Annotated in this window: 40 protein-coding genes; 24 read left to right on the forward strand and 16 right to left on the reverse strand. The window is 72.6% G+C overall.

Translation table 11 applies throughout. The features are described from left to right. Positions 1 to 1,355: LamG-like jellyroll fold domain-containing protein (locus tag ABLM29_RS15130; RefSeq protein WP_349714965.1), on the forward strand; the 1,355-nt coding region annotated here is incomplete at its 5' end. Between the two features lie 42 nt (positions 1,356 to 1,397). On the opposite strand, the gene ABLM29_RS15135 is transcribed toward ABLM29_RS15130, so the two are convergent. Next, positions 1,398 to 2,366, reverse strand: coding sequence for a DUF6492 family protein (locus ABLM29_RS15135; protein WP_349714966.1), 969 nt, complete (start codon positions 2,364 to 2,366; stop codon positions 1,398 to 1,400). 286 nt (positions 2,367 to 2,652) lie between these two features. Between ABLM29_RS15135 and ABLM29_RS15140 the strand changes: the two genes are divergently transcribed. The 3 genes from ABLM29_RS15140 to ABLM29_RS15150 all read left to right on the forward strand — a co-directional run bounded on the left by ABLM29_RS15140 (position 2,653) and on the right by ABLM29_RS15150 (position 5,745). Continuing rightward, positions 2,653 to 3,426, forward strand: a complete 774-nt coding sequence (locus tag ABLM29_RS15140; RefSeq protein WP_349714967.1) for a hypothetical protein — start codon at positions 2,653 to 2,655, stop codon at positions 3,424 to 3,426. 142 nt (positions 3,427 to 3,568) lie between these two features. After that, positions 3,569 to 4,369: a GumC domain-containing protein gene (locus tag ABLM29_RS15145; protein ID WP_349714968.1), complete on the forward strand. Its 801-nt coding sequence runs from the start codon at positions 3,569 to 3,571 to the stop codon at positions 4,367 to 4,369. Beyond that, entirely contained in the window at positions 4,366 to 5,745 is a 1,380-nt protein-coding gene (locus tag ABLM29_RS15150; RefSeq protein WP_349714969.1) for an O-antigen ligase family protein, read from the forward strand. The genes ABLM29_RS15145 and ABLM29_RS15150 overlap by 4 nt, the downstream gene beginning before the upstream one ends. Before the next feature lie 33 nt (positions 5,746 to 5,778). On the opposite strand, the gene ABLM29_RS15155 is transcribed toward ABLM29_RS15150, so the two are convergent. Together ABLM29_RS15155 and ABLM29_RS15160 are read right to left on the reverse strand one after the other, a co-directional pair. Next, the gene (locus tag ABLM29_RS15155) at positions 5,779 to 6,795 is read right to left on the reverse strand and encodes an NAD-dependent epimerase/dehydratase family protein (protein WP_349714971.1); all 1,017 of its coding nucleotides are present in this window, start codon (positions 6,793 to 6,795) and stop codon (positions 5,779 to 5,781) included. Between the two features lie 50 nt (positions 6,796 to 6,845). Continuing rightward, positions 6,846 to 7,763: a phytanoyl-CoA dioxygenase family protein gene (locus ABLM29_RS15160; RefSeq protein ID WP_349714972.1), complete on the reverse strand. Its 918-nt coding sequence runs from the start codon at positions 7,761 to 7,763 to the stop codon at positions 6,846 to 6,848. Between the two features lie 182 nt (positions 7,764 to 7,945). On the opposite strand from ABLM29_RS15160, the gene ABLM29_RS15165 reads away from it, so the two are divergent. The 6 genes from ABLM29_RS15165 (at position 7,946) to ABLM29_RS15190 (ending at position 11,981) form a co-directional block, all read left to right on the forward strand. Next, on the forward strand, positions 7,946 to 8,731 hold the full coding sequence (locus ABLM29_RS15165; RefSeq protein ID WP_349714973.1) for an SDR family NAD(P)-dependent oxidoreductase: 786 nt from the start codon (positions 7,946 to 7,948) through the stop codon (positions 8,729 to 8,731). 153 nt (positions 8,732 to 8,884) lie between these two features. Then, entirely contained in the window at positions 8,885 to 9,193 is a 309-nt protein-coding gene (locus tag ABLM29_RS15170; protein WP_349714974.1) for a PqqD family protein, read from the forward strand. Between the two features lie 17 nt (positions 9,194 to 9,210). Beyond that, positions 9,211 to 9,336: a lasso RiPP family leader peptide-containing protein gene (locus ABLM29_RS15175; protein ID WP_349714975.1), complete on the forward strand. Its 126-nt coding sequence runs from the start codon at positions 9,211 to 9,213 to the stop codon at positions 9,334 to 9,336. Between the two features lie 104 nt (positions 9,337 to 9,440). After that, complete coding sequence (locus ABLM29_RS15180) at positions 9,441 to 10,580, forward strand: asparagine synthase-related protein (protein WP_349714976.1); 1,140 nt, start codon at positions 9,441 to 9,443, stop codon at positions 10,578 to 10,580. Positions 10,581 to 10,627: 47 nt separating this feature from the next. Then, entirely contained in the window at positions 10,628 to 11,035 is a 408-nt protein-coding gene (locus ABLM29_RS15185; RefSeq protein ID WP_349714977.1) for a lasso peptide biosynthesis B2 protein, read from the forward strand. Then, complete coding sequence (locus ABLM29_RS15190) at positions 11,028 to 11,981, forward strand: hypothetical protein (RefSeq protein ID WP_349714979.1); 954 nt, start codon at positions 11,028 to 11,030, stop codon at positions 11,979 to 11,981. The genes ABLM29_RS15185 and ABLM29_RS15190 overlap by 8 nt, the downstream gene beginning before the upstream one ends. Positions 11,982 to 12,003: 22 nt before the next feature. Here the strand turns inward: ABLM29_RS15190 and ABLM29_RS15195 are convergent, their stop codons facing one another. After that, positions 12,004 to 13,128 (reverse strand): nucleotidyltransferase domain-containing protein, encoded by a 1,125-nt coding sequence (locus ABLM29_RS15195; RefSeq protein WP_349714980.1) that lies wholly within the window; start codon positions 13,126 to 13,128, stop codon positions 12,004 to 12,006. A 116-nt stretch (positions 13,129 to 13,244) separates the two neighbouring features. On the opposite strand from ABLM29_RS15195, the gene ABLM29_RS15200 reads away from it, so the two are divergent. The 5 genes from ABLM29_RS15200 to ABLM29_RS15220 all read left to right on the forward strand — a co-directional run bounded on the left by ABLM29_RS15200 (position 13,245) and on the right by ABLM29_RS15220 (position 19,309). After that, positions 13,245 to 15,110 carry an ABC transporter ATP-binding protein gene (locus ABLM29_RS15200; RefSeq protein ID WP_349714981.1) on the forward strand — a complete coding sequence of 622 codons (1,866 nt, stop codon included), beginning with the start codon at positions 13,245 to 13,247 and terminating at the stop codon, positions 15,108 to 15,110. 140 nt (positions 15,111 to 15,250) lie between these two features. Further along, positions 15,251 to 16,480 (forward strand): methyltransferase domain-containing protein, encoded by a 1,230-nt coding sequence (locus ABLM29_RS15205; RefSeq protein WP_349714983.1) that lies wholly within the window; start codon positions 15,251 to 15,253, stop codon positions 16,478 to 16,480. Positions 16,481 to 16,513: 33 nt separating this feature from the next. Next, positions 16,514 to 17,347 carry a sugar phosphate nucleotidyltransferase gene (locus ABLM29_RS15210; protein WP_349714984.1) on the forward strand — a complete coding sequence of 278 codons (834 nt, stop codon included), beginning with the start codon at positions 16,514 to 16,516 and terminating at the stop codon, positions 17,345 to 17,347. A gap of 28 nt (positions 17,348 to 17,375) precedes the next feature. Further along, entirely contained in the window at positions 17,376 to 18,023 is a 648-nt protein-coding gene (locus ABLM29_RS15215; protein ID WP_349714985.1) for a PIG-L deacetylase family protein, read from the forward strand. Then, positions 18,020 to 19,309, forward strand: a complete 1,290-nt coding sequence (locus ABLM29_RS15220; protein ID WP_349714987.1) for a DUF4910 domain-containing protein — start codon at positions 18,020 to 18,022, stop codon at positions 19,307 to 19,309. The genes ABLM29_RS15215 and ABLM29_RS15220 overlap by 4 nt, the downstream gene beginning before the upstream one ends. 46 nt (positions 19,310 to 19,355) lie before the next feature. Here the strand turns inward: ABLM29_RS15220 and ABLM29_RS15225 are convergent, their stop codons facing one another. Continuing rightward, on the reverse strand, positions 19,356 to 20,075 hold the full coding sequence (locus ABLM29_RS15225) for a LamG-like jellyroll fold domain-containing protein (RefSeq protein WP_349714988.1): 720 nt from the start codon (positions 20,073 to 20,075) through the stop codon (positions 19,356 to 19,358). Between the two features lie 363 nt (positions 20,076 to 20,438). Between ABLM29_RS15225 and ABLM29_RS15230 the strand changes: the two genes are divergently transcribed. The 3 genes from ABLM29_RS15230 (at position 20,439) to ABLM29_RS15240 (ending at position 30,978) form a co-directional block, all read left to right on the forward strand. After that, positions 20,439 to 24,845 (forward strand): PKD domain-containing protein, encoded by a 4,407-nt coding sequence (locus ABLM29_RS15230; protein ID WP_349714989.1) that lies wholly within the window; start codon positions 20,439 to 20,441, stop codon positions 24,843 to 24,845. A gap of 259 nt (positions 24,846 to 25,104) precedes the next feature. After that, a complete protein-coding gene (locus tag ABLM29_RS15235) occupies positions 25,105 to 29,508 on the forward strand; it encodes a PKD domain-containing protein (protein ID WP_349714990.1) in 4,404 nt (1,467 codons plus the stop codon). A gap of 555 nt (positions 29,509 to 30,063) precedes the next feature. Beyond that, the gene (locus ABLM29_RS15240; RefSeq protein WP_349714991.1) at positions 30,064 to 30,978 is read left to right on the forward strand and encodes a hypothetical protein; all 915 of its coding nucleotides are present in this window, start codon (positions 30,064 to 30,066) and stop codon (positions 30,976 to 30,978) included. Here the strand turns inward: ABLM29_RS15240 and ABLM29_RS15245 are convergent. Genes ABLM29_RS15245 through ABLM29_RS15275 form a run of 7 tightly spaced genes read right to left on the reverse strand, consistent with a single transcriptional unit; the run spans position 30,944 to position 39,585 of the window. Next, complete coding sequence (locus ABLM29_RS15245; RefSeq protein ID WP_349714993.1) at positions 30,944 to 32,572, reverse strand: lipopolysaccharide biosynthesis protein; 1,629 nt, start codon at positions 32,570 to 32,572, stop codon at positions 30,944 to 30,946. The two genes, ABLM29_RS15240 and ABLM29_RS15245, sit on opposite strands and share 35 nt — an antisense overlap. Then, positions 32,569 to 34,128, reverse strand: a complete 1,560-nt coding sequence (locus ABLM29_RS15250; protein WP_349714995.1) for a YveK family protein — start codon at positions 34,126 to 34,128, stop codon at positions 32,569 to 32,571. The genes ABLM29_RS15245 and ABLM29_RS15250 overlap by 4 nt, the downstream gene beginning before the upstream one ends. Then, a complete protein-coding gene (locus tag ABLM29_RS15255) occupies positions 34,118 to 34,984 on the reverse strand; it encodes a YveK family protein (RefSeq protein ID WP_349714996.1) in 867 nt (288 codons plus the stop codon). Before ABLM29_RS15255 ends, ABLM29_RS15250 begins: the two co-directional genes overlap by 11 nt. Next, the gene (locus tag ABLM29_RS15260) at positions 34,972 to 35,841 is read right to left on the reverse strand and encodes a sulfotransferase family protein (protein WP_349714997.1); all 870 of its coding nucleotides are present in this window, start codon (positions 35,839 to 35,841) and stop codon (positions 34,972 to 34,974) included. Before ABLM29_RS15260 ends, ABLM29_RS15255 begins: the two co-directional genes overlap by 13 nt. After that, the gene (locus ABLM29_RS15265; protein WP_349714998.1) at positions 35,838 to 37,082 is read right to left on the reverse strand and encodes a hypothetical protein; all 1,245 of its coding nucleotides are present in this window, start codon (positions 37,080 to 37,082) and stop codon (positions 35,838 to 35,840) included. Before ABLM29_RS15265 ends, ABLM29_RS15260 begins: the two co-directional genes overlap by 4 nt. Beyond that, positions 37,079 to 38,437: an O-antigen ligase family protein gene (locus ABLM29_RS15270; RefSeq protein WP_349714999.1), complete on the reverse strand. Its 1,359-nt coding sequence runs from the start codon at positions 38,435 to 38,437 to the stop codon at positions 37,079 to 37,081. Before ABLM29_RS15270 ends, ABLM29_RS15265 begins: the two co-directional genes overlap by 4 nt. After that, the gene (locus ABLM29_RS15275) at positions 38,434 to 39,585 is read right to left on the reverse strand and encodes a sulfotransferase (protein WP_349715000.1); all 1,152 of its coding nucleotides are present in this window, start codon (positions 39,583 to 39,585) and stop codon (positions 38,434 to 38,436) included. The genes ABLM29_RS15270 and ABLM29_RS15275 overlap by 4 nt, the downstream gene beginning before the upstream one ends. Between ABLM29_RS15275 and ABLM29_RS15280 the strand changes: the two genes are divergently transcribed. Then, a complete protein-coding gene (locus tag ABLM29_RS15280; protein ID WP_349715001.1) occupies positions 39,584 to 40,336 on the forward strand; it encodes a LamG-like jellyroll fold domain-containing protein in 753 nt (250 codons plus the stop codon). The two genes, ABLM29_RS15275 and ABLM29_RS15280, sit on opposite strands and share 2 nt — an antisense overlap. 3 nt (positions 40,337 to 40,339) lie before the next feature. Here the strand turns inward: ABLM29_RS15280 and ABLM29_RS15285 are convergent, their stop codons facing one another. Then, entirely contained in the window at positions 40,340 to 41,368 is a 1,029-nt protein-coding gene (locus ABLM29_RS15285) for a hypothetical protein (RefSeq protein ID WP_349715002.1), read from the reverse strand. A 134-nt stretch (positions 41,369 to 41,502) separates the two neighbouring features. On the opposite strand from ABLM29_RS15285, the gene ABLM29_RS15290 reads away from it, so the two are divergent. The 5 genes from ABLM29_RS15290 to ABLM29_RS15310 are packed head-to-tail and all read left to right on the forward strand — an operon-like array spanning position 41,503 to position 45,397. Beyond that, positions 41,503 to 42,024 (forward strand): UDP-N-acetylglucosamine--LPS N-acetylglucosamine transferase, encoded by a 522-nt coding sequence (locus ABLM29_RS15290; protein ID WP_349715004.1) that lies wholly within the window; start codon positions 41,503 to 41,505, stop codon positions 42,022 to 42,024. 5 nt (positions 42,025 to 42,029) lie between these two features. Further along, positions 42,030 to 42,590, forward strand: coding sequence for a glycosyltransferase (locus tag ABLM29_RS15295; protein ID WP_349715005.1), 561 nt, complete (start codon positions 42,030 to 42,032; stop codon positions 42,588 to 42,590). Position 42,591: 1 nt separating this feature from the next. Then, positions 42,592 to 43,599 carry a sulfotransferase gene (locus ABLM29_RS15300; protein ID WP_349715007.1) on the forward strand — a complete coding sequence of 336 codons (1,008 nt, stop codon included), beginning with the start codon at positions 42,592 to 42,594 and terminating at the stop codon, positions 43,597 to 43,599. Between the two features lie 2 nt (positions 43,600 to 43,601). Continuing rightward, positions 43,602 to 44,567 (forward strand): glycosyltransferase family 2 protein, encoded by a 966-nt coding sequence (locus ABLM29_RS15305; protein WP_349715009.1) that lies wholly within the window; start codon positions 43,602 to 43,604, stop codon positions 44,565 to 44,567. Further along, complete coding sequence (locus tag ABLM29_RS15310; protein ID WP_349715010.1) at positions 44,564 to 45,397, forward strand: sulfotransferase domain-containing protein; 834 nt, start codon at positions 44,564 to 44,566, stop codon at positions 45,395 to 45,397. The genes ABLM29_RS15305 and ABLM29_RS15310 overlap by 4 nt, the downstream gene beginning before the upstream one ends. 43 nt (positions 45,398 to 45,440) lie before the next feature. Here the strand turns inward: ABLM29_RS15310 and ABLM29_RS15315 are convergent, their stop codons facing one another. The 3 genes from ABLM29_RS15315 to ABLM29_RS15325 are packed head-to-tail and all read right to left on the reverse strand — an operon-like array spanning position 45,441 to position 47,538. Continuing rightward, positions 45,441 to 45,920: a DUF2231 domain-containing protein gene (locus tag ABLM29_RS15315; RefSeq protein ID WP_349715011.1), complete on the reverse strand. Its 480-nt coding sequence runs from the start codon at positions 45,918 to 45,920 to the stop codon at positions 45,441 to 45,443. Between the two features lie 44 nt (positions 45,921 to 45,964). After that, positions 45,965 to 46,282: a ferredoxin gene (locus tag ABLM29_RS15320; protein ID WP_349715013.1), complete on the reverse strand. Its 318-nt coding sequence runs from the start codon at positions 46,280 to 46,282 to the stop codon at positions 45,965 to 45,967. Beyond that, on the reverse strand, positions 46,279 to 47,538 hold the full coding sequence (locus ABLM29_RS15325; protein WP_349715015.1) for an NADH-ubiquinone oxidoreductase-F iron-sulfur binding region domain-containing protein: 1,260 nt from the start codon (positions 47,536 to 47,538) through the stop codon (positions 46,279 to 46,281). Before ABLM29_RS15325 ends, ABLM29_RS15320 begins: the two co-directional genes overlap by 4 nt. Positions 47,539 to 47,720: the final 182 nt, after the last annotated feature.

Below are 47,720 nucleotides of genomic sequence, written 5' to 3' on the forward strand. Positions count from 1 at the left end.
GCTTCGGCGATGCCGGGTTGAGTGCTGACACCGTGTACCGGTACCGGGTCCGGGCGGTCGACGCCGCGGGGAACGTGGGTGACTACTCGAACGTCGCGAGCGCGACCACGCCCGCCGCGCCGGACGTGGCGGCGCCGACCGCGCCGGCGGCGCTGAGCGCCGTGGCCACGCCGAGCGGCCCCATCGACCTGACGTGGGACCCGTCGACGGACGACGTGGGCGTCGCCGGGTACCGGGTCGAGCGGTGCACGGGCTCCGGGTGCACCGACTATGCCGAGATCGGGCAGCCGTCGACGACGGCGTACACCGACTCGGCCACCCAGCCGTCGACCGTGTACCGCTACCGGGTGCGGGCCGAGGACGCGGCGGGGAACCTCAGCCCCTACACGAACGTCGTGGCCGCGACGACCGCCGGCCTGCCCGACACGACCCCGCCGACGGCACCGAGCGGCCTCACCGTGACGGTCGGCTCCAGCACCTTGCTGAACGTGGCGTGGACGGCGTCCACCGACGACGTGGGCGTCGACTCCTACGTGGTCGAGCGCTGCCAGGGGACGGCCTGCGCGACGTTCGACCCGGTCGCCACGCCGACCGCGACCTCCTACGCCGACGGCGACGTCGTCCCGGATGCGAGCTACAGCTATCGGGTGATGGCGGTCGACGCGGCAGGCAACGCCAGCGACTACTCGGCGGTGGCGTCGGCGTCGACGCCGCCCGCGCCGACGGGGCCGCCAGGGCTCGTCGCGGGCTGGTCGTTTGACGAGGCTTCCGGATCGACGGTCGCGGACCTGTCGGGCAACGGGAACGACGGCGCGGTCCTGGGCGGGACCTCGTGGGTGTCTGGCAAGTACGGCGGTGCCCTGTCGTTCGATGGTGCGAGCGGTCGGGTGAGCGTGCCGGCGTCGGCATCGTTGGACCTGTCCTCGGCGATGACGTTGATGGCGTGGATCGAGCCGACGGCGTCGCAGAGCGGGTGGCGCACCATCATGCAGCGCGAGACGGATGCCTACTTCCTCAACGCCAGCAACTCGACGGGGGCGCTGCGGCCCTCCGGCGGCGGAACGATCGGCGGCGGCGCGGCCTTCGTCACCGGTACGACGGCGAGCCCGGTCGGGCAGTGGACCCACGTGGCGTTGACCTATGACGGGGCCGAGCTCCGGTTGTACGTGAACGGTCAGCTCGCCGCGTCGTCGCCGAAGGGCGGCGCCGTGCAGAGCACGTCGAATCCCCTCTCCATCGGCGGCAACAGCCCCTACGGCGAGTACTTCCAGGGCCTGATCGACGAGGCGCGGGTCTACGACCGGGCGCTGTCGGCCGCCGACGTCCAGGCGGCGATGGCCACACCTCTGAGCTGAGCCCCGACCCGGAGCCGAGGGACTGTGTCGTGCGGTCCGGCGTCAGCCGTCGGCTCCGGTCGACCCGGGAGTGCCGTCCGCGATCCGGTCTATCATCGCCCGGCGCTCGGCCAGGGTGAACCGCTCCGTCGACTGGATCGCCACCCCGACCTGGCCGGGTGTGAAGCCGTCGAGGAACCCCTCGACGCCGTCGCTGGTCGTCAGGTCGTAGAACCACCCGGCATGCACCAGGTCGTCGGCCGTGCGGCAATGGCCGGACTCGTCGTCGCCGAGCACCAGGTCGGCGAAGATGCCGTAGAGGATGTACTCGGAGAACCGCTGCTGACGCGCGATCACCCGGTCCCACCGGCGGCCAGCCACCTCCGCGAGACGGCGCTGCAGGCGGAGCACGTTGGAACGGCGCCACGTGATCAGGTTGCCGATGTAGTCGGCGCCCGTGTACCCGCTGACGCTCAGCCCCAGGAGCCTCGCGCTGACGTCGTGCCATCGGATGTGGCTCGGCAGGTCCGCGGTGGCGCCGGCGACGCGGTAGAGGCGGACCGAGCCCGCGCGTGCGAGGTGCTCGAGCGTCAGGGGAGCCACCAGGACGATGTCGCTGTCGGCGAAGACGACGATCTCGCGGTCGGTGATGGCATCCGCGGACAGCTTGACGATCTGCTGGATGATCCATCCGCGGGCGACGCCACGCGGTGTCACCCAGATCTCCCGCACCTGGCGGCTGAACCGCCCGATCGTGATCCGTCGCGGGGCGGGGATCTTCCGGTAGCCGCGGGGGAGCACGGACTCGACCGCGATGACGCGACGCGACGGCCCCGCAAGGGGCTCGAACAGGGCGAGGTCCGACCGCGGGACGACGAGCACGTGCTCGGCGCCGTCGGGCAGGTGTGCGTCCACGCTGCGGCAGAGCTCCTGCGCGATCGCCAGGTCGCCGCGATAGCTCACGGTGACGATCGAGACGTCCGCCGAGGTCAGTGGCTCCGTCGGAGCCCCAGGAGCTTGCTGGTCGTTCACACGGTTCTCCTCCCGTCGCGTGCGACCGCGCCTGGCTGCCGCCCTGGCCCCCGCCAGGACTCTAGCCAGGTGTCGTCGGCGCGGCGCCTGATCCGGCCCCAGCCCGTTCCCGATTCGACCCCGTGCTCGACAGTCCCCGCAGGCAGGTCGTCCACGCCATCCCCGAAATGGGTGATCGGGCAACGGGGGGTGGGCCGAATCGGCCGAAACCTCTTGGAGACTGGCGCGCAACGGGAATGGCGATCGGGGGCAGGGCGTGGACTTCTGGCACAGGATGATCGCTCTCGTGCGCCGGCCATCGGTCCTGATCCCGGCGCTGGTGGTGGCGTCGACCCTGGCGGCGCTCGCCTACGTCGCGACTCCGCCCCGCTACGTCTCGAGCGCCACCCTGGTGATGGCCACCACCGAGTACGGCAGCACCGAGTACGACGACCCCGGCATCCCGGCGAACCTCACCAACCCCATGCTGAACTTCGCGGACAGCCTGCGTACGGCGGCGGCGATCCTGATCAGGGCGATGAACACGCCGGAGGTCTTCGACGCCCTCGGCGTCGAGGGCGGCACCACGTTGGTGATCGGTGACGGGAGCGCGGATCCCCAGCTGCTCGGGGTGAACGGTCCCTTCGTCTCGCTGTCAGCGACCGGCTCCTCGCCGGAGGAGGTGGAAGCACTGCTGCGTCGGGCGGAGGAGATGATGATGTCGAACCTCCGTGAGTGGCAGTCCAAGCTCAAGGCACCCGAGCGCACGTTCGTCACCCTGGCCGAGGTAGTGCCGCCGAGCGAGCCCGAGGCGGACCGCTCGAGGACGATCCGCAGGGTCGTCTTCGCGTTCCTCGCCGGCCTGGTGATGGGCCTGGGCGGTGTCTACGTGACCCAGCGGCTGATCGCCCTGCGGCGGCGCATACGCCCGGGGACCGATGACGACGATGCCGATCGAACGGAGGCCGTCCCGGTCGGTGGGCTCGGCGACCGCGATGGCGATGGCGCGGTCCGGGATGAGCCGGGCGAGGGCGGCCGGGCCGAGGACCGGCCGACCGCGGTGCGAGCCCGCGGTGGGTGATCTCGTCCCGTCGCGGGACCGCGGGCGCACGCCCGCCGCCCGCCGCGTGGACCCGGTCACGCCGGCGGTTCCGGTGCCGGCCGTCCCAGGAAGCCGCCGCATCCGATCCCGCTGCGCGGCGATCAGCTGAACGGAGAAGGTGATGGATTTCTGGCAGACCGTGCTGGTGGTCTTCCGCCGGTGGTACATCGCCCTGCCGGTCTTCCTCGGGACGCTGCTCCTGTCGACGCTCGCCTATGGGGCTTCCCCGACCGTCTTCCAGTCGAACAGCGTGCTGGTGCTGACCACGCCCGTCGAGGGCGGCACCCAGTCCGGCTCGGTGGACGATCGGTCGCGGGTCAGCTACACCAACCCGCTGCTGAGCTTCTCCTCCAGCCTCAACCTCACGGCGACGCTGCTGATCCAGGAGATGCAGAACCCCCAGACGGCCGCGGCCCTCGGCGTACGGCCCGGCGGCTCCCTCGACTACGTGGTGAACAACGGGACGTCCAACCCCGAGCTCCTCCAGACGGGGCCCTTCGTCTTCATCTCGGCGACGGGGCCGACGCCGGGCCTCGCCCAAGAGATGGCGGAGCGGGTCGCCGATCGGGTCGCGGACGACCTCGCGCGCCGGCAGCGGGAGCTGAAGGCTCCGCGGTCGACACACATCGGGATCGAGCGAGTCGTCTCGGCGACGCCCGCGCAACCGCTGATCGGCAGCTCGCGGAGAGCCGCCGCGGCGTCGCTCGCGCTCGCTGCCTTCCTGACGCTGGCCGCGGTGTACGGGGCCGACAGCTTCTTCGAGTGGCGGAGCAGGCGCCGGAACCGACGCGGGCCCGCGCCGAGCGGAGCGGGCGTCGAGCCGCCGGCCGAGGCGGACGACCCGGTGCGGGCGGGCGCGGGCGTCTCGTCGGGGAGCCCGCTGCCACCCGACGATGCTCCTCGGCACCGGGGCTCCACATGAGGCTGCGGAACCCCGCGCGGCCACCGGCGACGCGCGCGGGCGTGATCGCCGGGGGACGCACGGCGGACATGGCGACCATCCTCGCCATCTTCGTGGCGCTGCAGTTCCTGCTGCCCTCGAAGCTGGTCCTCGGGATGCTCCCGGTCTCGCTGTCGCCGGCGTCGTTGCTCGCATTGTCCATCGGGCTGCTCTGGCTCTGCGCCCAGATGACCACGACGCTCGGTGCCGCCAAGGGGCGCAACCCCGTTCGGACGATGCTGTTCTGCTACGCCATCGCGCTCGTCGCGTCCTACGGCAGCGCCAGCTTCGGGTACCTCGCGGCCGACGAGCGTGACAACAGCGACCACGCGATCGTGATCGTGTTCTCGCTGATCTTCGTGGCGCTCGCCGCGTGCGACGGGATCCGGACGCGCGAGCGGGTGTACTTCCTGCTGCGCGTCATGGTCGTCTGCGCCGCACTCGTCGGGATCGTCGGCATCCTGCAGTTCCTCGTCGGGTTCGACCTCACGGCCCACATGCAGCTGCCGGGAACGTACTTCTCCAACGACTACTCGGCCGTGAGCAGCCGCGCCGGGCTGCGCCGCGTCGGGGCGACCACCACCCATCCGATCGAGTACGCGGTCTTCAGCGCGATGATGCTGCCCCTCGCGGTGCACCTGGCGTTCCGGAGTGCGTCCGCGGGACGCTCCCCCCGGTTCTGGTGGGCGTGCGTCGGTGTGATCGGGACGGGCGTGCTCTTCGCGGTGTCGAGGTCGGGCATCGTCGCCTTCGCGAGCGCGGCCATCGTCCTGGTCATCGGATGGCCGGCGCACCGTCGCAAGCTGATGATCGGCGTCGGTGTCGCGCTCCTCGTGGCGATGAAGCTCGTCGCACCCGGCCTGCTGGGCACCTTCGTCGGTCTCTTCCGGAACGCGGGCAACGACACCAGCATCTCCTGGCGCACCCACGACTACGCGACCGCTCGCGAGCTGATCGCCCAGCACCCGTGGCTCGGCCGAGGCATCGGGACGTGGTACGCGCCGAAGCACGAGGTCTTCGACAACCAGTACCTCGGTGCGCTCGTCGAGACCGGCATCCTCGGGTTGGTGACCTTCCTGGGGATCCTGGTGGCGGCGGTCTATGCCGCGTGGCGGGTCCGGTCGCTGGCGCGGACCCATGCCGCGTCGCTTCCGACGGCCGAGTGGGACCGGGACCTGGCGCTGGCGCTGGTGGCGGCGATCGTCCCGGTGTTCCCGGCCTACGCGACCTTCGACTTCGCCGCCTTCCTCACCGCGACCTCGCTGGCCTACCTCCTGGTCGGGATCAGCGGGGCGCACCTCCGGATCGTGCGCGACGAGGTCGAGGGCGTGCCGATCGATCCGTACGCCGTCCGCTGAGCGACGCGCCGAACGCCGTCCGGGCGCCCCGGCTCAGATGCGGTGCAGCATCTCGTCGAGGGCTCCGCCGTCCTTGAGGGCGTTGATGCGCTCGAGGCGCACGAAGGTCCGCTCGAACTGCTCGCTGGTGAGCCCGTACTGCTGCATCTGCTGCGCGAGCTGGTCGATGCCGTCCGGCACGGTCCACTGCGGGCGGAACGCCGGCAGCAGTCGGCCGATCTTGCCGAAGTCGACGCGGTAGTCGCGCTTGTCCGCGGAGGCGCCCGCCGCGAAGGTGACCGGTGCTCCGGTCTTCTCGGCGACGGCCTCGGCGATCGTTCGGATCTGCACGACGTCCTCGTCGCGTCCCACGTTGAACGCCTGGTCGTGGACCACCGACCGGTCGGCGGCCAGCATGGCGAGGAACGCGCGGCTGATGTCCTCGGCATGGACCAGCGGGCGCCAGGGCGAGCCGTCGCTCTGCAGGCGCACCTCGCCCCGGGTCAACGCGGTGCCGGTGAGGTTGTTGACCACGATGTCGGCCCGCAGCCGCGGGCTGGCGCCGTAGGCGGTCGCGTTGCGCAGGTACGTCGGGCTGAACGCGTCGTCGGCGAGCTTGCTGATCAGCTCCTCGGCCATCACCTTGCTGGCGCCGTAGGGCGTCACCGGGTTGAACGGGCTCTCCTCGGTCACGGCGTCGTCACCGGCGGCGCCGTACAGCGAGCAGGAGGAGGAGAAGAGGTAGCGCGGCACGCCGGCGTCGCGGGCAGCCTCGGCCAGGTGCGCCGCGCCGAAGGCGTTGACCGAGAACGTCGCATCGGCGTTCAGGTGGCCCACCGGGTCGTTGGAGATCGCCGCGAGGTTGATCACCGCGTCGAAGCCCGCGAGGTCCGCGCCGGTCTGGTCGCGGATGTCCCCGGTGCGCGACTCGTAGCCGGTCGGCTGGGGGCCGAAGTCGCATCCGTCGTACCAGCCGGCATCGAGTCCGACCACCTCGTGGCCGGCCTCCAGCAGCATCGGCACCAGGACGGCGCCGATGTAGCCGCGGTCGCCTGCAACCAGAACACGCATCCACTGCACCTTTCGTCCGGGGCGCGTGGCGCCCCACCGTGATCCGACTCTCAGCCGCCGTAGATCGCGTGCGCCAGCAGTTCGTCCGGCACACCCACGTCGTACGGTGCGATGACGTCGGCGGGCAGGCGCTCCAGGTCCGAGACCCGCAGGTAGTCGCGCATCGTGGTCCCCGTGCAGTGGGAGTCGACGTTGACCGCGCCGCGGCCCGTCTCCACGTCGGCCCGGTGCACGACGCGGAAGTCGACGCTGATCCGGGTCCGACCCGAGGTGTTCGGGACGGAGGAGTGCAACTGCGCGCCGGAGAAGACCATCACCCCGCCGACGGGCGGCACCGGTCGGATCTGCGGGTCCAGGTCGACCGGCTCCTCCGGCTTGGGCTGGTCACGCGTGTCCACGCCGATCTGCGATGCGGCGATCGCTCGGCTGTCGCGGTTCCAGGCGTAGTAGTTGTACCGCGCGCTGCCGTTCGCGATGCCCCGGTCGAAGTACTGCGGGTGGAAGGCGACGACGTTGTCGGGCGTCACGTCGTAGATCGGGAGCCACCAGTTCACCTGCATCATCGGCGCCGAGTACCACGTGTCGCGGTGCGGGTGGAAGGCGTACGCGATGCCGGTCGTCAGGTAGCTGTCGGATGTCGAAGTGCGCAGCCTCGGCACGTCGAAGTAGGTCAGCTCGGGGTCGCAGCCCTGCTCGACCAGGATCTCCCGCAGGTGCGTCTTCGACTCGGGGTGGTGGATGAACGCGGGCTTGAGGGCCCCCAGCACGGTGGCGTAGTCGGCCACATCCATCTCGTACTGGGCCGTCTCCGGGTCGAGGCCGCCGAAGGCGTCCTCGATCATGCCGCGGGTGAACGAGACGAACGCGTCGATCGCCGCGGAGTTCGTGTGGACATAGATGTCGCCGGTGTAGAGGCCGGCGCGCCGATCATCGTCGGAGCACTGCGGGTCGACGATCACACTGGTCACCTTGGCCTCCAGCCACTCGGACTCTGTTGCCGTTGTCGTCATCACAGTCGACGGCCGCCGAAACTCCACGGCGCGGTCTCCCGATTACCTGAGATTGGGGACCGTGTCCGCGGCTCGGGGGCGGTGCCCCGCAGCGGGCGCAAACGGGTGTGAAGCGGCCGCCCAGCGGCGATACTGCGGTCGTGGATCTCGAGCTGTCGGGCAAGCGGGCGTTCGTCACCGGCGGGAGCCGCGGCATCGGTCTGGCGATCGCGCGCGCTCTGGCGGCCGAGGGTGCTGTCGTCACGATCGGGGCCCGCTCGCGTGAGGGGCTGACCCACGCGGTGCAGACCCTCGCTGGCGAGGGTCTGGCCGTGAGCCCGGTGGTGGTGGACGTGACGGACTCCGCTGCGCTGGAGGACGCCGTCCAGGGCTCGGCGGAGGCTCAGGGCGGCCTGGACCTCCTGGTCGCCAACGCGGGCGGGGCCAGGGGCGGAGGGCTGCAGAGCTCGACGCCCGAGGACTGGATGCACACGTTCGGCATCAACGTGGTCCACGCGGCGACCGCGATCCGGGCGGCGGTGCCGTGGCTGGCGGCATCCGGGCAGGGGGCGGCGGTGGTGATCGCCTCGATCAGCGGCTGGAAGTCACGGGCGAGCTCGTCGTACGCCGCGGCGAAGGCGGCCGAGATCCACCTCGCGCCCGCCCTCGCCGTCGAGCTGGCGAGGGAGAGGATCCGGGTCAACGCGCTCAGCCCGGGGTCGGTGATGTTCGACGTCGGGCGGTGGGCGTCGACCCGCGCCGCGGACCCGGTCGCCCACGACCGGTTCGTGGCCGACAACCTGCCGTGGGGACGTTTCGTCACTGCGGAGGAGGTCGCCGACGCCGTCTGCTTCCTGCTGAGCCCGCGTGCCAGTGGCATCAACGGCGCCCACCTCGCCGTCGACGGGGCGCAGGACAGACCCACCGATCGGCCGGTCTATCCCTGACCCGGCGGCAGGCCGGTTCCACCGGCACCCGGCTACCGCAATGTGAGTATCTGCCCCCGGCCGGGGCGACGCCGCTCGGCCGAGGACCTAAGTTGCCCATGGACGCTCCGGTCCGGTCCGGTGGGTCTTGTGCGGGGATCGCTAGGGGGACCTGTGAGGCTCAGGGACGATGACGTCACGTGGCGCGAGATCGATGGCGAGATGGTCATCCTGGACCTGCAGTCATCGGCCTACCTCACCGCCAACGCCGCCGGAACCCTCCTCCTGAAGCGGCTCGTCGAGCCGACCACGGCGCCAGCGCTGGCCCAGGTCCTCGTGGAGGCGTTCGACGTCCCGGCATCGGTCGCCGCGCGCGACGTCGCGGCCTTCCTCGACCTGCTGGACCAGCGCGGACTGCTCGATCGCGAGGACGAGCAGCACAGTCGCCACCCGTCGCACGCGGCGACCGGTGATCGGTCCTGAAGGGGGGAGGTGAACAGATGAAGGCGGACTACGAGGCGCCGACGCTCGTCGAGGTCGGCTCGGTCAGGGACCTGACGCTCGGCAAGATCGGCCGGGGTAGCGAGGACGAGATCTTCTGGTTCCTCGACCTGTTCCTGAGCTAGGACGAGTGATGGCAGCACACAGCCGGGGGGTGCGGCGGGCACCCTCCCGCCGGCCCCCCGGTTCGCCGCCCGGCGAGACCCCGTCGTCGACGCCGGATCCGTTCGTGCGCCCCGGGCCGCTGGAGGCCGCGGCCTGCTGGGTCTACGGCTCGCTACCGGATGCGCCGCATCCGGGCAGCCGCAGCAGCCCGCGACGGGCGCTCGACGACGTGATCCGTCCGGCGCTGACGAACGGTCCGTGCTTCGTGACCTTCTCCGGCGGCCGGGACTCCTCCGCGGTGCTGGCCGCCGCGACCGCGCTGGCGCGCCGCGAGGACCTGCCGCTCCCGATCCCCGTGACGAAGGTCTACCCGGACCTGCCGGAGGCCGACGAGGAGTCGTGGCAGCGGATGGTGATCGAGCATCTCGGCCTGGCGGACTGGGTCAGGCTCGAGTTCCGGAACGGGGAGGCCGAGCTGCTCGGCGACGCGGCCCGTGCGGCCGTGCGCAGGCACGGGGTGCTGTGGCCGCCGGCGATGCAGGCCGCGGAAGCGGTGTACACGCGCATCGGCGCGGGGTCGCTGCTGACCGGCGAGGGAGGCGACGCCGTGCTGGGACCCCGCCGGATCGACCCGCTCCTCGCTCTCGGCCGATCGCGTCGCCCACACCGACGGTTGCTCTCCGCCGCCGCGGTGGCGGCGTCGCCCCGACCGGTGCGACGCCGAATCGTCGAGCGCGCGGTGAGCGAGAGCCACCAGAGCCGCTGGCTGCGCCCGGAGGCCCTGGCGCGGCACGCTCGGCTCTACGCCGACGACACCGCGGCGGAGCGGCTCCGCGCCGATCTGGGCGCGTGGTCCTACACCCGGCTGCGGGCGTTCGCGACGGTGACCCACAACCGGGTGGCGTCGGCGGCCGAGCACGGCATCCGGGCATCCGACCCGCTCCTCGATCCGGGCTTCGTCGCGGCGTTGGCCCGCGAGGGCGGTCGACGGGGATTCGGGGGGCGCACCGCGACGATGACGGCGCTCTTCGCCGACGTCCTCCCCCCGGCGCTGCTCGCGCGTGGCACGAAGGCGTCGTTCGGACGAGCCCACAACGGCGAGGGAACCCGAGCGTTCGCCCGGGAGTGGGACGGCACCGGCGTCGACCACGCGTTGGTCGACGCCGACCGCCTGCGGGCGGTGTGGCTGTCGGACCAGCCGACGATGGCCGCTGGTGTGCTGCTGCACCAGGCGTGGCTGGCCGCGGGCGGGCCGGAGCTGTGAACAGGCTCCGGCTGGTGGCCCGGCGCGCCAGGCAGGTTCCAGCAGCGGTGGCGGTCGTCGTGGTGGCCGCGGTGGTGGAGGTCGGTCTTCGGGTGACCACGCTGCCACGGCTCGCGCGACTGCTCGGAGTCTCCCTCAAGCTGGGCGACCGGGTGGCAGCGCCGGGGCGACCGACGATCGGCGCGCTGCCGCCCCGCGCCGCGATGCAGGTGCGGATGACGCAGCGCGTGCTCCGTCGCTCGCCCTTCGGGAGCACCTGCCTGCGCCAGGCGCTGGTGAGCGGCCAGCGGATCCGACGGCTGGGGCCGGTGCTCCACATCGGCGTCGCCAAGATCGGTGGCGAGGTACGAGCGCACGCGTGGCTCGTCGTCGGCGGACGGGTGATCGACCCCGACTTCGGTGCGGTGCCGTATCGCGCCCTGATCCCGGTGCGGGAGGTGGTCGGCGATGACTGAGGTCGTGCGCCTGTACGGGATGACGATCCGGTCGGAGGTGCCGCTCCATCAGGACCGCCGCCGGAGCGACGGCGGGGCGATCGACCTCGAGGTCGCGATGGGCGAGCCGATGCGGCGTGACGACGCGACCCCGCCGGGACGGCTGCTGCTCGACCTGCGCGTCGACCGGCGGTTCTACGCCGCGACCGAGGAGCCCGACGGCTACCTGCTCAGGTTCTTCGGCTGCTGCGACGTGACGCTGGACCGCGGCCTCACCCGTGCCTCGGTGCGCCCGGTCGAGGGCGGGGACCGGGACCTCGTCACCGTACTGGTCTCCGGCGCGTTGCTCGCGTTCGTGCTGGCGATGAAGGGGACCCCCGTGCTGCACGCCAGCGCGGTGCAGGTCGGTGACGTCGCGCTCGGGTTCGTCGGCTCCTCCGGCATGGGGAAGTCCACGCTGGCGACGCTGATGTGCGCGGCCGGCGCTGCCCTGGTCACCGACGACGTCCTCGCCCTCGATCTGTCCGACCCACGCCCGAGATGTGCCCTGGGGGCGACGGAGCTCCGCCTGCGCGCCGCCGCGGCGGAGCTGGCCACGCAGTTCGAGGACGCGGTGCGGGTCAGGGTGACCTCCGACGCTCGTGAGGCGGTCTCCGCGCCTTCCTCCAGGGTCGAGCGCCTGCCCCTCGCCGGGCTCGTCGTGCCCCAGCCCGACCGGTCGCGCCGGCGGTCCGCCGCGGAGATCACGAGGGTCGACGAGCGGGACGCCCTGCTCCTGCTCGCCCGGTTCCCGAGGCTCCTCGGGTGGGTCGACAGCACCGTGCAGCGCCGCTCGTTCCAGCACCTCGGCGAGATCGCCGCGACCGTTCCGGTCTACCGGGCCGTCGTGCCGTGGGGACCGCCGTTCGATCCCGACCTCGCGCGCGACCTGCTGAGGGGCACACGACTGGCCGATGTGCGCATCTGAGGTCGGCTCGGGCCGGTCGAGGTCACCGGCGGCCCGCCGCACCGACCTCGACGGCCGTCAGGTAGCGCTCGACCTCGTCCGCGGTGGCGGGGACGCGGCGTGCCTGCGTCGGCTCGGGGAGGCGGGCCCGGTTGACGCCGCCGAGGACGGCGTTGCGGGCGGACTCGGCGAGGGTGGCGGCGGCGCCGGGGTGGGCGGCGCGCGCGACGAGCCGTGGCCACGACGCATCGCGGCGCACCGAGGGGATCGGCCAGGCGCGGTCGACGGACGCCGTCAGAGCACCGTACGCGGCGGACAGGCCGAGTGCGTGCCGGAGGCCGACGGGCGCCGGCGTGTCGAGCGTCCGCCGGCAGCGGCCGAGGACCAGAGCCACCTCGGGGGCGGTTCCCCACGACCCGGCGCGCTGCGTGACCGTGTCCCAGTCGATGACGCGGCGCGCGGCCTGGTCGACGTCGACCAGGTGGATCAGGCGCGCGGCGCCGGAGCGCGCGGCGTGGTGGCACAGGTGGAGCAGGGTGTCCGTGGCGTCGAAGGTGCGAACCTCGGACTGGCCCAGTCTCACCGGGACGCTGCGGCCGATCAGCTCCGCGGTCGGGATCGGGTACCGGCGGCGCAGCGATGCGGAGAGCACCAGGGACCAGTGCAGGTCGACGAGCACGCCGTGCTCGTTGATCATCTCGATCTCCCCGGTGACCTCGCCGTTGAGCAGGTCGTCGCGACTCGCGACCACCCGGAAGCCGGCATCGAGGAGCCGCTCGCAGGAGCGCCGGAGATCGCCGGCAGCGACCAGGACGTCGAGGTCGCGGTAGGAACGGGTCCCCGGAACCGGGTGGAGCGTCTCGGAGAGCACCGGACCCTTGAACGTCAGCCACTCGACGTCGGCCAGGGCCCTCGCGATGCGGGGGAGCGTCGCGAGCACCCGGAGGTGGTGCCAGGCCGCCTGCTGACGGTCGTCGCGCAGCGGCTCGGAGACGGCGCCGAGGCCGTCGGGAAGCGAGGCGGCGACCAGTGGTGCGACCCGGTGGAACCGCGCGGCGGTGACGAGCTCCGCGGGGGCGGTGGGGACATCCGGCAGCCTCGGAACGCGACCGCTGGTGGCATCGACCAGCGCGGAGCCGACGGCCCGCCGAAGGGTCGATCGTCGCATGCCGCCTCCTCGTCGCGGGGCATCCACCGCCGGCAAGTTAGCCGATGCCCCTCGGAGGGCGGATGCAAACGGTTGAATGACCACCCAGTTCGAGGGCACGGGAAGGAGGCGCGACCGTGACCACCGACGCGGGGCAGGTCGATCCGCTCGCGCTGCGCGTGGCCGCGCGGGGCGGCAGCAAGTCGCTCGGGCGGCTGTCCCGGCTCGTTCGTGCCTGCATCGTCCTCGTCTGGGCGTCCAGCAGGCGCCTGCTCGTGGTCCTGGTCGCTCTCCAACTGCTGGCCGCGGCGGCCCTCGCGGGTCAGGTCGTCGCCGTCCGGGCGGTGCTCGGCGCGATCCTCGAGGTACAGGACGGCTCCGCCGCCGCGGTCGTCCTGTGGCCGGTCGTGGGGCTCACCGCGCTCTCGGCGCTGGCGGCGGTCGCCGCCGCGCTGCAGACGCAGCTGCAGCGCCTGCTCGGCGAGACCGTGGCGAGGTCGATGTGGAGCAAGGTGCTGGCTGTCGCCACCGGCGTGGACCTGCGGCACTTCGAGTCGCCGGAGTTCTACAACCGGCTCAGCCGGGTCCAGGCCAATGCCGTGGCACGGCCGTTCCAGGTCACGCAGGGCCTGCTCGCCATGGGGGCGTCCGTCGCGGCCGGGGTGGGCCTCGGGGTCACCCTGGTGGCGATCTCGCCGGTGCTGGCGCCGCTGGTGGTGGTGGCCGGGCTCCCGCTGCTGCTGACCGCGCGGCACGAGTCCCGCCTGGAGTTCGACTTCGCGGTCCGGCAGACGCCCGCGCTCAGGCTGCGCAACTACTTCACGATGCTCCAGACCGGCCGTGACGAGGCCAAGGAGGTCCGGGCGTTCGGTCTCGCGCCCTGGCTGGGCGAACGGTTCCAGCGACTGTACGGCGACTACCTCGTCGACCTCCGGCGGCACGTCCTGCGACGTGCCGCCTGGAGCCTCGCGGGCCAGCTCGGCTCGGCCGTCGTCCTCGGCACCACGCTGCTCACGCTCGTGCTGCTCATCCAGCGCGGTGACATCGGCGTGGCCGAGGCGGGCGCAGCGATCGTCGCCGTTCGGCTCCTCGCGACCCAGGTGCAGGTGCTGTTCGGCGGCGTGCAGGCGATCTTCGAGTCCGGGCTCTTCCTCGAGGACCTGGACCAGTTCCTCACCCTCGGACGCACGGCGGTCGGCGAGGATCGGGGCGTCGATCCTCCGGACGGGTTCGGGGTCCTCCGCGTCGAGGGGGTCCGCTTCCGGTACCTCGGCTCCGAACGTGAGGCGCTGGGCGGGGTCGACATCGAGCTGCACGCGGGCGAGGTGGTCGCGCTGGTCGGGGAGAACGGCTCCGGGAAGACCACGCTGGCCAAGCTCCTCGCCGGCCTGTACACCCCGGACGGTGGTCGCATCCTGTGGGACGACCGTGACGCCGCCGACTTCCGCCCCTCCGCGCTGCGGCGCCGCGTGACGGTCGTGTTCCAGGACTTCGTCGCCTACGCGCTGACCGCCACGGAGAACATCCGGGTCGGCCGGATCGACCAACCCGCCGACGCAGGGCGGATCCGCGCGGCGGCGGCCGCCGCCGGCGCGGACGGTTTCCTGGACTCGCTGCCGGACGGCTTCGACACGGTCCTCTCCCGGCTCTTCGCGGGCGGGACCGACCTCTCCGGCGGGCAGTGGCAGCGGATGGCCCTCGCCCGTTCGTTCTATCGCGCGGCCCCTCTCGTCGTGCTGGACGAGCCGAGCGCGGCGCTCGACCCACGAGCGGAGCACGCCCTGTTCGCGAACCTCCGTGAGGCAATCAGCGACCGCACCGCCCTGTTCATCTCGCACCGCTTCTCGACGGTGCGCGGCGCCGACCGCATCTACGTGCTGCACGAGGGGGAGGTCGTCGAGCACGGCACCCATGCCGAGCTCATGGGCGTCGACGGTCGGTACGCCGAGCTGTTCCGCCTGCAGTCGCAGCTGGACGTCACCGACGGGGCCGGCGGGCCCTAGCGACCGGCCGGTGCCGCGCTGCAGCGCCGATACCCACTTGTGGGGAGTGTCGTCGCTATCCCTTCTCTTGCTGGGGCCCTGTCCCGAGGCTGTGAGGCGGAGGGTCTCAACATCGGGCGGGGCCTGTGAGGAGGGACGACGTGAGCGCACCGAAGTGCCGTCTGTGCTCGACCGAGCTGAACCACACCTTCGTCGACCTGGGGATGTCGCCGCCGTGCGAGAGCTATCTCGCGGCGGACCAGATCGACCAGGGCGAGACGTTCTACCCGTTGCACGTTCGCGTCTGCGAAGAGTGCTTGCTGGTTCAGCTCCCGGCGTACATCCCCGCCGAGGACATCTTCAGTGACTACGCCTACTTCTCGTCGTACTCCGACTCCTGGGTCCGCCACGCCAGCGACTTCGTCGACCTCGCGGTCGACCGGCTCGGGCTGGATGACGACTCGTTCATCGTCGAGGTCGCCAGCAACGACGGCTACCTGCTCCAGCACAGCGTCGCCAAGGGGATCCGGTCGCTCGGGATCGAGCCCGCCGCGAACATCGCCGAGGTCGCCAACGCCAAGGGCATCCCGACCGAGGTCATGTTCCTCGGCGAGGAGACCGGCACGAAGGTCGCGGACATCCACGGCAAGGCGGACTTGGTCGCTGCGAACAACGTCTTCGCCCACGTTCCCGACATCGTCGACTTCGCGAAGGGCCTGCGGGCGCTGGTCGCCGACGACGGCTACGTCAGCATCGAGATCCCGCACCTGCTCCGGCTGATCGACGGCAACGAGTACGACACGATCTACCACGAGCACTACTCCTACCTCTCGTTGCTGACGACGCAGCGCGTGCTCGCCCGGGCCGGACTGACCGTCGTGGACGTGCAGGAGCTGGCCAGCCACGGAGGTTCGCTGCGGACCTGGTCGACGCCGACCGAGAACGCCGGCGCGCCGAGCGGGAGCGTCGCCAAGGTGCTGGCCGACGAGGCGGCCGCCGGCCTGCACACGCTGGACGGGCACGCCGGGTTCGCCGAGCAGGTGGGCAAGGTCCGCGACGACCTGATGGAGTTCCTGATCGAGTGCCGTCGCGCGGGCAAGAAGGTGGCGGCGTACGGCGCTCCGGGCAAGGGCAACACGCTGCTGAACCACTGCGGCATCCGGGCGGACCTGCTCTCCTTCGCCGTCGACCGGAACCCGCACAAGCACGGCCGTTTCCTTCCGGGGACGCACATCCCGATCAGCCCGGTCGAGCGTCTTGCCGAGGAGCGCCCCGAAGTCATCGTGATCATGCCCTGGAACCTGCGGGCCGAGATCACCGCACAGCTGGAGTACACGCGCGAGTGGGGCGCGCAGCTGGCCGTGGCGCTGCCGCGGCTCGAAGTCTTCTGAACCGCTCGACGATCGACAGGACGGAGAGACGAGATGAAGGTGGTTCTGTTCTGCGGCGGCCTCGGCATGCGGATGCGTGCCGACAACCAGTCGTTGCCCAAGCCGATGATGCCGATCGGCAGTCGGCCCGTGCTCTGGCACGTGATGCGCTACTACGCGCACTTCGGCCACACCGAGTTCATCCTGTGCCTCGGCTACGGCGCGCAGGCGGTGAAGGACTACTTCCTCAACTACAAGGAGACGGAGTCGAACGACTTCGTGCTCACCAAGGGTGGCGATCACGTCGAGCTGCTCGATACCGACATCAGCAACTGGACGATCAGCTTCATCGACACCGGGATGGACACCGCGATCGGCGAGCGCCTCCGCCGGGTCCGTCCCTACCTGGAGGACGACGAGATCTTCCTGGCCAACTACGGCGACGTTCTCACCGATGCGCCGATGAACGACCTGATCGACGAGTTCGCCGACTCGGGGTGTGTCGCGCAGTTCCTCGCGGTGAAGCCGCAGGACTCGTTCCACGTGGTCGACCTCGACGACGCCGGGATGGTCTCAGGGCTCACCCCGGTCGCCGACATGTCGATGCACATCAACGGTGGTTTCTTCGCGCTGCGGCAGGGCATCTTCGACTACCTCGAGGAGGGCGACGACCTGGTGATGAACGGATGCGTCCGCGCCGCTCAGGAGGGCAAGCTTCGCGCCGTGCGCTATCCCGGGTTCTGGGCACCGATGGACACGCTGAAGGAGCGGACCGCGCTGGAGGCGATGTACAAGACGGGCAACAGTCCGTGGGCCGTGTGGCGTCGTGCATCGAACGGAACGCGACCGATCTTCCCGGTCGCCGAGGCGCGCCCGGCGTGCGGCTGAGGGCGATGGTTCGAGGGCGGCGGAGCCGGTGAAGGGGCTCGTTCTTCCGGCCGGCGCACACCACGTGCTCTGCCTGGGGGCGCATCCGGACGACATCGAGATCGGCTGCGGTGCCACGCTGCTCACGCTGGCCGGGCGTCCCGACACGCGTTTCACCGCGATGGTGCTCACGGGTGACGGCGAGCGTCAGCAGGAGTCGACCCAAGCGCTGCAGCAGTTCGCTCCGGGGACCGAGAGCCACTTCGCAGGCTTGCGCGACGGTCGTCTCCCCGTGCTGTGGGAGGAGGTCAAGGACGCGCTCGAGGCCCTCGGGCGGGAGTGCAGGCCGGACCTCGTGCTGGCACCGCGCCCGGACGACGCACACCAGGATCACCGGCTCGTCGGTCAGTTGGCCAGCACGGTCTGGCGCGACGCCCCGATCCTGCACTACGAGATCCCGAAGTGGGACGGTGACCTCGGTTCGCCGCAGCAGTACGTACCGGTCTCGGAGGGCATCGCGCGACGCAAGGTCGAGCTGCTCAACAAGTACTTCCCCAGCCAGGCGGACCGAGACTGGTGGGACGACGAGATGTTCCTCGGGCTGATGCGGCTACGCGGTATGGAGTGCCGCAGCCGCTACGCCGAGGCCTACTACTGCAGCAAGATGGTTCTCCGGCTGGCGCAGGACCGCGGATGAGCGCTGCGGCGGCCAGCCCCGGCGGACGGATGCGCTCCTGGATGGCGGAGGCCTACCCGATCTGCCGCAGCATCACCGGCGACGGTGTGCGCCGGACGCTGGACATGATCGAGGCGGCGCTGCCGTCCGGGGTCTCGATGACGCGGACCGGCGTTCCCTCCGGAACGCAGGTCTTCGACTGGACCATCGGCGACGAGTGGAACGTTCGGGCGGCGTGGGTGGACGGGCCGGACGGACGCCGGGTCGTCGAACTCGCCGACCACACCCTCCACCTGGTCAGCTACAGCGCTCCCGTCAGGACCCGGCTCCCGCTCGAGGAGCTGCGCCCGCACCTGCACTCGATGCCGGACCGCCCGGACTGGATCCCGTACCGGACCAGCTACTACCACCGGAACTGGGGCTTCTGCCTGCCGCATCGCCAGCTGGAGTCCTTGGAGCCGGGCGTCTACGAGGTCCTGGTCGACTCCACCCTGGAACCCGGCGAACTGGTCTACGGCGAGGTGGTCCTGCCGGGCGCCGGAGCGGGGGAGGTGCTGGTCAGCTCGCACGTGTGCCACCCCTCGCTGGTCAACGACAACCTGACGGGGCTGGCGGTCGCCACCGAGCTGATCAGGCATCTCGCCGGCCTGGAGGATCGCGAGCTCACCTATCGGTTCCTCTTCGCGCCTGGCACGATCGGCTCGCTGGCGTGGCTCAGCCGGAGCGCGCACGTGATCCCGCAGATCCGCCACGGGGTGGTGCTCACCGGTCTCGGAGGTGGCGGGCCGCTGGTGTACAAGCAGACCCGGCGCGGCGACGCGTACGTCGACCGGGCGGCGGAGCACGTCGTCGGACGTCGCGGGGGCGAGGTGCGCGGATACTCGCCGTACGGGTACGACGAGCGCCAGTTCAACGCGGTCGGGTTCGACCTTCCGGTCGGCCGGCTGACCCGCACCCCCCACGGCGAGTATCCCGAGTACCACACCTCGGCCGACGACCTGGCCTTCGTGGCGGACGACGAGCTGGAGGAGTCTTTGACCGCGCTGGTCGAGATCGTCGAGGTTCTGGAGGGCGATCGGGTGCTGACGAACCTGAGTCCCTACGGCGAGCCCCAGCTGGGGAAGCGGGGCCTCTACCCGACGATGGGTGGCAAGTCGGCCTCGGACGTGGTGATGGCGATGCTGTGGACGCTCGCCTACACCGACGGGAAGGCCAGCCTGCTGGAGATCGCGGACCGGGCGGACCTGCCGTTCGCCGCCATCCGGGCGGCCGCGGACGACCTCCTCGACGCCGGCCTGCTCGGCTGATCGGCGCCGCCCCGCGGGTCACCCGACGGCGCGGACGGTCTCAGTCTCAGCCGCGGTAGATCCGCAGGTAGTCGATGTCGCCCGAGAAGTAGTCGCAGGTCACCTTGATCTGGTCGCACTTGGTCTTCCCACCGATGGAGAGTGGGAAGCTGTTGTCGATTGTCCCTGCCCAGCCGTTCTTCCGGTTGACCCGGACGCCGTCGACCCAGATCTCGACGCGGCTGGTGGTGCGCACGCAGCGCAGCACGTGCCACTCGTCATCGCTGAGCACGATCGGGGAACGCGTGGCGGTGCGACCGTTGGAGCCCTTGAAGAGGCAGGACGGTCGGCCGTTCGGGTTCTGGATCTTCCATTGGCCGCCGGGGGTCCGGGACTGGCCCTTCTGCGTGATGTTGCCGAAGTTGGCGTGGGTGCGGAACCGGAGCTCGACGGTGAACACGTCGGCGCCGGGGTCCAGATGCGGGTCGTCGGCGACCTGGATCACCCGTTCGGGGCTCGCGGGCGCGGCCGTCGGGTTGCGCCACGGCCAGCGGTAGAAGGTGGTGGCACCGTCCGTCCTGCCGGTGCGTACGCCGCTGGGATCGACGGTGGCGTCGATGCCGAACGGTCCGGAGTCGGTCATCGTGGTGGCGCCCGAGGACTCGTTCATCTCCCAGCTGACCTCGGTCTCGGGAGCCGCGGAGGCGGGACTCGCCGGGGCGGCCAGCGTGACGCCGATGAGGATGAGGGCGCCGGCGAGGGTACCGACGAGAGGGGGTCGCTTCATGGTGGGTCCTCAGGTCTGCGGCTCCAGCACTGCGCTCCCGCGACCGACCTCCGAGTCGGCCGGTTTCCCGTCGCAAGGCCCGAGCCCCGTTGATTGCCTACCAGTGCAGCACCGGTGAACCGCAGGCGCTAGGTGTCGACGGCCCGGACCTGCCAGGAGGGGACCGATTCCCCGATGTTGGGTACGGCCCGGCCCGGTCCGCGCCGCCGTTCCCCGATATCGGGGAACCCGGGACGCGCCGTCAGCGGCGTTCCTCCCACCCGCCTTAGGTTGCGGCGCGAATGAGGGCCCGGTTGACGGGCGACGCAGAGCGAGTGCCGCGCAGCGAGCCGGCCGAGGGAGCAAGCGATGGCGGCTATGGACATGCCCAAGGCTGGAAGCGGACTCAAGGGGCGCAGGGCTCGGACCGTCGCCGCACTGTCAGGAGCAGCCGCCGTCGTCGCGGCGGCGCTTGCCGTCGTCGGAGCGACGGCCTCGCCCGCGCGCGCGGTCGACCTGATCTCGTTCCGCGCCGCGGCCGAGGCGGCGGCCAACCGCCCCTTCGCCGAGGTGACGATCCCGGCCGAGGTGCAGGACGCCGACGGGATGCTGCTCTTCGTCTCGACCAACAAGAGCGGCCTCAACTCGTCGGCGCCGACCGGCTGGACCCTCGAGGGCACCGAGGTCGACGGCAAGCTCGAGACCGCGCTCTACAGCAAGGTTGCGACCGCGGGCGACGCCGGCACCGACGTGCGCGTGACCTTCCCGGTTCGCACCAAGTCGACGATCCAGCTCCTGGCCTACGACGGGACGGCGGACGACCCTGTCGCGACCGTCGCGTCCACGACCGAGACCACCCGTCGTGCCGCCCACACCACACCGGGTGCGTCGGTGGCGACCGACGGTTCGATGGTGGTGTCGTACTGGGCCGACCGCGCCGGCGGCGGCACCGGCTGGACCCTCCCGGCCAGCCAGACGCAGCGCAGCATCGCGTTGGGCTCCGGCTCGGGCCGGACCAGCTCGGTCGCCTCCGACGACGGCGCCCCGGTCGCCGCCGGAGGGACCCCCTCGCGCACGGCGACCAGCGCGGCCTCGACGCGCCGAGCGACCATGTGGACCGTCGTCCTCGAGCCGGGCGACAGCACCGCGACGCCGCCCCCGACCGGCGAGGCCGTGCCGGGTCACACCCGCCTGGTCCCCGACCGGCCGCGGACCGACACCCCGCGGATCGAGGACGGCGAGATCGTCGACATCGAGGTCGTCCCGTCGCTGAACCGGGTGTTCATCGCCGGCACGTTCAGCGGCGCGCAGAACACCACCGGCGCCAACCAGGGCTTCGTGAGCCAGCCCGGGCTGCTCAGCTACAACTACGAGACCGGCCTGATCGACACGAGCTTCCGGCCGTCGTTCAACGGCGGCGTCGCGGCGGTCGAGGCCAGCCCGGACGGCACCAAGCTCTTCGTCGGCGGCTCGTTCAACACGGTCAACGGCACCGCCGCGCAGAAGGTGGCCAGCCTGGACCTGACCACCGGCGCGCCGCTGGGCTCCTTCGTGGTCGACCGCAGCACCAACAACCAGGTGCAGTCGCTGGCCACCACCGACGACACCCTGTACGTCGGCGGGCGGTTCAGCCGGATAAACGGGGTCCTGCGTACCGGCGTGGCGGCCATGGACACCGACACCGGTGCCGTGATCGAGTCCTTCGACAACTCGCTGTCCGGCGGCATCGGGGTCAACGGCGCCCTGGGCGTGCCGCAGCTGAAGCTGACCCACGACGCCACGAAGCTGATCGTGATCCACACGGCCCGCAAGATCGACGGCCAGGACCGGCTCGGCATGGGCATCATCGACACCGCCACCGAGGAGCTGCTGCCCTGGCGCAGCACGCTGTGGGACGAGAACCTCGCGCGGGTCGGCGGCGTCACCCGGATCTGCTGCGGCGACGTGGCGCCGGACGACTCCTACTTCGTGGTCACCAGCGGCTCGGGCGGCGACCGCCCGCCGATCAGCGACACGGTCGTCGCCTACCCGCTGGACGACGCCTCGCTCGAGGACAGCGACGTGCAGCCGCTGTGGATCTCGCGCCACTTCGACTCCATCTACTCGGTGGCGATCACCGAGGTCGCCATCTACGTCGGCGGCCACTTCGGCTGGGCCGAGTCGCCCACGTCGGAGGACCCGTGGCCGGGCCTGGACAACGTCGGCTACGGCACCGGCCAGGGGCTGTCGGGCTACGGCCTGGGCGACCAGGTGGTCCGCCGCGACCACATCGCCGCGCTGAACCCGGTCGACGGCAAGGCCGTCGAGTGGAACCCGAACGGCGGCTCCAACTCCTTCGAGGGTGACAAGGCGATGGAGGCCACCCCGCGCGGCCTCTTCATCGGCGGCGACGGCCAGTTCAAGGGCGGCGTGCGCACCGGCCGGGTCGGCTTCTTCGACTTCGACACCGAGGTCTTCCCGCCGGCGCTGCCCGAGACCACGATCGAGACCCCGATCGAGGGCCGGGTGGTCGAGGCCGACACGGAGTTCACGGTGACCGGCACCGCCGAGGTGGCCACCGGCACCGTCGGCAACGTCCAGGTCCAGATCCGGGACCGGAACTCGGGCCAGTACCTGCAGGACGACGGCACCACCTTCGGCGGCTTCAACAACATGAACGCGACGCTCGACGGGGGCAGCGGCACGACCCGTGGCTGGTCGCTGCCGGCCACCGTCAGCGGCAACCGCGAGCTCCTGGTCCGCGCCCGCGCCGTCACCACCGGCGGGACCCGGGACAGCACCTGGGCGGACAAGAAGTTCGAGTCCTTCGGCCTCTCCGACCTGACGCCGGCGACCTCGATCAGCGAGCCGCGCGGCACCGTCGACACCCTGTCGTTCACCGTCTCGGGCACCGCGAGCGACGACTTCGGCGTCAGCGCGCTGACGTTCTGGTTCCGCGACGACCAGGGCCGCTACCTGCAGGACGACGGCACGGTCGACGACCTGTACAACACGTTCCGCGGCACCCCGGACGTGATCGGGGCGACCTCCGCGACCTGGTCCTACGACGTCACCCTGCCGCACGAGGGCGAGTGGCGCGGCAGCGCGACCGCGATCGACACGGCCGGGCAGGCCGACCTGCGCAGCGCCACGCGGGACTGGTTCGTCTCGACCAGCGCGGTGGCGCCGACGGTGACGATGACCGAGCCGGTCGCGGTGACGCCGCCGTTCACCGTGCCGACGCTCGTCGTCGAGCCCGGCAGCCCGATGACCTTCGCGGGCACCGCCACCGACGACGAGGGGCTCCACGATGTGGAGATCCGGCTGCGGAACCGCTCGACCGGGGAGAACCTGGGCTCGGACGGCAGCTGGGGCACCGACGTCTCCTACCGGTACTACCGCGTCTCGCCGGTCGACATCGCCGGGTTCACCTACAACTGGTCGTACACGACGCCGTTCGACCTGTCCCCGGGCACGTACGACTTCCAGGTGCGTGCGACGGATGACGACGGCCTGACCACGTCGAGCAGCAACCGGGCCCGACTGACGGTCAGCGCGGAGTTCGAGGGCGACGCCCCGCCGGACACGGGGATCGAGTTCGTCGCGCCGCTGGACGAGTCCCTGGACGTCGACCTGGCCGGCACCGCCACCGACGACTTCGGCGTGGAGAGCGTCCAGGTCTCGCTGCAGGACCGGGACACCGGTCGCTATCTGCAGGCCGACGGCAGCCTGGCCCTGGCCACGGCCTACCGCACCGCCACCCTCGACGTGCCGGGCGGCACCAGCGTGGCGTGGTCGCTGCCGACCATCACCCTGCCCACCGGCGGGAACTGGCGGTTCACGGCGCTCGCCTTCGACGCCCGCGGCCAGCAGGACCCGAGCGCGCCGACGGCCTCCTACGCGGCGTACCCGAACGACGACCCGCCGGCCCTCTCGGAGACCCTGGGCCAACCGCAGGACGGATCGGCGTTCGACCAGGGCCGGATCGTGGTCACCGGCCGGGCCGAGGACGCCCCCAACGGCGACGTCGGCATCGCCTCGGTGCAGATCGCGGTGCAGGACGCCGCGGGCCTCTTCATGGGCTCGACAGGCTCCTTCGGCACCTCCGAGTCCTGGCGCTCGGCGTTCCTGAACAGCCCGGGCAGCGCGGGGTCGAACTACTCCTACACGACGCCGGTCCTGCCGGAGGGCACCTACACCGTGCGGGTGCGCGGGGTCGACATCCACGGCCAGGTCGGCGAGGAGAGGGTCGCCACGGGCGTCACGGTCACCCTGCCGCCCAACGACCCGCCGGTGGCGACGTTCACCTACTCGTGCGACGAGAACGTCTGTACCTTCGACGGTCGCGGCTCGAGCGACGAGAACCCGACCGCCCTCACCTACCGGTGGGACTTCGGCGGCCAGGGCTCGGCCTCCGGCCCGCTGCCGACGAAGACGTTCACCTCGGCCGGCACCTTCGCGGTGACGCTCACCGTGACCGACGAGTGGAACGTGTCGACCACCAGCGATCCGCAGGACGTGACGATCACGGAGCCCGCGGGCAACGTGGCTCCGGAGGCGACCTTCCTCTACAGCTGCACCGACCTGACCTGTGCGGTCAGCAGCTCGGGGACGGCCGACCCGAACGCGGGCGACTCGATCAGCTACCTGTGGGACTGGGGCGACGGCGCCACCAGCACCAGCTCGTCGCCGTCGCACGCCTACCTGGCCCCGGGGACCTACGACATCACGTTCACGGTCACCGACGGCTGGGGCCTCGCGGACTCGGTGACCGAGTCGGTCACGGTCACCGAACCCGCGCCCGCGCCCTAGGACGGCACCGGACCGGGGCCGGCAGCGCGCTGCCGGCCCGGTTCCGTGGCAATAGCTCGATCGGTTCCGTGGCGATGGCTCGGTCGGGCCACGGATTCAGTGCTCCGACGGAGCCGGCTCATCGAATTCGATGATTCACGGGATATTGTCGCGGCCGCCACCGGGCGCACATCTACGTTCCGTCCGACGGTCTCGCGGCACTGGGTTGCACACCGTCTCAGGAGTGCGGATGTCCAGGTCCCGTGTAGCCCAGCGCCCGGTGCGCATCGTCCCCCTCGCGGCGCTGGTCGCCGCCCTCGCCGCGGCGGCCCTGGTGGCCGTCGGGCTCGCGGCACCGCCGGCCCTTGCGGCCGATCCGGTCGCCTTCCGCGCCGCCGCCGAGGCGGCGGCGAACAAGACCAGCGCGGTGGTGGCGATCCCCGCACCGGTGCAGGAGGGCGACGCCCTGCTGCTCTTCGTCTCGACCAACAAGAGCGCGATGAGCCCGTCCACCCCGGCGGGCTGGACCCGCGAGGGCGCGCGGGTCAACGACACGATCGAGACCACGCTCTACAGCAGGGTGGCGACCGTGGGGGATGCCGGCGCCACCGCCCGGGTCACCTTCGCGGCGCGGACGAAGTCGACGATCCAGTTGCTGGCCTACGACGGCACGGCGGCCGACCCGGTCGCGACCGTCGCGTCGGCGGCCGAGACGGTGAACCGCGCCGCCCACAGCACCCCCGGTGCCACGGTCGGGGCGGACGGCTCCCTCGTCGTCTCCTACTGGGCCGACCGGGGCGCCGCCACCACCGGCTGGACGCTGCCGGCGGGGCAGACACAGCGCGGTATCGCGGTGGGTTCCGGGTCGGGCCGGATCAGCTCCGTCGCCTCCGACGACGGCGCCCCCGTGGCCGCCGGGGCGAGCCCATCACGCACGGCGACCAGTGCGATCTCCAGCCGACGGGCGACCATGTGGACCGTCGTGCTCGTGCCCGGCGCCGACGAGCCGCCGACCGACCCTCCGGCCGAGCCCCCGACCCGGACCGGCGTGCCCGGCCACACCCGCCTGGTCCCCGACGCTCCGCGCACCAACACCCCGCGGATCAACGACGGCGAGATCGTCGACATCGAGGTCGTCCCGTCGCTGAACCGGGTCTTCATCGCCGGCACCTTCACCAGCATCCAGAACAACACCGGCGGCAACACGGCGGTGGTCAACCAGGCGCGGCTGGCCAGCTACAACTACCAGACCGGCCTGATCGACACGACGTTCCGGCCGACGTTCAACGGCGGCGTGGCCGCGGTCGAGGCCAGCCCGGACGGCACGAAGCTCTTCGTCGGCGGCTCGTTCAACACCGTCAACGGCACCGCCGCGCAGAAGGTGGCCAGCCTGAACCTGACCACGGGCGCCCCGCTCGCCGGATTCGGATTCACGCGGAGCACGAACAACCAGGTGCAGTCGCTGGCCGCCACCGACGACACCCTGTACGTGGGCGGCCGGTTCAGCCGGATCAACGGAGTCCTGCGCACCGGTGTGGCCGCCGTCAATGCCGCCTCGGGCGTGGTGGACGAGTCGTTCGACAACTCGCTGTCGGGCGGCATCGGGGTCAACGGCGCGCTGGGCGTGCCGCAGCTGAAGCTGACCCACGACGGCACCAAGCTGATCGTGATCCACACCGGCCGCAAGATCGACGGCCAGGACCGCCTCGGCATGGGCGTCATCGACACCGCCACGGAGGAGCTGCTGCCCTGGCGCAGCACGCTGTGGGACGAGAACCTGGGCCGGGTCGGCGGCGTCACCCGGATCTGCTGCGGCGACGTGGCGCCGGACGACTCCTACTTCGTGGTGACCAGCGGTTCCGGTGGCGACCGTCCGCCGATCAGCGACACCGCGATCGCCTATCCGCTCGACGAGGCGTCGTTGACCGACAGCGACGTGCAGCCGCTGTGGATCTCGCGCCACTTCGACAGTGTCTACTCGGTGGCGATCACCGAGGTCGCGGTCTACCTCGGTGGCCACTTCAGCTGGATCGAGTCACCGACGTCGGAGGACCCGTGGCCGGGCCTGGACAACGTGGGCTACGGCACCGGCCAGGGCCTCTCGGGCTACGGGCTGGGCGACCAGGTGGTGCGCCGTGACCACATCGCCGCGCTGAACCCGGTGGACGGCAAGGCCGTGGAGTGGAACCCCACCGGCGGCTCCAACTCGTTCGAGGGTGACAAGGCGATGGAGGCCACCCCGCGCGGCCTCTTCGTCGGCGGCGACGGCACGTGGAAGGGCGGCGTGCGCACCGGTCGCGTCGGCTTCTTCGACTTCGACTCCGAGGCGTTCCCGCCGGCCCTGCCGGAGACCATGATCGAGACCCCGATCGAGGGCCGGGTCGTGGAGTCGGGCACCGAGTTCCAGGTGACCGGGTCGGCCCAGGTCGCCACCGGGTCGGTGGGCCGGGTGCAGGTGCAGATCCGCGACCGGAACTCCGGCCAGTACCTGCAGGACGACGGCACCTCGTTCACCTCCTTCGGCGGCGGCGCGAACTGGCTCGACGCGACCCTGACGGGCTCCGGCACCACCCGCGGCTGGACCATCCCGGCGACGGTCACCGGCAACCGCGAGCTGCTGGTCCGGGCCCAGGCGTTCACCGCGGCCACCGGCGGCAGCGGGGACAGCACGCCCGCGGACAAGAAGTTCGAGAGCTTCGGCATCACCGACCAGACACCCGCGACGTCGATCAACGGCCCCAGCGGCATCCAGACCTCGACCTCGTTCACGATGACGGGCACGGCGACCGACGACAACGGCGTCACCGCGCTGACGTACTGGTTCCGCGACGAGCAGGGCCGCTACCTGCAGAACGACGGGACCGTCGACGACCTCTACAACTCGTTCCGGGGCACCCCGGACGTGATCGGGGCGACCTCGGCGACCTGGTCCTACGACGTGACACTGCCGCACGAGGGCACCTGGCGCGGCTCCGCGACCGCGATCGACACCGCCGGGCAGGCCGACCTGCGCAGCGCCACCCGCGACTGGCTGGTCTCCACCTCCGCCGTCGCGCCCTCGGTGACCATCAGCCAGCCGGTGGTCATGACGCCGCCGTTCTCCGTGCCCACCCTCGTCGTCGAGCCGGGCAGCCCGATGACGTTCTCCGGCACGGCGACCGACGACGAGGGCCTGCGCAACGTGGAGGTCTACCTGCGCAACACCTCCACCGGAGAGAACCTCGGCGCCGACGGGACGTGGGGGACCGGGATCTCGGCCGGCTACCACCGGATCTCGCCGGTCGACATCGCGGGCGCCAGCTACAACTGGACCTACACGACGCCGTTCAACCTGACGCCCGGCAGCTACACGTTCCGGGTGCAGGCCACCGACGACCGGGACCTCACGACGTCCAGCGCGAACCGCGGCACGTTCACGATCAGCGCCCAGTACGAGGGCGACGGCCCGCCGAACGCGACGATGGTGTTCACCCCGCCGCTCGACGAGTCGCTGGTCGTCGACCTGGCCGGCACCGCCACCGACGACCTCGGCGTGGAGAGCGTCCAGGTCTCGATCCAGAACCGCGACACCGGCCGCTACCTGCAGGCCAACGGCAGCATGGGCGTCGACGTCGCCTACCGCAGCGCCACGCTCGACGTCCCGGGCGGCACCAGCGTGGCCTGGTCGCTGCCGACGATCACCCTGCCCAGCGGGGGCGACTGGCGGTTCACCGCGCTCGCCTTCGACACCCGCGGCCAGCAGGACCCGAGCGCCGCGACGGCGAGCTACGCGGCGTACCCGAACGACGACCCGCCGTCGCTCTCGCCGACCCTCGGCCAGCCGCAGGACGGCTCGTCCTTCGACGACGGCCGGATCGTGGTCACCGGGCGGGCCGAGGACGCCCCGAACGGGGACGTCGGCATCGCCTCGGTCCAGATCGCGGTGGTGGACAGCCTCGGGCGCTTCATGAGCTCGACGGGCACCTTCACCAGCACCACCGCGAGCTACCGCTCGGCGTTCCTGAACAGCCCGGGCAGCGCGGGGTCGAACTACTCCTACACCACGCCGGTGCTCCCGGCCGGCACGTACAGCGTGCTGGTGCGCGCGGTCGACATCCACGGCCAGATCGGCGAGGAGCGGGTCGCCACCGGGGTCACGGTCACGCTGCCGCCCAACGACCCGCCGGTGGCCAGCTTCACCTACTCGTGCAACCAGAACGTCTGCACCTTCGACGGCCGTGGTTCCAGCGACGAGAACCCGACGGCGCTGACCTACTCCTGGAGCTACGGCGGGCCGGGGACGGGATCGACCTCCGGGCCGCTGCCGACCCGGACCTTCACCGCGGCGGGCACCTTCTCGGTGACGCTGACCGTGAGGGACGAGTGGAACGCGACGGCCACCAGCGAGGCGCAGCTGGTGACGATCACCGTGCCGCCCGGCAACCTGGCCCCGGTGCCCGCCTTCGTGTACAGCTGCACGGGCCTGACCTGCGCGGTCAACCGGTCGGGGACCTCGGACCCGAACACGGGCGACTCGATCAGCTACCTGTGGGAGTGGGGCGACGGCTCGACGAGCACCAGCTCCAGCTCCGCGCTCTCGCGCACGTACGCCGCGCCGGGCACCTACACGATCCGGCTGACGGCCACGGACGGCTGGGGCGCATCGGCGTCGACGACCCAGACGGTGACGGTCAGCGGGCCGTGAGCGGGGGCGCGCCGGTGTGCTCGGTCTGGACGCGGGCGCGTCGCGCCAACGGCGGGTGACCGGCGCGCAAATGCAGGCTGACCTGCACGGAGGCCGGATGGTCGGTCGATCCACCGCCCGCGCGCGCGATCGGCAGCCGATTTCCCGTCTTAGGAAATGAGACCGAGAACTCGTGAAAGGTGACGAATCACTCTTAGGGTGGGGCCCGGGTCGGTCACCCCATACGCACGGCGGAGCGTCACGGTCGCACCACGGACCGTGCTTCGCTCCACCGGTCGGCGCTCCTCGAGCTCCCACGTCGAGGTCCCGCCGGCGAGACCGGCCGCCATGGGGCGATCGCCTGCCCCCACAACTTCAGAGCTGGGGGCGACGCCCCGGTGTCGGGCCGCTGGTACGGCCTGGCCCAGGAGTGTCGACCCGGCGGTCCAGTGCAGGTCTCGGGGCACGACGAAGTGCGCGACCGGACCAGGTCCCTCCAGCATTGCCCTGCACACAGCAGCCGAGTGCCGACACCGACCACGACGTTCGGGCTCGCGGATGCAACCGGAAGGTCCCATGAACTCCATCTCCCGCCGACATGTGTTCGGCCTCGCCGCCGGAGCCGCCGGCGCCGCGGCCGGCGTCTCCACCCTCGGCTCCGCTCGCGCCGCGACGGTGACCCTGGCGCGGCCGCGCACGTCCATCAGGGCCGTCGTCCCCAACGGGAACACGCTGATCGGGATGAGCTCGCCGGCTCGCCTGTGGAACCAGCGCGAGCGCGAGGTCGGCGGCGGCCTCCGCGCGCGTCGGATCTTCGCGGACCTCAAGGACGGCCCGACCAGCCAGCTGAAGCGGGTCCAGGAGGCCCACGCGGCCAACATGCTGCCGGTGATCTCCTACAAGGTCGGCCGGGACGTCAACGGCGCGGTCCGGGGCAACTACAACAAGGTCGCCGCGGAGGCCGCGAAGCGGCTCGCCGACTTCGACAAGCCGACCGCGGTCACCTTCTGGCACGAGCCCCACAGCGACATGACGCCCTACCAGTACGTGGTGGCGAGCGAGCAGATCCTGCCGCAGTTCCAGCTCCCCCGGCTCAAGGTCGGCCCCATCCTCAACGGCTGGCTCCTCGAGCGCCGCGCCGACGACCTGAGGGACTACGCCCCCGACCGGCTCTTCCGGCTCTGGGACTGGTTCGGGATCGACACCTACGAGGCGGGCACGCGCTCCAACCCCGGCGTGGGCAAGCCGGCCGGCCGGATCCCCAAGATGCGCCAGTTCGTCCGCGAGGCCGGGTTCGACCACCCGATCGCGGTCGGTGAGTACAACGGCTACAGCGCGAAGTCGATCGCCGACGCCGGCGAGGCGCTGCTCTCCACCTCGAACGTCTGGTTCGGCTGCGTCTGGAACGCGACCGGCGAGCGGGCCTACCCGCTCTCCGGTGACCGGCTGCGGGCGTTCAGGCAGACCCTGGCTGACCCGCGGGCGGGCTGACCCTCGGCCGAGCGCCTCGCCCGTCGTCGTGCCGGTCGCCGCGGCGCCGGGCGTGCTTGCCCGGGCGCGGCCGCTGCTGGCGGCGCAGCACCCCGCGGAACACGCCGAGGTCCAGGCGGTACCGGTTGACCCAGATCCCGGCCGCGTAGCCGAGCGACGCCAGGCCGAGGAGCACCAGCTCCACGGCCAGGGAGAGGTCGAGGACGAGGGCGGCCAGGCTCACCGGTCCGAAGAGGCCGACGGCCAGCAGGCCGACCCTGACCGTGGAGCCCGTGATCGGCCACATGTCGAGGTGTCGCCGGACCTGGAAGAGCGGCTGCAGGTTGCGAACCACGATCGCGATCGACCAAGCGATCGCCGCGCCGTGGATCCCGGCGACGGGGATCAGCAGCACGTCGAGCCCCAGGTTGACCACCAGCGCGACGACGGCGTTGCGCAGGCTGAGCCAGCTGTGGCCACCCATGAGCAGCACCGAGTCGACCGGGCCGCAGGCGGTGGCGAGCAGCATCGTCAGCGAGAGCACCAGGACCACGTCGGAGCCCGCGTCGTAGCCGTCGCCGAAGAGCCCCATCAGGATCGGGGAGAAGCCGGCCAGCGTCAGGTAGAGCGGCCAGGCGGCGATCACGCTCCACAGCGTGGCGGCCTGGAAGACGGCGTTGGCGGCCCGGCCCTCGCTGCGCGCGAACAACCCGCTCACGTGGGGGGAGAGGGCCTGCTGCACGGACTGCACGAAGAGCTGGCCGATCACGATGAAGCGGGTCGCCGCGGTGTAGAGGGCGGCCTCGGCCGGTGACGCGAGCGCGGCGACCAGGACGATGTCGGCCCGCTTGAGCGCGGTCTGGGTGACCCGCGCGATCGCGCGCGGTGCGGTGAACGACCAGAACTGGCCGGCCACCGCCGACCAGGCGGCGGGCTCCCCGCCGGCCGGGCGGGCCGCCATCTGACGGGCCAGCCACACCCCGGCGATGGCGAGGCCAACCAGGTACGGCACCGACCAGGCCAGCGCCAGCGCGAGTGCGCCGCCGCCGGCGAGGAAGACGGCCACCACCGCGAGCGTCTGCAGGCCGAGGCGGCCGATGTTGTCGACCAGCACGGTCGGCCGCATCGAGCCGGCCCCGCGGGTCGCCGCGAGCACCACGTCGAAGACCGCCGCCACCGGCAGCAGCGGCGCGAGCGCCCGCAGCATGGTGGCCATCGTCTGCTCGGCCGGCCCGCCCACGAGGTGCGGGGCGAGCGTCGGGGCCAGGACGAACAGGGCCACGCCGAGCGCGACGGAGAGCACCAGCACCGGTGCGATCGCGACCGCGAGGGTGCGGGGCAGGTCGGCCGAGCGGTCGGAGGCCCGCTTGGCGGGCAGCCACTTCACCAGCCCGGCGTCGGTGCCGAGCAGGGCCACCGACTCCAGGATCAGGAAGACCGACGTCGCCGAGAACAGGGTGCCGGCGGTCGTCGCCGAGAACCCGTTGGTGATCGCGACGACGAGCAGCACCCCGAAGACGGCGCTGAACGCTGCGCCCATGACGCTGGCCGAACCGCGACGCGCGAGCTTCTCCAGCTGCGTCCGGTGGCCGGCCGTCGTGGGCGCTGCTGTCATCGGCGGCGGTCGATGCTCAGGTTGGCCGGTGCCTCGTCGGCGCTCCAGTCATCGTGGTCGCGGTGGGAGGGGCGGTGCTGCTCGCCCGCGTCGTGCGGGGAGTAGCCGCCGTCGACGACCATCGCCTCCGGGGCGTCGGCGCCGCGGGCGGCCAGCGCCTCCACGTCGGCGACGAGGGTCTCGCCCGTCGCGATGACGACCAGGCCGAGGTCCGCCGCGCCCACGATCGCTTCGCCCTCGACGGTGTCGAGGCCCGGCGCCTCCACCACCACCAGGTAGCCCGCCTCGACCAGGCCCGTCAGCACGTCGCGCACGCGGGCGGTGATCACCAGCTCCTGGCTGTGGGGCGACACCTCACCCGCGGGGAGCAGGCACAGCAGCGGCTCGCTGCTCGGCTGGAGCAGCTCGAGGACGTCGAGCCGCTCGTGCAGCAGCGCCTGCGCGAACCCGTCCTCCACAGCCAGCCCGGCCGCGGCGGCGCCATCGGTCTTGACTAGCACCACACTGTGGCCCGCCTTGGCGAACGACGCGGCGACCGCCTCGGCCACCCCGGGGTCGGACGGGGAGTGACCGGCGCCGGCGACGGCGACGATCGCGGGCCGCGGCTCCAGCGCGAGGATGGTGGCGCGCAGCCGGCGGACCGTGGCGTCGAAGGCCCGGCGGCGCTCGACCGCCCGGCGCCGACGCAGCAGGTGGCGTCGCACGGGCACCGCGGCGGCGACCGCCACGCCGAGCTCGCGCACCTCCGCGACGGAGCGGACCTTGCCGGAGGAGCGCTCGAGCACGAGCGCGAGCAGGCAGCCGACCACGAGTCCGGCCAGCAGCCCGATCACCGGCGCTGCGAACGTGGTCACGTTGGTGCTCGCCGTCGCCACCGTGGCCGGGGTGATCACCGAGTCGCCGGTGGACGCGGTGTCCTCCAGGGCGGTCTGCTGCGAGCGCAGGTTGACCAGCTCGTTGCGCAGCGCCGTGGCGAGGTGGGCCTGGAACGCCCGGTCGGAGCCGGTGCTGGTCAGCGCCGCCTCGCTGGCCGCGCGGAGGTCCGCCACGGCCTCGCGGATCCGGCTCTCGACCTGCTCCAGCCTGGCCTCGTTGACGGACTCCGCGCGGTCGGCCCGGTTCTTGAGGTAGGTCGCGGCGACGTCCTCGGCGGTCTGCTGGGCCGCGGCGCTGTTGGCCATGGTGACCACGATCTCGAGGATCTGGGTGTTCGGCGGCACGCTGATCGAGACCCGCCGGCCTAGTTCTTCCAGGTCGAGGCCCGCGCGCTCGGCGACGGGGCCGAGCACCTCGGCGGAGCGGGCGACTTGGGCCTCGGTCTCCAGGCTTGTCAGCTCGTCCTGGCGGACCGCGGACGGTGTGGGCACGAACGGGTTGCCGACGGCGGGGTTGATCAGCACGCGGGTGGTGCTGGTGTAGGCCGCGGGCAGGGAGAGGGCGTAGAGCAGGCCGGCGACGAGCCCGATCAGTGCGAACGCGCCGATCAGCGGGAGCCGGTGCTGCAGCGCCCGGGCGATCGGGCCGCGGGTGGGCGGGGCGGTGGTTTCAGTGGGCATCGTGGGTCCTGAGGGACGTTCGGGGAAGCGACGAGGCCTCCGCTGTGGGGATGTGGGCAGGGCGGGGCAATTCCCGCATCCGACGGCGTCCCGAGCGCGCCAGTCGGTCACGGGCTGCGCCGATGGCGCAGCCGCAGAGCAGGCCGAGCATGGCGCCCGACACCAGGGGGACCTCGGTGTCGGGGCGGTCGGCGGCGGAGGGTGGGATCGCGGGGCTGACCACCTCCCCCGGGTTGGCGCGGGCCTCCTCCAGTTGGCGGAGGGCGGTCTCGAGGAGGAAGACCTGGTCGGCGAGCTCGGCGGACTCCGTGGTCACGAGCTCGCCGTCCTGCTCCCGGCTCAGCACCCGGGTCTCGTACGCGACCAGGGTGCGCAGCTGGCGCTGCTGCCCCGGCCGCAGCGCGGCGAGGGCGGTACGGCGGCGCTGGATCAACGCCTTCGCTGCCGCGTTCGCGGCGTCGGCGGCGCGCTGGGGGCTGGAGCCGGCGATCCTGATGTGCAGGACGTGGCTGTTCGCCGAGGCCGTCACCGAGAGCGCGTCCGCCGCCTCGGCCTCGTCGACCCCCAGGGCGTCCGCGATGGCGCGGAGCACCTTGGGGCTGTTCAGCAGGTGCGCGTCGGTGTCGATGCTCACCTCCGGCGGGATCGTCTCCGTGGTCGGTGTGGTCACGTACACGGGGACCGGCGTCAGCGCCACCGACGCCCTCGCCGAGTAGTGCTCGGGGCTGCGCAGCGACCACAGCCAGCCCAGCGCCAGCCCGACCAGCATCCCCACCGCGATCCAGCGGGCGTGCCGGCGGAGGAACGCCGGGTAGTCGGCCAGGGCGGGCAGCCCCGGCGGGCTCACGTCAGCCATGCGGGCGTCCGTCCGATCATCGCGGCCAGCGCCTCGTCGTGGTCGGCGAAGTGGGCCCGCAGGCGGGACCGGGTCTCCTCCGGCATCGGCGAGCTCGGGCGCCCGTTCCACCGGTCGAACTTCTCCGGCATCGCCGCCGGCATCCCGAGGAAGTCGAGCAGGGCGCCGTACGTCGACTCCGGCTCGGTGAAGAAGGACTCGCTGTCGACGACGTGGAACTGCTCGGCCGGCAGGTAGCGCTGCATCCGCTGCAGCTGCTCGGCGTAGTGGCCGCGCCGGACGTACGCGTGGTGGCGGTGGCTGAAGCTCTGGACGTCCGGGTCCGCCTCCATCCGCTCGACGACGCCCTCGAGGCGCTGGTCCTCGAGGTCCAGGGCGTCCTCGAACGGCTCGGTCTCGTAGCCGCGGGCGAGCTCGTGCTTCCAGGCCGAGTACGCGCGCTCGACGGGATCGCGCAGCATCGCGACGATCTTCACGTCGGGGAGGTGGTGCGCGATGCGCTCCGGCGCGCACGGGTGGAACAGGTAGTAGCCGCTCGCCTCGAACGTCACGGGGTCGCCGTCGGTGCCCTTGACCCGCCGGCGCAGCACCGACGTGGTCGGGAAGTGGCCCTGGTACCAGGAGAACGGCCGGTCGTAGTTGACGTCGAAGTAGTTGACGCCCTTGTGGTAGTTCGCCGAGTGGATCAGCGGGTGCGACATCAGGGCGCGGAACAGCGACGTCGTACCGCAGCGCTGCGCCCCGACCATGATGAACGAGGGGAGCTGTCGGCGCTCCGCCGTCGCGGTGCCGAGGCGGACCGAGGCGCGGCGTCCGGCGATCTTGACCGGGCGGGGAAGGGAGGCGCGGACGCTCATGATGCTCCTTGGGGGTGGGGGGTGTCGGCGAGCCGCTCCAGCAGCGACAGCACCCAGTCGGTGCGCCGCCGCAGTGCCGGCGTGGCGCCGTGGCGGAGCGCGTCGAGGTAGCGCGACGCCATCTCGACGAGGTAGAGCCGCAGGACCAGGTCGTGGCGGTCGGCCGGGACGCCCATCGCCGCCAGCGACGCCGGCACCGAGCCGAGGAACCCCTCCTCCTGCCGGCGGTCCTCCTTGCTGCCCGGGCGAACGGCCTGCGCGACGAAGTGGAGCGCGTCGAAACCGACCGGCACCTGCGGGTCGTAGCGCTCCCAGTCCCACAGCTGCAGTTCGTCGCCCTTCATCCCCATGTTCCAGTGGCCCCAGTCGCCGTGCCAGCCGCCGAGGCGGACGTCGGTGGCGCCGTGGCCGCCGTGCACCTCCTGCACGACCGCGCGGAGCCGGGCCCGGCCGGGCCCCTCCGGGAGGGTGCGGGTGGAGCGCCGGATCCGGTCCCAGAAGCCGCTCTCCGCGAGCGGTGCGGCGACGGTCCCGCCGAGCTCGGCGACCTCCCGCATGGCGGCCTCCCGCACCGCGGCCGGGACCGGGCGGCGCGGGTCGGTCGGCAGCGGCGAGATCGCCATCACCGCCAGGCCAGCCCACGCGCCGTGGTGCAGCAGGCGCGGGAGCCGGAACGTCCGCGGTCCGAGGTCGGCGACGGCCGTGAGCGAGGCCGCCTCGCGCCCGACCAGCTGGGCGGTGAGGTCGTTGTGCCCGACCTTGGCGTAGGCCACTAGCGCCCCGTCGAGGCCGAAGACCTGCAGCACGGGCTTCTGGTTGACCCGGCGGGTGCCGAGCAGCACGCCCACGCGCACCTCGGTGCCGAGGCGCTCGCCGAGGTAGCGCTCGACCGAGTCAGCGCCCGGCCCCGCGGCGGGCACGCGCAGCACTGGCCAGCGGGCGAGGCCGAAGGCCCGCGACCGCACCGAGCGCTCGGCGAGGTCGCGCAGCGGCGCCACCAGGGCGCCCCTGCCGTTGCCGAGGCGCTGGAGCATCACCGAGGACGCCGGCACGTCGGCCGGCACCAGCAGGCGGGGCCGCCGGGCGTTCGGGAACAGGTACGCGTCGCGGTGGGCGACCCCGTCGCCGCCCCGGCCGCGGGCCGCCCCCCGCGTGACGCGGGGCTCGCCCCACGGCGCGGGCCACAGCAGCCGGGCCACGTCGGCGGCGTACGCCGAGGAGTCGGTCGCATCCTGCGTCACTGGGTTGCCTCCTCGGCGTCGGGGTCCCGCTCCGGCTCCACCGCGCGGCGGGCCATCAGGCCGACGGTGATCGCCACCGTGAACATCGCGGAGCCGAGGGAGTCGTAGACGAAGAAGCAGACCACGGCGATCAGCAGCACGGTGCAGGTCGCCACGTCGACCGGGTCGGGGCCGCGGGCGCGACCTAGGAACTGAAGCCCGAGGAAGGACAGGAAGAGTGCGGTGCCGACGAACCCGGTGGTCAGGATGAGCCGCCACAGGTAGCCCTGGGTGCCGAGCGGCGGCGCGGCGCACTGGTGGCAGTCGGCCGTCTCCCCGCCAGCGAGGGAGTTGAAGCTGCCCTGCATGGTGCGGGTGGTGCCGTAGCCGGCGATCGGCGAGCCGGAGGCGGTCGTACTGATCACCGTCTCCGCCGTGCTGGCGCGGCGGTCGTTGCTGTGCGGCGTCTCCAGGCGCAGGACCACCGTGTCGTAGAGAGGGGTGGAGACGAAGGCCAGGGCACCGACCACCGCCAGCGACCCCAGGGCCAGCACGGGGCGCTTGTGCCCGTTGAGCGCGAGCCGCACGGTCGCGTAGACGGCCGCGAGGATCGCGGCCAGCCACAGCCCGCGGTTGAGCGAGAAGGTGATCGGCAGGGCGGCCGCGATCAGCACCAGCGGCGCCGCCTTGCGGCGCCAGCCGGCGTCCTTGCCGAACCAGCTGAGGAAGAAGAACGGTGCATACAGCGCCAGGTTGTTGCCCCAGGCGTTGCTGTAGGGGAACGGCGCCTTCGGCCGTGCCTGCTCGTAGCCGAGGAAGTCGCTGCCGGCCGCCAGCGCCGGGTGGATCATCGAGTTGACGAAGTTGCTCGACGTCACGCTCCGGGGCAGCAGCAGCTCCATCGGCGAGGTGAGCTCGAAGGAGGGGAAGAAGACCGCGGCCACGCCGAAGGAGGCGGTGACGACGAACATCCAGCCGAGCAGCCGGACCACGCGCAGCGTGGGGACCAGGGTGGCGGTGTTGGTCACGTAGAGCATCGCGATCGTGATCGCGGCGTACCACATCGAGTAGACCCCGAAGTTCGCCACGCGGGTCCAGCCGCCGCCGGGGACCGTGCCCGGTGCCGTCGCCCACAGCAGGAGCACTCCGGCCAGCATCCAGCCCAGGAAGAGCAGCCACACGCCGAAGTGCCGGGGTGTCCGGAGCCGGCCCTGCCGGCGCAGGATCACCGCCATCCCGGCCGCAGCGATGAAGAAGATGACCTGGGACAGGCCGAGGAGCCACCACAGTGGGAAGCCCAGGCACAGCACCGACAGCGGCCACCCCGGGTCCAGGCGGCGGGGCGGAGCGGGGGCCAGCGAGGGAGGCAGCGTCATCGCGCTCCCCCCGGGGCGGGCGTCCGCGAGCGGTGGCCGACGTAGCCGTAGCCGATCAGCTGCGGGAGGGTGACCGCCGTGACGACGCGGCGGGCCGAGGCCGGCAGGGTCGTCCGCCAGGCGTCGTCGAGCTCGAGGTCGATCCGCCCGGTCACGAACCGGCTCCGGCTGCCGGCCACGCCGTGGCTGGCGCCGAGCAGCACGCTGCGGTCGCCGACGTGGGCGAGCCCCGCCGTACCGGTGCTCAGGTCGAGGTCGCGCAGCGCCTTCTCCAGGGTCGGCCGCGGCCGCGCGACGAGGTCCTCGTACCGCACCCGCGTCGCGTAGGGCGCCGCCGCGCCGAGGTAGCTGCACTCCAGCTGCAGCGCGGCCCAGAGCACCGCCAGCCGCTGCGGCCGGTAGGTGCCCATCGTGTCCCCGGTCTGCGACTGGGGCTTGAGGACCCCGGTCTTGGTCCACGAGCTGGCGACGCCGCGGGAGTCGCGGACCAGGTTGACGATCCGCAGGTCCAGGCCCGCGATCCGGCGCAGCGCGAAGAGCTGCGCGGCCGACTTGCTGGCGTCGACCACCACCTCGGCCCCGGAGACCTCGGCCACCGACCGGTAGAGCCGGTGGTAGACGTCGAGGTACTCGTCGAGCTCGCGCCTGTACTCGGCGGCGGCGAGCCCGGTGGCCATCCGACCGACGTGGCGCTGCCGGACCACCCGCGGCTGCAGGTGGGCCATCCGCGGGGCGACCTCGCTCCAGCCGCCGAACGCGTGGTCGCCCACCTTCGCCCAGAAGGGGCAGGCGGAGAACGGCTCGCCGCACCCGCACCGCTGGTCCTGGGCGGCGACGCGGGAGAACACCGCGTTCAGCTCGCCGGCGTTGACAGATCCGGGCACTGCTCCGAGCATGCGTTCGAGCAGGGTGCTACCCGATCGGCCCACCCCGGCGATGTAGACGATTTTCATCGCTAACCCCGGCTCTGCTTGATATCCCCGTTGTACCCGTCCCCGTCGAGCGGTACGACCGGACGCTAAGGCGGCGACGGCACCCGGCCGGCGACCGCCGAGACCGTCTACCGCATTTGAGGTAAGCCATGGAGGAGCCGTGTTGAGATCATCCGCGCGGACCAGACGCTCTCGCACGGCCGCTCTGGCCGGCATGCTCGTGTTCGGCGGCACGCTCGCCGCCTGCGGGGGGGACGAGGAGCCGCGCGCGGAGCCGACCCCGCAGGCGTCGTCGACCACGCCAGCGCAGGTCGACCCCGCCGCGGCGCTCTGGTTGACCTTCGACGAGTCGTCGGTCGACATCGAGGGCGAGACGATCTATCGGGACGCGGCGGGCAGCACGCGCGAGGGCCGCGTCGTGACCGCGCGCGGCGGCGAGGTCACCGAGGTCGACGGCGCCGACGGCGCGGGCGGCGCGGTGGCCTTCCCGCCGCCCTGCGACGGCGGCGCGTGCCCCCGCGCGCTGATCGAGGTCGGCGACGCGCCGGCCCTCGACCCGGGCGAGGAGCCGTTCTCCTTCGGGGTGAGCGTCTGGCTCGCCCCGGACGAGACCACCACCGGCTCCAACATCGTGCAGAAGGGCCGCTTCGGCACCGAGGGCGGGCAGTGGAAGCTCCAGGTCGACGACCTGGAGGGGACCCCCAGCTGCGTGGTCCGCTCTGGCGCCACGATGCTCAAGGTGCACTCGGACGTCTCGATCGCCGACTCGGCGTGGCACCGGGTGGTTTGCTCCCGCGACGCGGACGGCATCGGCATCGACGTCGACGGCGTCGTCGAGCGCACCGAGGGCGCGACCGGCGAGGTGTCCAGCGAGTATCCGATCCGGATCGGCAGTCCCGGGGTGCACCCGACCGACGACCAGTTCCACGGCCGCGTCGACGACGTCTTCCTACTGGTGGGGGAGTGACTCCTAGGGCGTGGCCGGGGAGACCTGGTCGACCCGGGCCACCCAGCCCGAGCCGAGGAGCGAGGCGAAGGTGCGCTCGCTCTGCCCCACCAGCTCCATCTCGCCGTCGTCGACGTTGACCGTGGAGTTGAAGTAGGACATCGCCACCACGCCGAGCGAGCGCGCGTCCTCGGCGGCCGCCCGGATCCAGGCGGCGGCCCGCCCGGGGTCCTCCGGGTCCTGGCGGCAGCCGTACTCGCCGATCACGATCGGGCGGTCGCCCACCCACGGCATCGCGTCCTCGAGCTTGCTGGCGAAGCTGCGCCACATCCGGCCGTTCGTCGGCGACCAGGGGTTGTAGACGTCGATCCCGAACACGGCGGCCTCGGGGACGTCCCACGCCGACGGGTCGTTCCCCGGCTGCAGGGGATTGAACGTCCAGGACTGCAGTACCGGCGCGATGGTGACCAGCGGCGCCAGGTCGGCCGCCCGCGCGATCGCGTGGCGCTGCAGGGCGACCCAGTCCGCCGCCTCCATGCCGCTCCCGCCGGCGTCGTTCTCCGGCTCGTGGTGCAGGGTCAGCAGCACCGGTCCGTCGAGCTCGCCCACCGAGCGCAGCACGCCGTCCAGCCACCGCGCCCCGGGGCCGCCGGTGCTGTCGCGCCAGGTCCCCGGTGGCTTGATCGAGACGTGCGGCAGCCGGTCGTTGGCCAGGTCGTCGCGGCACTGTCCGGTCAGGCGTTGGACCTCCCCGGCCACCGGCACGAAGTAGGAGCGGTGGACCGACAGCGTCGCGCCCAGTTGCTCCTCCCACCCGGTGACCGAGCGGTAGTGCGGCACGGTCGCGCCGAAGTAGAGGTGGCCGGCGCGCGGGGCGCCGGGGAACGCCGTCTGCTGTCCGGAGCGCGATCCGCGACCGACGGTGCGGCTCCGCCGGGGGGCGGTCTCGGTGGTGGGCGGGGCGTCACCTTCCTCGCCGACGCAGGCGGAGGTCGCCGCCGCCGCGAGGACGGCAGCGGCCGTTCCCATCAGGCGGCGGCGGTGGATCAGCATGGCCAGACGATAAGTCTGCCTCCCGCACGACACACGCGCCCTAGACCGCGCCCGATCTCCGGATACTCAATTCTGATGACAGTGTCTCCGCGGCCGTCGGGTGGCTTCGACGCGCATGGAAATCTGACGTGGCCATGCTGGAAACGAATGACCCCACCCCATCAGCCTGTGGAGCGCCGGACACGTCCCGGGGCGCCACGGCGGGTCGGCCTGTCCTCCTGGTCAGCTCCCAGGGCGGTCACCTCGCGCACCTGCTGGCGCTGCGCTCGTGGTGGGAGCGTCAGGACCGGGTCTGGGTGTGCCCGGAGACGCCGGACGTGATCGACCGCCTCGACGGCGAGAGGGTGATCCCCTCCCACTGGCCGACGACCCGCAACGCGACGAACCTCGTCCGCAACGGCCTGCTGGCCCGCCGGGTGCTCCGCCGGGTGCGACCCGCAGTGGTCGTCAGCTCCGGTGCGGGCGTCGCGGTCCCGTTCTTCGTGTACGCCAGGGCCATGGGCATCCCGACCGTCTTCATCGAGGTCTACGACCGCGTGGACACGCCGACGCTCACCGGGCGCCTCTGCGGTCCCTTCACCACCCGGCGCCTGGTTCAGTGGCCGAGCCAGCTCGAGCTCTACCCCGACGCCCACCTCGTGGGGCCGTTGCTGTGAGTCCCATGGTCCTGGTGCTGGTGGGAACCGACCACCACCCCTTCGAACGCCTGGTGGACTGGGCTGACGCGCTCGCTTCCCTGCACCCCGAGCTGCGGGTCGTCGTGCAGCACGGAGCCACGCGCCCGCCGCGCACGGCCGAGGGGCATGCGAACATCGGCTATCGGGAGCTGAATGCGCTCCTGTCGGAGTCATCCGTGGTGGTCTGCCACGGCGGGCCCGGCGTGATCACCGAGGCCCGTGAGGCCGGCCACGTCCCGCTCTGCGTCCCGCGCGACCCGGCGCACGGAGAGCACGTCGATGGGCACCAGCTCCGGTTCGCGGCGGTCGTCGGAGCCGCGGGCGTGGTCCGCGACATCCGCTCGTTCGACCACCTCACCGAGGAGGTCGAACGTTCCCTGGCGCGGCCTGGGCGGCCGGTCGGCAGCGTGACGCACGGCGACGCGCGAGAGGTCGCGCGATCGCGGGTCGCGGCGGAGCTCGACGAGGTCATCGCGCGGGGTCGCGAGCCGCGGCGGCGCCGGGTCCGACGCGCCAGCGCCCGTGCGCAGGTCGAGGCCGGCTGAGGTGGCACCCGGTCAGCCGCGGACACGGACCACGGTGGTCTACCTCGGCGGCTTCGGCCGCTCCGGATCCACTCTGGTCGAGCGCGTGCTGGGCACCGCGCCGGGCTGGGTCAACATCGGCGAGCTGGTCGACCTCGCCCGGTCGGTCGCCCCGGCCGACGAGCTATGCGGCTGCGGCGTACCGTTCTCGGCCTGCCCGGTCTGGCAGCAGGTCGGCGAGGTCGCGTTCGGCGGGTGGGACGCCGGCGTGCTCGAGCGGCTCGCCGGGCTGCAGCGCGCCGCCACCCGGCAGCGGCACCTGCCCGCGATGATCGCCGGGCGGCGCCGCCCCTCGCGGCCGCTCACCGAGATGCGCGAGGCGTTCGCCCGGATCTACCACGCCGTCGCCGAGGTGACCGACGCCCGCGTCGTCGTCGACGCGTCGAAGGGGCCGGCCTTCGGCTACGCCCTGGCCGGCGCCCCCGGCGTCGACCTGCGGATGCTCAACGTGATCCGCGACCCCCGAGCGGTGGCGTGGTCGTGGAGCCGGCAGGTCGAGCGGCCGCACGCGGCCGCCGCGGGCGCGGCCGGCGGCGATGAGATGTGGCGGATCCCGGCCTCCCGCTCCGCCGTGCAGTGGGCGGCCCTGCAGGTCGAGGTCGAGGCGATCGGCGCCGTCGGCGGGATCGGCACCGCGCGCCTGCGCTACGAGGACTTCATCGACGACCCCGTCGCCACGCTCGTGGCGGCGACCGCCGACGCCGGGGCCCCGCTCACCGCGGGCGAGCTCCCCCCGATGGACGGCGGACTCGTCGAGCTGGGGCCCAGCCACGGGCTCTCCGGCAACCCGGGCCGGTTCCGGTCCGGGACCATCGAGCTCCGGGCCGACGACCGCTGGGTCGCCCGGATGCCGGCGGCCGACCGGCGCACGGTCACCGCCGTGACCTGGCCCCTGCTCAAGGCCTACCGCTACCCGGCCGGCGCGGGCACCGCCCCCGCCGACCCCCACCTCCCCGAGACGAGGAGCTGACCGTGACCGTGGACCGAGCCGTCGAACCGGAAGCCGTGGAGCCGGCACCGGCGCTGCCCCTGGTGAGCGTGGTGATCCCGACGCGGGGCCGCCGCGCGCTGCTCGCCGAGACACTGGCGACCATCACCGCCCAGGACTACGAGGGCGACCTGGAGATCATCGTGGTCCACGACCGCGAGGAGCCCGACCCGACCCTGGCCGAGCTCGCCGTGCCGGGGCGCAGCATCACCTCGGTCGTGAACACCCGCACCCCCGGGCTGTGCGGCGCCCGCAACACCGGCCTCCTCGCCTCGCACGGCGCCTACGTCGCCAGCTGCGACGACGACGACCTGTGGCACCCGGCGAAGGTTCGGATGCAGGTCGAGCGGCTCGAGTCCGACCCCGAGCTGCTCGCCGTCGGCGCGGGCATCCGGCTGCTGATGGGCGACCAGGACGACGTCGAGTGGCCCGCGCGGGAGCCGGTGGTGAGCCACGAGCGGCTGCTGCAGAACCGGGTGAAGGAGCTGCACAGCTCGACGCTGATGATGCGTCGGAGCGCCTTCGACGTCGCCGGGCTGTACGACGAGGAGCTCCCGTTCGGGTACGCCGAGGACTACGACTGGATCCTTCGTGCCACGAGCGTCGGCTCGGTCGGAGCGGTCGAGGACGTGCTGGCCGACATCCGCAAGGACGTCCAGTCCTGGTTCCGCGACCGTTCGCTCAACACCGCCACGGCGCTGGAGTACCTGCTGGAGAAGCACCCCGACTTCGCCGACCGGCGCAAGGGCCACGCCCGGATCCTCGGGCAGATCGCCTACGCCCGCGCGGCCGGCGGGCAGCGCGGCCAGGGCGCCCGGCTCGCCGGGCGGGCGCTGACCCGCTACCCGGCCTCCCCGCACGCCTGGCTCGCGCTGGCGGTCGCCGGCCCCGGCATCCCGCCCGAGAAGATGCTCCGGATGGCCCGCCGCGCCGGACGGGGGCTCTCGTGACCCGTACCCCGAACTTCCTCTACGTCGGGCCCGACAAGGCCGGCTCGTCGTGGCTGCACGAGGTGCTGCTCAAGCACCCCGACGTCTACCTCACCCCGGCGAAGGACCTCTACTTCTTCGACCGCTACTTCGACCGCGGCCTGCCCTGGTACCTCTCGCAGTTCCGCGACGCGGGCGAGGAGAAGGTGGTCGGCGAGGTCTGCCAGGACTACCTGTTCCACCCCGAGGCGGCCAAGCGGATCCACGCCAGCCTCGGCCAGGTCAAGGTGATGGTCTCCCTGCGCGACCCGGTGGAGCGGGCCTGGTCGTCCTGGCTGTACGGGCGCAAGCACGGCGTCTTCGCCGAGACCTTCGGCGAGGCGCTGGCGGAGTCGCCCGAGCTGCTGGAGCACGGGCGCTACGCGACCGGCCTGGGCCGCTTCCTCGACCTGTTCCCGCGCGAGTCGATCCACATCGCGCTCTTCGACGACCTGGTCGCCGACCCGCAGGCCTACCTGGACGCGGTCACGGACTTCCTCGAGGTCGACCGGATGCCGCTGGACCCCGAGGACCTCGAGGCGCGGCTGCCGGCGGCCAAGGCGCGCTCGATCAGGATCGCCTCCGCGGTGCGCCGCGGCGCGGACTGGGTCCGCGAGCACGACGGCGCCCGGATCGTCGGCTACGTCAAGCGCTCGCCCCTGGTGCACCGGGTGCTCTACAAGGAGATCGACAAGCAGCAGACCCGGCCCGACGCGGCCGACGTCGCGGCGGTGCGCGCGGCCCTGGGGTCCGAGGTGGACGCGCTCGACCGCGACTTCGGACTGACCCTGCGCGAGTCCTGGGGCTGGTAGGCCGGCCCCGGGCATCGCCCGGGACCGGCCACGGGTCGGGGGCTCAGGGGGTCGAGGAGGCCACCTGGTCGCCCCAGGCGGCGCGAGCGCCCGAGTCGCCGACGCGGTAGACCTGCACGCTGGTCGCCACGGCCGCCACCAGCGCCAGCGCGGCCACGACCCGGGTCGCGGTGGAGCGGGTGGCCACGGTCCCGGCGCCGCGCGATCGCCCGCGCCGGTCGAACCAGACCAGCGCGGCGGCGAGGACCAGGAGGGGCACCGCGAACCACGCCAGCTGCTCGCCGAGCGCGGCGTGCTGGCCGGGGTCGCCGACGTGCTCCTCCAGCGCCTCCCCGCTGGAGGTGGCGACCGGGAGCAGTGCGGTGGCCAGCGCGGCACAGGCCACCACCAGCAGGCCGTAGCGGGCGCGCCAGGACGGCTTGAGCGCGATCGCGATCGTGCCCAGGCAGGCCAGGGGGAGCAGCACGACGACGGCGTGCACGACGAGCGGGTGCACGGGCAGGCCGTTGATGAGGTCGAACACGGACGGGTCTCCTGTCGGTGAGGGAGCGCGGCGCGGGTGCGCCGTCAGCGGACGGTGTGGCTCGGTGCGGTGTGGCTCGGTGCGGTGTGGCTCGGTGCGGGGTGCGGGGCGGGGCGCGGCGCGGAGCGCTCCAGGCGCAGCGCCAGCGCCGGGCACGCGGCGACCGCGCGCCGGGCGTGCGGCAGCAGGTGCTCGGGGACCTCGCGGCGCCGGAACACCGGGAAGCCGCGGTCGTCGAGCCAGATCGACTCGGGCAGCAGCAGCGCGCACAGCCCGTGGCCGTCGCAGCGCGTCCAGTCGATCTGCAGGTCCATGCCGGTGCTCGTCCCGGTGCTCGTCCCGGTGCTCGTCCCGGTGCTCATGCCGCCGCCCTCCGGATCCCGGCCGGCAGCGCCCCCAGCAGCGGCCGGCCGCAGTGGCCGTGCGTGCGGTGCGTCGCGATCTCGTCCTCGAGGACCGGCAGCGCCGTCGCCACGAACCGGGCCGCGCCGTCGGGGTGCGCGCAGGCGCCCCGGCCGGGCAGCAGGCCGGCCCGGCGTCGTACCTCCTCGGTGGTGGCGCGGCCCGACGCCAGCCGGTGCAGCGTGTCGGTCAGGGCGGGGAGGCCGAAGAAGCAGGGCCCGCACTGGCCGGCCGACTCCGACGCCAGCCAGCCCGCGACCGTGGCGACCTCGCCGAGGGCGCAGGTCCCGCCGGGCAGCCGGGCCAGCACGCCGGCGTTGAGCGGCACCCCGGCCGCCCGCAGCGCGGGCCGGTCGAGGGTCAGCTCGCCGGGCCGGTCGATCCACGTGCCGTGGTAGCCGCCGACGAGCAGCGGCCCCGGCTCGGGCCCGACGAGGGCGGACAGCGGCAGGCCGGTCGGCACCTCGACCACCCCGCGGTGCGGGACGTCGCCGAGCAGGGTGAGCAGGGTGGTCCCGGGCTCCCCGGACGCGCCGACCGTGCCGTACTCCTCCGGTCCCAGCGCCAGCACGAGCGCGACGTGGGCGAAGGTCTCGACGTTGGACGCGAACGTGGGCTGCCCGCCGATGCCGTGCTCGGTGGGCAGCACCCGCCGGCCGGGCGGGACCGCCGGCCCGCCCGAGAGCGCGCGGCTCACAGCGCGGACCTCGCCGCCGACGTACCCGTGGTCGTGGGGGACCAGCCGCACCCGGCGCGCGTCGGTGCGCTCCCGGACCGCGGCGGCCATCGAGGAGAAGGCGCTCGGGTCCTCGATCACGACGGTGACCCGCTCGGTCTCCAGCGCGTGCGCCACCGTGAGGGCGCCGTCCAGGACCAGGTGCGGCGCCAGGTACATCAGCGTCCGGTCCTTGTGGCTGGCCGGCTCGCCCTCGGAGCCGTTGACCAGGACGTGGCCGCGGCGGCCGACCGGCATCGCGCGCAGCTTCGTGGCGACGGGGAAGGCGGCGCCACCGCGGCCGAGCAGCCCCACCGCCTCCAGCGCGGCGGCGAGGTGGTGCGCGTCGGCCCGGCGCGGTACGCCGTGCAGCGCGCGGTGCCGGGCGAGGTCGACCCGTCCCGAGGTGGTGCCGGCCAGCAGGCGCGCCGTGCCCCAGGCGGTGGCGGGCATGATCCCGGCGGGGAGCGGGCCGTGGGTGGGTTCTGCGGTGGCGGTCATCGGGGTCCTCCGAGCGATGCGGGCTGGCGGGTCTGGTGGGTCCGGTTGAGGCGGCGCGGCGTCGGCCACAACGCCTACCTCTGCCGGGTCGCGCCGCCGCGCGTGGCCGCGGTGATCAACGTCGGGACCGCCCACATCGGCGAGTTCGGCAGCCGGGAGGCGATCGCCCGCGCCAAGGGCGA

The organism is Nocardioides sp. YIM 152588 (assembly GCF_040191335.1).
Lineage (GTDB): Bacteria > Actinomycetota > Actinomycetes > Propionibacteriales > Nocardioidaceae > Nocardioides.

Bases quoted from the DNA above. Each gene is read 5' to 3' on its own strand.
- ABLM29_RS15275 (WP_349715000.1), bottom strand. From the start codon at position 39,585: ATGCCGGCCAGAGCGGCCGTGCGAGAGCGTCTGGTCCGCGCGGATGAT.
- ABLM29_RS15220 (WP_349714987.1), top strand. From the start codon at position 18,020: ATGAGCGCTGCGGCGGCCAGCCCCGGCGGACGGATGCGCTCCTGGATG.
- ABLM29_RS15175 (WP_349714975.1), top strand. From the start codon at position 9,211: ATGAAGGCGGACTACGAGGCGCCGACGCTCGTCGAGGTCGGCTCGGTC.
- ABLM29_RS15260 (WP_349714997.1), bottom strand. From the start codon at position 35,841: ATGAGCGTCCGCGCCTCCCTTCCCCGCCCGGTCAAGATCGCCGGACGC.
- ABLM29_RS15255 (WP_349714996.1), bottom strand. From the start codon at position 34,984: ATGGCTGACGTGAGCCCGCCGGGGCTGCCCGCCCTGGCCGACTACCCG.
- ABLM29_RS15295 (WP_349715005.1), top strand. From the start codon at position 42,030: ATGGTCCTGGTGCTGGTGGGAACCGACCACCACCCCTTCGAACGCCTG.
- ABLM29_RS15210 (WP_349714984.1), top strand. From the start codon at position 16,514: ATGAAGGTGGTTCTGTTCTGCGGCGGCCTCGGCATGCGGATGCGTGCC.
- ABLM29_RS15245 (WP_349714993.1), bottom strand. From the start codon at position 32,572: ATGACAGCAGCGCCCACGACGGCCGGCCACCGGACGCAGCTGGAGAAG.
- ABLM29_RS15230 (WP_349714989.1), top strand. From the start codon at position 20,439: ATGCCCAAGGCTGGAAGCGGACTCAAGGGGCGCAGGGCTCGGACCGTC.
- ABLM29_RS15225 (WP_349714988.1), bottom strand. From the start codon at position 20,075: ATGAAGCGACCCCCTCTCGTCGGTACCCTCGCCGGCGCCCTCATCCTC.
- ABLM29_RS15280 (WP_349715001.1), top strand. From the start codon at position 39,584: ATGCTCGTGTTCGGCGGCACGCTCGCCGCCTGCGGGGGGGACGAGGAG.
- ABLM29_RS15270 (WP_349714999.1), bottom strand. From the start codon at position 38,437: ATGACGCTGCCTCCCTCGCTGGCCCCCGCTCCGCCCCGCCGCCTGGAC.
- ABLM29_RS15150 (WP_349714969.1), top strand. From the start codon at position 4,366: ATGAGGCTGCGGAACCCCGCGCGGCCACCGGCGACGCGCGCGGGCGTG.
- ABLM29_RS15290 (WP_349715004.1), top strand. From the start codon at position 41,503: ATGCTGGAAACGAATGACCCCACCCCATCAGCCTGTGGAGCGCCGGAC.
- ABLM29_RS15320 (WP_349715013.1), bottom strand. From the start codon at position 46,282: ATGAGCACCGGGACGAGCACCGGGACGAGCACCGGGACGAGCACCGGC.
- ABLM29_RS15195 (WP_349714980.1), bottom strand. From the start codon at position 13,128: ATGCGACGATCGACCCTTCGGCGGGCCGTCGGCTCCGCGCTGGTCGAT.
- ABLM29_RS15250 (WP_349714995.1), bottom strand. From the start codon at position 34,128: ATGCCCACTGAAACCACCGCCCCGCCCACCCGCGGCCCGATCGCCCGG.
- ABLM29_RS15155 (WP_349714971.1), bottom strand. From the start codon at position 6,795: ATGCGTGTTCTGGTTGCAGGCGACCGCGGCTACATCGGCGCCGTCCTG.
- ABLM29_RS15325 (WP_349715015.1), bottom strand. From the start codon at position 47,538: ATGACCGCCACCGCAGAACCCACCCACGGCCCGCTCCCCGCCGGGATC.
- ABLM29_RS15240 (WP_349714991.1), top strand. From the start codon at position 30,064: ATGAACTCCATCTCCCGCCGACATGTGTTCGGCCTCGCCGCCGGAGCC.
- ABLM29_RS15285 (WP_349715002.1), bottom strand. From the start codon at position 41,368: ATGCTGATCCACCGCCGCCGCCTGATGGGAACGGCCGCTGCCGTCCTC.
- ABLM29_RS15190 (WP_349714979.1), top strand. From the start codon at position 11,028: ATGACTGAGGTCGTGCGCCTGTACGGGATGACGATCCGGTCGGAGGTG.
- ABLM29_RS15145 (WP_349714968.1), top strand. From the start codon at position 3,569: ATGGATTTCTGGCAGACCGTGCTGGTGGTCTTCCGCCGGTGGTACATC.